The 57,139-nt window shown below is 70.5% G+C and carries 49 protein-coding genes (1 of these 49 running past the window's edge); 9 read left to right on the top strand and 40 right to left on the bottom strand.

Annotation, left to right across the window (positions count from 1 at the left end; translation table 11 throughout):
* Together groL and ABD151_RS18485 are read right to left on the bottom strand one after the other, a co-directional pair.
* A protein-coding gene (groL, locus tag ABD151_RS18490; protein ID WP_343996295.1) for a chaperonin GroEL crosses the window boundary here: on the bottom strand, positions 1-235 show its beginning. It extends 1,397 nt beyond the left edge of the window; only the first 235 of its 1,632 coding nucleotides appear in the window; its start codon is at positions 233-235; its stop codon lies beyond the left edge, outside the window.
* Between the two features lie 248 nt (positions 236-483).
* Positions 484-2,601 (bottom strand): MMPL family transporter, encoded by a 2,118-nt coding sequence (locus ABD151_RS18485; RefSeq protein ID WP_343996294.1) that lies wholly within the window; start codon positions 2,599-2,601, stop codon positions 484-486.
* Positions 2,602-2,778: 177 nt separating this feature from the next.
* Between ABD151_RS18485 and ABD151_RS18480 the strand changes: the two genes are divergently transcribed.
* Positions 2,779-4,704: a carboxypeptidase regulatory-like domain-containing protein gene (locus tag ABD151_RS18480; protein WP_343996293.1), complete on the top strand. Its 1,926-nt coding sequence runs from the start codon at positions 2,779-2,781 to the stop codon at positions 4,702-4,704.
* A 178-nt stretch (positions 4,705-4,882) separates the two neighbouring features.
* Here ABD151_RS18480 and ABD151_RS18475 read toward each other — a convergent pair whose 3' ends face one another.
* The 3 genes from ABD151_RS18475 to ABD151_RS18465 form a co-directional block, all read right to left on the bottom strand.
* The gene (locus tag ABD151_RS18475) at positions 4,883-5,746 is read right to left on the bottom strand and encodes an ATP-grasp domain-containing protein (protein ID WP_343996292.1); all 864 of its coding nucleotides are present in this window, start codon (positions 5,744-5,746) and stop codon (positions 4,883-4,885) included.
* A 5-nt stretch (positions 5,747-5,751) separates the two neighbouring features.
* Positions 5,752-6,576 carry an SGNH/GDSL hydrolase family protein gene (locus ABD151_RS18470; RefSeq protein ID WP_343996291.1) on the bottom strand — a complete coding sequence of 275 codons (825 nt, stop codon included), beginning with the start codon at positions 6,574-6,576 and terminating at the stop codon, positions 5,752-5,754.
* Positions 6,577-6,748: 172 nt separating this feature from the next.
* Entirely contained in the window at positions 6,749-7,210 is a 462-nt protein-coding gene (locus ABD151_RS18465) for an OsmC family protein (protein WP_343996290.1), read from the bottom strand.
* 107 nt (positions 7,211-7,317) lie between these two features.
* Between ABD151_RS18465 and ABD151_RS18460 the strand changes: the two genes are divergently transcribed.
* Entirely contained in the window at positions 7,318-8,913 is a 1,596-nt protein-coding gene (locus ABD151_RS18460; RefSeq protein WP_343996289.1) for an AMP-binding protein, read from the top strand.
* Between the two features lie 88 nt (positions 8,914-9,001).
* On the opposite strand, the gene ABD151_RS18455 is transcribed toward ABD151_RS18460, so the two are convergent.
* From ABD151_RS18455 to ABD151_RS18440, 4 genes are all read right to left on the bottom strand, one after another.
* Positions 9,002-10,210, bottom strand: a complete 1,209-nt coding sequence (locus ABD151_RS18455) for a glycosyltransferase family 61 protein (protein WP_343996288.1) — start codon at positions 10,208-10,210, stop codon at positions 9,002-9,004.
* A complete protein-coding gene (locus ABD151_RS18450) occupies positions 10,207-11,016 on the bottom strand; it encodes an FkbM family methyltransferase (RefSeq protein ID WP_343996287.1) in 810 nt (269 codons plus the stop codon). The genes ABD151_RS18455 and ABD151_RS18450 overlap by 4 nt, the downstream gene beginning before the upstream one ends.
* An 82-nt stretch (positions 11,017-11,098) precedes the next feature.
* Positions 11,099-12,142, bottom strand: a complete 1,044-nt coding sequence (locus ABD151_RS18445; RefSeq protein ID WP_343996286.1) for a GDP-mannose 4,6-dehydratase — start codon at positions 12,140-12,142, stop codon at positions 11,099-11,101.
* A 97-nt stretch (positions 12,143-12,239) separates the two neighbouring features.
* A complete protein-coding gene (locus ABD151_RS18440; RefSeq protein ID WP_343996285.1) occupies positions 12,240-12,512 on the bottom strand; it encodes a MoaD/ThiS family protein in 273 nt (90 codons plus the stop codon).
* A gap of 71 nt (positions 12,513-12,583) precedes the next feature.
* Between ABD151_RS18440 and ABD151_RS18435 the strand changes: the two genes are divergently transcribed.
* Positions 12,584-13,306 carry a winged helix-turn-helix transcriptional regulator gene (locus ABD151_RS18435; protein ID WP_343996284.1) on the top strand — a complete coding sequence of 241 codons (723 nt, stop codon included), beginning with the start codon at positions 12,584-12,586 and terminating at the stop codon, positions 13,304-13,306.
* A gap of 118 nt (positions 13,307-13,424) precedes the next feature.
* Here ABD151_RS18435 and mshD read toward each other — a convergent pair whose 3' ends face one another.
* Positions 13,425-14,258 carry a mycothiol synthase gene (gene mshD / locus ABD151_RS18430; RefSeq protein ID WP_343996283.1) on the bottom strand — a complete coding sequence of 278 codons (834 nt, stop codon included), beginning with the start codon at positions 14,256-14,258 and terminating at the stop codon, positions 13,425-13,427.
* Positions 14,259-14,271: 13 nt separating this feature from the next.
* On the bottom strand, positions 14,272-14,943 hold the full coding sequence (gene npdG, locus ABD151_RS18425; protein WP_343996282.1) for an NADPH-dependent F420 reductase: 672 nt from the start codon (positions 14,941-14,943) through the stop codon (positions 14,272-14,274).
* 383 nt (positions 14,944-15,326) lie between these two features.
* On the opposite strand from npdG, the gene ABD151_RS18420 reads away from it, so the two are divergent.
* Positions 15,327-15,872 carry a helix-turn-helix domain-containing protein gene (locus ABD151_RS18420; protein WP_343996280.1) on the top strand — a complete coding sequence of 182 codons (546 nt, stop codon included), beginning with the start codon at positions 15,327-15,329 and terminating at the stop codon, positions 15,870-15,872.
* Positions 15,856-17,124: a HipA domain-containing protein gene (locus ABD151_RS18415; protein ID WP_343996278.1), complete on the top strand. Its 1,269-nt coding sequence runs from the start codon at positions 15,856-15,858 to the stop codon at positions 17,122-17,124. The genes ABD151_RS18420 and ABD151_RS18415 overlap by 17 nt, the downstream gene beginning before the upstream one ends.
* A gap of 77 nt (positions 17,125-17,201) precedes the next feature.
* Here the strand turns inward: ABD151_RS18415 and ABD151_RS18410 are convergent, their stop codons facing one another.
* The 25 genes from ABD151_RS18410 to ABD151_RS18290 form a co-directional block, all read right to left on the bottom strand.
* Complete coding sequence (locus tag ABD151_RS18410) at positions 17,202-18,377, bottom strand: thiolase family protein (protein WP_343996277.1); 1,176 nt, start codon at positions 18,375-18,377, stop codon at positions 17,202-17,204.
* Positions 18,378-18,644: 267 nt separating this feature from the next.
* On the bottom strand, positions 18,645-20,234 hold the full coding sequence (locus tag ABD151_RS18405; protein ID WP_343996276.1) for an acetyl-CoA acetyltransferase: 1,590 nt from the start codon (positions 20,232-20,234) through the stop codon (positions 18,645-18,647).
* A gap of 31 nt (positions 20,235-20,265) precedes the next feature.
* Entirely contained in the window at positions 20,266-21,930 is a 1,665-nt protein-coding gene (locus ABD151_RS18400) for an FAD-dependent oxidoreductase (RefSeq protein WP_343996275.1), read from the bottom strand.
* Positions 21,931-21,933: 3 nt separating this feature from the next.
* Positions 21,934-23,007 carry a peptidyl-prolyl cis-trans isomerase gene (locus tag ABD151_RS18395; protein WP_343996273.1) on the bottom strand — a complete coding sequence of 358 codons (1,074 nt, stop codon included), beginning with the start codon at positions 23,005-23,007 and terminating at the stop codon, positions 21,934-21,936.
* Positions 23,004-25,379 (bottom strand): RND transporter family protein, encoded by a 2,376-nt coding sequence (locus tag ABD151_RS18390; protein ID WP_343996272.1) that lies wholly within the window; start codon positions 25,377-25,379, stop codon positions 23,004-23,006. Before ABD151_RS18390 ends, ABD151_RS18395 begins: the two co-directional genes overlap by 4 nt.
* 2 nt (positions 25,380-25,381) lie before the next feature.
* Positions 25,382-26,680 carry an MlaD family protein gene (locus ABD151_RS18385; protein ID WP_343996271.1) on the bottom strand — a complete coding sequence of 433 codons (1,299 nt, stop codon included), beginning with the start codon at positions 26,678-26,680 and terminating at the stop codon, positions 25,382-25,384.
* Positions 26,677-27,930 (bottom strand): MlaD family protein, encoded by a 1,254-nt coding sequence (locus ABD151_RS18380; RefSeq protein WP_343996270.1) that lies wholly within the window; start codon positions 27,928-27,930, stop codon positions 26,677-26,679. The genes ABD151_RS18385 and ABD151_RS18380 overlap by 4 nt, the downstream gene beginning before the upstream one ends.
* On the bottom strand, positions 27,930-29,243 hold the full coding sequence (locus tag ABD151_RS18375) for an MlaD family protein (protein WP_343996269.1): 1,314 nt from the start codon (positions 29,241-29,243) through the stop codon (positions 27,930-27,932). The genes ABD151_RS18380 and ABD151_RS18375 overlap by 1 nt, the downstream gene beginning before the upstream one ends.
* A gap of 14 nt (positions 29,244-29,257) precedes the next feature.
* Entirely contained in the window at positions 29,258-30,505 is a 1,248-nt protein-coding gene (locus tag ABD151_RS18370; RefSeq protein WP_343996268.1) for an MlaD family protein, read from the bottom strand.
* Positions 30,502-31,950: an MlaD family protein gene (locus tag ABD151_RS18365; RefSeq protein ID WP_343996267.1), complete on the bottom strand. Its 1,449-nt coding sequence runs from the start codon at positions 31,948-31,950 to the stop codon at positions 30,502-30,504. The genes ABD151_RS18370 and ABD151_RS18365 overlap by 4 nt, the downstream gene beginning before the upstream one ends.
* Positions 31,947-33,221 (bottom strand): MlaD family protein, encoded by a 1,275-nt coding sequence (locus ABD151_RS18360; protein WP_343996266.1) that lies wholly within the window; start codon positions 33,219-33,221, stop codon positions 31,947-31,949. Before ABD151_RS18360 ends, ABD151_RS18365 begins: the two co-directional genes overlap by 4 nt.
* 2 nt (positions 33,222-33,223) lie before the next feature.
* Complete coding sequence (locus ABD151_RS18355) at positions 33,224-34,042, bottom strand: ABC transporter ATP-binding protein (RefSeq protein WP_343996265.1); 819 nt, start codon at positions 34,040-34,042, stop codon at positions 33,224-33,226.
* Positions 34,043-34,070: 28 nt separating this feature from the next.
* A complete protein-coding gene (locus ABD151_RS18350; protein ID WP_343996264.1) occupies positions 34,071-34,925 on the bottom strand; it encodes an ABC transporter permease in 855 nt (284 codons plus the stop codon).
* Positions 34,922-35,785: an MlaE family ABC transporter permease gene (locus ABD151_RS18345; RefSeq protein WP_343996263.1), complete on the bottom strand. Its 864-nt coding sequence runs from the start codon at positions 35,783-35,785 to the stop codon at positions 34,922-34,924. Before ABD151_RS18345 ends, ABD151_RS18350 begins: the two co-directional genes overlap by 4 nt.
* A gap of 225 nt (positions 35,786-36,010) precedes the next feature.
* Positions 36,011-37,123 (bottom strand): NDMA-dependent alcohol dehydrogenase, encoded by a 1,113-nt coding sequence (locus ABD151_RS18340; protein ID WP_343996262.1) that lies wholly within the window; start codon positions 37,121-37,123, stop codon positions 36,011-36,013.
* 220 nt (positions 37,124-37,343) lie between these two features.
* Positions 37,344-37,733 carry an SCP2 sterol-binding domain-containing protein gene (locus ABD151_RS18335; RefSeq protein ID WP_343996261.1) on the bottom strand — a complete coding sequence of 130 codons (390 nt, stop codon included), beginning with the start codon at positions 37,731-37,733 and terminating at the stop codon, positions 37,344-37,346.
* Between the two features lie 60 nt (positions 37,734-37,793).
* The gene (locus ABD151_RS18330) at positions 37,794-39,020 is read right to left on the bottom strand and encodes a cytochrome P450 (RefSeq protein ID WP_343996260.1); all 1,227 of its coding nucleotides are present in this window, start codon (positions 39,018-39,020) and stop codon (positions 37,794-37,796) included.
* 26 nt (positions 39,021-39,046) lie between these two features.
* Positions 39,047-39,256: a ferredoxin gene (locus ABD151_RS18325; RefSeq protein WP_343996259.1), complete on the bottom strand. Its 210-nt coding sequence runs from the start codon at positions 39,254-39,256 to the stop codon at positions 39,047-39,049.
* 1 nt (position 39,257) lies between these two features.
* Entirely contained in the window at positions 39,258-40,754 is a 1,497-nt protein-coding gene (locus ABD151_RS18320) for an aldehyde dehydrogenase family protein (RefSeq protein ID WP_343996258.1), read from the bottom strand.
* A gap of 158 nt (positions 40,755-40,912) precedes the next feature.
* Positions 40,913-41,806 carry a GNAT family N-acetyltransferase gene (locus ABD151_RS18315; RefSeq protein ID WP_343996257.1) on the bottom strand — a complete coding sequence of 298 codons (894 nt, stop codon included), beginning with the start codon at positions 41,804-41,806 and terminating at the stop codon, positions 40,913-40,915.
* On the bottom strand, positions 41,803-43,008 hold the full coding sequence (locus tag ABD151_RS18310) for an aromatic ring-hydroxylating oxygenase subunit alpha (RefSeq protein ID WP_343996256.1): 1,206 nt from the start codon (positions 43,006-43,008) through the stop codon (positions 41,803-41,805). The genes ABD151_RS18315 and ABD151_RS18310 overlap by 4 nt, the downstream gene beginning before the upstream one ends.
* Positions 43,009-43,080: 72 nt before the next feature.
* Complete coding sequence (locus ABD151_RS18305; protein ID WP_343996255.1) at positions 43,081-44,289, bottom strand: NAD(P)/FAD-dependent oxidoreductase; 1,209 nt, start codon at positions 44,287-44,289, stop codon at positions 43,081-43,083.
* Positions 44,286-45,086, bottom strand: coding sequence for a crotonase/enoyl-CoA hydratase family protein (locus ABD151_RS18300; RefSeq protein WP_343996254.1), 801 nt, complete (start codon positions 45,084-45,086; stop codon positions 44,286-44,288). Before ABD151_RS18300 ends, ABD151_RS18305 begins: the two co-directional genes overlap by 4 nt.
* A gap of 82 nt (positions 45,087-45,168) precedes the next feature.
* Positions 45,169-46,686 (bottom strand): class I adenylate-forming enzyme family protein, encoded by a 1,518-nt coding sequence (locus ABD151_RS18295; protein ID WP_343996253.1) that lies wholly within the window; start codon positions 46,684-46,686, stop codon positions 45,169-45,171.
* A gap of 153 nt (positions 46,687-46,839) precedes the next feature.
* On the bottom strand, positions 46,840-47,772 hold the full coding sequence (locus ABD151_RS18290) for a PDR/VanB family oxidoreductase (RefSeq protein WP_343996252.1): 933 nt from the start codon (positions 47,770-47,772) through the stop codon (positions 46,840-46,842).
* Between the two features lie 91 nt (positions 47,773-47,863).
* On the opposite strand from ABD151_RS18290, the gene ABD151_RS18285 reads away from it, so the two are divergent.
* Positions 47,864-48,622: an SDR family NAD(P)-dependent oxidoreductase gene (locus ABD151_RS18285; protein ID WP_343996251.1), complete on the top strand. Its 759-nt coding sequence runs from the start codon at positions 47,864-47,866 to the stop codon at positions 48,620-48,622.
* Between the two features lie 49 nt (positions 48,623-48,671).
* Here the strand turns inward: ABD151_RS18285 and ABD151_RS18280 are convergent, their stop codons facing one another.
* On the bottom strand, positions 48,672-49,577 hold the full coding sequence (locus tag ABD151_RS18280; protein WP_343996250.1) for an enoyl-CoA hydratase-related protein: 906 nt from the start codon (positions 49,575-49,577) through the stop codon (positions 48,672-48,674).
* A 64-nt stretch (positions 49,578-49,641) separates the two neighbouring features.
* Here ABD151_RS18280 and ABD151_RS18275 point away from each other — a divergent pair, with 64 nt between their 5' ends.
* Positions 49,642-51,975, top strand: coding sequence for a CaiB/BaiF CoA-transferase family protein (locus tag ABD151_RS18275; protein WP_343996248.1), 2,334 nt, complete (start codon positions 49,642-49,644; stop codon positions 51,973-51,975).
* 57 nt (positions 51,976-52,032) lie between these two features.
* On the opposite strand, the gene ABD151_RS18270 is transcribed toward ABD151_RS18275, so the two are convergent.
* Positions 52,033-52,692: a PaaI family thioesterase gene (locus ABD151_RS18270; protein WP_343996247.1), complete on the bottom strand. Its 660-nt coding sequence runs from the start codon at positions 52,690-52,692 to the stop codon at positions 52,033-52,035.
* 177 nt (positions 52,693-52,869) lie between these two features.
* Here ABD151_RS18270 and ABD151_RS18265 point away from each other — a divergent pair, with 177 nt between their 5' ends.
* Positions 52,870-53,508, top strand: a complete 639-nt coding sequence (locus tag ABD151_RS18265) for a TetR family transcriptional regulator (RefSeq protein ID WP_343996246.1) — start codon at positions 52,870-52,872, stop codon at positions 53,506-53,508.
* Positions 53,509-53,586: 78 nt separating this feature from the next.
* Complete coding sequence (locus ABD151_RS18260; protein ID WP_343996245.1) at positions 53,587-54,720, top strand: acyl-CoA dehydrogenase family protein; 1,134 nt, start codon at positions 53,587-53,589, stop codon at positions 54,718-54,720.
* Positions 54,721-54,772: 52 nt separating this feature from the next.
* Here the strand turns inward: ABD151_RS18260 and ABD151_RS18255 are convergent, their stop codons facing one another.
* Entirely contained in the window at positions 54,773-56,206 is a 1,434-nt protein-coding gene (locus ABD151_RS18255) for an aldehyde dehydrogenase (protein WP_343996244.1), read from the bottom strand.
* A 25-nt stretch (positions 56,207-56,231) separates the two neighbouring features.
* Positions 56,232-57,139 (bottom strand): thiolase C-terminal domain-containing protein (locus ABD151_RS18250; RefSeq protein ID WP_343996243.1); only part of this gene is annotated, 908 nt, incomplete at its 5' end.

The raw sequence follows: 57,139 nt of genomic DNA, 5'->3' as shown, positions 1-57,139 counted from the left end.
TCTTGGCGACCTCCTTGACCAGCTCGGCGCCGATCTTCTCGTACGGGTCCTCGAGCTCGATCTCCTTGGCGATCGACACACCGTCGTTGGTGATCGTGGGGGCGCCCCACTTCTTCTCCAGGACGACGTTGCGGCCCTTGGGACCAAGCGTCACCTTGACGGCGTCGGCGAGGGTGTTCATACCCCGCTCGAGGCCGCGACGGGCCTCCTCATTGAAAGCAATCAGCTTCGGCATGACTCTGGCGATTCCTCACGCGTAAGAGTTCTGGACGGCCGGTTCGTTGCCCGCGACGGACGATCTGGCTGACCCGGCGGACCCTTCCCGCCGGCGCTTCAGACCTCAACTCACCGATCCGTTGTGATTGTCACTCTCCTAGGGAGAGTGCCAGCCTCATGTTTAGCACTCGCCTGGTGAGAGTGCAAGGTGGATGGGTGGCTCGGCGGCCGCCGAGGAGGCCACCCGCAAGGATCGCCGCAAGGCCGTCAGTGCGGCTCGTCGGCAGCGGCCAGCCGCGGGCCGTCGTCCGCCATCGCCCGCTGCCACGGCCACCACACCTTGTTGCCCAGGTCGTAGGCGAGCGCCGGCACCAGCACCGAGCGGGTGACCACGGTGTCGAGCAGCACGCCGAACGCCACGATGAAGGCGATCTGCGCGAGGAAGAGCAGCGGGATAACCGCGAGCGCGGAGAAGGTCGCGGCGAGCACGACGCCGGCGCTGGTGATCACCCCGCCGGTCACCGCGACCGCGCGCCGGATGCCACGCCGGGTGCCGACCTGCAACGCCTCCTCGCGGGCGCGCGACATCAGGAAGATCGAGTAGTCCACCGCCAGCGCGACCAGGAAGACGAAGCCCAGCAGCAGGGTCGAGGGGTCGGCGCCCGGGAAGCCGAAGAGGTGGTCGAAGACCAGCGCCGAGACGCCGAGGGTGGCCGCGAAGGTGAGCACGTTGATCAGCACCAGCAGCGATGCCGCCAGCACCGAGCGGAGCAGGAAGACCAGGATCAGCGTGACCACGAGCAGGATCGCCGGGATCACCAGCCGCTGGTCACGCTGGGCGGCCTTGTGGGTGTCCACGTCGGTCGCGGTGGCCCCGCCGACCAGGATCGCGTCGTCGACGCGCTCCAGGTCCTCCCGCAGGTCGCGGACGGCGTCGCGGGCGCGCTCGGTCTCCGAGCCGGCCTCCAGCGTCGCGGTGAGCATGGTGTCGCCGCTGCCCTCCTGCGACGGCGTCACCTCGACCCGATCGGCGACCAGCGGCTGCGCGGCCAGCACCTCCCGCGCCCGGTCGACGGCGTCGTCGGGCGCGATCACCCGCACCGGCGACTGGTCGCGTCCCTTGAAGTAGGCGTCGATCGCCTCCTGGCCGTCGACCGACTCCACCTGCTTGGTGAAGAACTGCGCCTGCGAGATCCCCGACGTCGGGAACTGCAGCGCAAAGATCGCCGCCCCGATCAGGACCGCCACGGTGCCGATCCAGGTGGCCCGCGGACGACGGGTGACCGCGTTCGCGATCCGGGTCCAGCCGTCGTGCCGACTCGGCTCGCCCTGGTGCGGCATCGAGGGCCAGAAGGCGCGGCGTCCGATCAGTGCGAGCACCGCAGGAAGGAAGGTGAGCGCGGCGACCATCGCACCGGCGATGCCGAGGGCGCCGACCGGACCGAGCCCGGAGATGTTGCCGAGGTCGGAGAGCAGCAGGCACAGGAGTCCGGCGATCACGGTCAGGCCACTGGCTGCGATCGGCTCCAGCGATTGGCGCCAGGCGGTCCGCAGCGCGGCCAACGGCGGCTGGGAGTGCAGCTCCTCGCGGTAGCGCGCGACCAGGAGCAGCGAGTAGTCGGTGGCCGCGCCGACCACCAGGATGAAGAGGATCCCCTGGCTCTGTCCGGAGAGCTGGATCCAGTCGGCGTCCGCCATCGGGTAGATCACCAGTGCCGCCAGGGCAAGGCCGAAGACGCTGGTCAGCAGGACCGCGAACGGCAGCACCGGACTGCGGTAGACGACCAGCAGGATGATCAGGACCGCGACCAGGGTGACCCCGAGCAGCAGGCCGTCGATGCCCGCGAACGCAGCGCTGAGGTCGGCCGCGAAGCCGGCCGGACCGGTGACCTGGCTGGTCACGCCGTCGAGATCCGGGCGGTTGACGCGCACGCCCTTCACGATCGTCTTGCCGACCTCCTCGCCACCTTCGGAGGCCGAGGCGGCGTCGGCGTCGAGGCTGACCACCAGGAGGGCAGCCTCCTTGTTCTCGGAGGGGACCAGAGGCACCTGGGGACCGGCCATGTAGTCGCCCAGCGGCTTGCTCAGACCATCGAGACGGAGCGCCGGCAGCTGCTCGGCATACGCTCCGAGCGCCCCCAGCTGCTGCCCGGTCAGCGCCTTGTCGGACTCGACCACGATCAGCAACGGGAGCGTGCTGTCGGCGGAGAACTCACCGAGCCGGGCGCTCACCTTGGTGGAGTCGGCGCTGTCCGGCAGGAACGAGGCGGAGTCGTTGTTCTGCACCGAGCTCAACGAGCCGACCAGCGGGCCGCCGACTCCGGCGGCAAGCAACCAGAGAGCCACGACCACACCAGCCAGCAACCTCCAGCGCGCCTTCGTCATGGTGCGAAGGCTAGCGGTGCAGGCGAAGGCGATCGGCGGGGCTGACGGAACCCCCTGCCACAGGTGCGGTCTAGGCCACGTCGGCGTCAAGTGGACATGATCCAAAGTTGTGCACTATTCATCTTGCTTTGGGGAGATCACCGCCGGCGTCCCGTGCCGGCCACAACGGAGGACCACATGCGAAGTACCCGCCACCTGCTGGCGCTCCTGCTGGCGACCTTGCTCGCCGTCGCAGCGCCCGCGCTGACCACCAGCGCCTCGGCCGAGCCCGTCACCACCGGAGGGGCCTACGGAACCGCGTACGACGACTTCTTCGACGAGGGCCTCGCCGATGTCGCCGTCGACTTCTACGCGCTGGACACCTACCCCGGCGGCACGCCCGTCCATCAGACCACCACCAACGCCTCCGGCTCGTGGTCGGCGAGCGGGATTCCGACCGCGACCTACACGGTGGTCGCCTCCAAGCCGGGCTACGCCACCGAGACCCGACAGCTCTCGATCCCCAACGGATACGACACCTGGACGAGCAACTTCTACCTGGAGCCCGCCGCTTGGGGGACCCTCAGCGGCAACCTGACCGTCGGTGGCGCTCCCGTGCGCGCTGAGTGCGGCACGATCGAGGCATACCGTCCCGGCGGCGAGTCGCTGATCGACACTGCGACCCGCCGCGGCGGCGCCTGGAGCCTGCGACTCCCGGTCGGCAGCTACCAGGTGCAGGCCTCGACCGAGTCCTCCACCTCCGGCATGTTCGGCTCGTCCCCGTGCGCCCAGGGCAGCCCCGCCTGGGCCGGCGGCAGCGACCAGGACAGCGCCACCGCCTTCGCCGTCACCAAGGACGCGACCACCAAGGTGGCGTTGAACCTGGTGGCGAACCCGGTGATCTCCGGCGTCGTCACCGATCAGGCCAAGAAGCCGCTCGCCAACATCGTGGTCACCGCCACCGAGGAGAACGAGCACACCCTCACCGACGCCAACGGCCGCTACACGCTCTCGGCGACCCCGGGCCTCACCGCGATCGCCTTCGACGACCCTGCCGAGGAGTACCAGACCGCCTTCCACAACGGCACCACCACGGTCGCGGTCCCCGCCGACGTCGCCCTGGCGCCGGGCCAGCGGCTGACCCTGAACGCGACGCTGACCGCCGACCCCACGCCCGCTCCCGAAGCTGCGCTCACCGGCCTGGTGACCGACAGCACCGGCAAGCCGATGCGTGGCGTGATGGTGATGATCGGCGAGGCCGGATTCGAGGGCTCACCCGCGACCGTCGCCTACACCCGGACCAACGGCCGCTGGGCGGTCGCTCGCGAGGACATCGCGCCCGGGACATACACGGCGAGCTTCGTCGCCGCCCAGTTCTCCGGCTCCATGCCCGAGTTCGACGCGGAGCCGCTCCTCTACGGCAACACCCAGGACCCCGCTAAGGCGCGCACCTTCACCGTCGGTGCCACTGGGGTCCTCTCCTTGGACACCGTCAAGCTGACCCGGCTCGGCTCGATCAGCGGAACGACGATCGCCGACGACTCGATCGGCGAGGAGGCCGACCAGGTCGTCTACTCGCTGACCAACGCGGCCGGCAACCTGGTGGCGCTGACCCAGGGCACCGACGTCTTCTCCTTCACCAACCTCGCGCCCGGCTCCTACAAGCTCAGCGTCTCCTCGATGGGCCTCATGTACGGCGGCATCGGCGCGATGCTGATGAAGCCGTTCATCACGTCCTGGTACGGCGGCCTGACCGCCAGCCAGGCGAAGTGGATCACGGTGGCCCCGGGCGCCAAGGTCGCCGGCCTGACGGTGAGCCTGACCAGCAAGATCCGCAACGCCACCAAGCCGAGGGCGACCGGCACCGCCAAGGTCGGCAAGACCCTGAAGGCCAACCCCGGCACCTGGAACCAGGGCACCGACCTGGTCTACGCCTACACCTGGAAGCGCGGCTCGAAGACGGTCGGCACGAAGTCGTCGTACCGGCTCACCAAGGCCGACGCCGGCAAGAAGGTGACCGTGACCGTGCGCGCCACCCACCGCCTCGGCGTCTTCACCTCGGCCACCGCGACCTCCCCGACGGTGAAGGTCGCCAAGGTCAAGAAGCAGAAGAAGAGGCGCTGACCCCGGCTCTGCACCGCACCACCAGGACGCCGCCTCCGCCTTCGGGCAGGGGCGGCGTTCCGCCGTCCGCGGCCCTTCTGGAACGCGCCCCCTGGAGATAGTCCCTGACGTTTTCGTGGTTCTTGGCAGGCGAAAACCACGGAAACGTCAGGGACTATCCCCAAAGTAAGGCAGTGACTCAGGTCAGCTCGGCGGCGACGACGTCGGCGAAGCGGGCGGCGTTCTGGGGCAGGACGTCGAGGTAGAGGCCGGGCTCGGTCACCTCCAGCTCGCTGACGGCGAGAGTGCCGTCGGCGAGGCGCATGGCGTCGACGCGGGCGTACGGCAGACGATGCCCGAGCAGGGCCTCGGCCCCCGCGACCGTGCGCAGGGCGACGTCGGCCTGCTCGGCTCCGAGCTCGGCAGCCTCGGTGTGGCCGCCGAAGTGCTCGTGCACCCGGATCTCACCGACACCGGGCACCTTGCGCGCCGCGGAGACGGCCTCGCCACCCAGCACGTAGACCGACCACTCCCCCTCGGTCCGGATCGACTCCACCAGCGGCTGCACAACCCACGGCCCGGGCTCCAACCGGGACTCGTCGAGGTCCGCAGGACCGCCCTCGTCCATGTCGAAGACCACCACGCCGCGACCTCCAGCAGCAGTGCGCGGCTTGACCACCGCCGTGCCGAACTCCGCGATGGCAGCGGGCAGCTCCTCCTCGCCTTCGGCCAGCAAGGTCGGCACCACCGGCACCCCCGCCTCGGCCAGCTGCACCAGATAGGCCTTGTCGGTGTTCCAGCGCACCACGTCGACGCCGTTCAGCACCCGGGCGCCGTCCGCCTCGATCCGGCTCAGCCACGCCAGGAACTCGGCGAAGCGCTCGTGGTAGTCCCACGGCGAGCGCAGCGCGACCAGCCGGGCGCCGGCCCAGTCGACGTCGTCGTCGTCCCAGATCGCCCAGGCGGCGTCGATGCCCCGCTCGGAGAAGGCCTGCAACAGCAGCTCGCCGCCGGGCTCGCCCTGGGGCCAGGCGCGGGAGGTGACCAGGAGTACGTCGACCATGTCGCTCACTGTAGTGGCGGCAGCAGATCCAGGTCGGGCACGTGGTGCCCGAACGGCACGACCTCGTCCTGGCCGAGTGCCGCCAGCACCGACGGCAGGATCGCCTTCGCGGTGCGGCGGTAGCCGGCACTGGAGGGATGGAAGCGGTCCACGCTGAACATCTCGTCGGGCGCAGCCTCGAAGAACGGGCCGGCCACCGTCGCCAGCGAGACCGCCCGGGCACCGGCAGCGAGCGCCGCCTCCTGCTGCGCGAGCGCCAGCTGACGCGAGGCGCGAGAGCCCAACGTGCGCAGGGGTTGCGGCACCGGGGAGAGCGCACGCAGATCCGGACAGGTGCCGACCACGACCTCGGCGCCACGCAGCCGCATCGCCTCGATCGCGGAGCGCAGATGCGCCACCGAGTCGGCCACCGGCACCCGATGGGTGAGGTCGTTGCCGCCGACCACGATCACCGCGACGTCGACGCGCACCCCACGCGGAACCCGCGCGATCTGCTCGGCGAGATCACTGCTCTCGGCTCCGACCCGCGCCAGCGTGGTCAGCCGGACCGCCCGCCCGGTCGCCTTCGCCATGCCCTTGGCCAACCGGGCGCCCAAGGTGTGCTTCGGCTTGTCCGCACCCAGTCCGGCCGCGATCGAGTCGCCCATCACCACCAGATGCAGCGCCCTGCCCAGCTCCGGGCGCCAGACGCGGTCAGCGTCGAGCGCCTGCTCCCCCAGCGGCTTGCCGATCAGCCGCCGCGCGATCGCCGCCTGACGACGCAGCAGCGTGCGCACGCCGAGGACCCCGAGCACCGCACCGAGCCCGACACCGAAGAGAGCCGACCGCATCCACTTCCACACAGGCTCCTTCCAACCAGATGGCGGTGGCCACCGGCGCAACGGCGTCCGACCGGCACGCGAACACCCGCTGTCGACTCGCGGCAGGCAGGCGGACGACGGGCAGGCGGACGACGCGCAGCAGGCGGCTGGCGGCTGGCGGCTGGCGGTGGCGGCTGGCTGGTCAGCCGACGACGGCCTGCGGCTCGTGCGTCACCGGGAAGCCCACCGACGCCGCGATGAAGCAGTTGGCGCTGGCCTCGGCATGGATCGCCAGCGCGGTCTCGACCATCGACTGGTCCGCGACGGTGACCACCGGACGCAGCACCACCGAGGTGAACCGGCCACCCTGCCCGACCTGCTCCATCACGCCGAGCGCCGTGTCGCGGTAGTCGGTGACCACCACGCCGTGGTTCACCGCGCTGTGCAGGTAGGAGAGCATGTGGCACTGCGCGAGCGCCGCCACCAGCAGCTCCTCCGGGTTCCAGCGGTCGGCGTCGCCACGGAACGGAACGTCGGCAGAGGCGAGGATGTCGGCCTTGCCGCCGGCGGAGACCAGCACCTGCCGGCCGTAGTCGCGATAGCCACTGGTCCCGGCGCCCCGGTTGCCCTGCCACTGCACGGTGAGTTCGTAGCGATGCTCCATGCGCCCACCCTGCCACGGGCACGCCGCAGCCGACCCCGATGGTGGCCCGGCCCCAATTTCGGGACCACCCCTTTACGAGAACGCGTTCTAGTAGCGATGCTGTGCCTGTGACCCAGACCACAGGAGCCCCGACGTCGGGCCGTCCGCTCACCATCGCCGACATCCTCGAAGAGATGGCCGACGTGATCGGTGAGCGCGCCGCCCTGATCACCCTCGACCACACGTACACGTTCGCCGAGCTCGACGAGCGCTCGACGCGGCTGGCGAACCACCTGGTGAGCATCGGGATCAAGCCCGGCGACCACGTCGCCGTGCACGCTCCGAACCGGATCGAATGGGTCGACGCGTTCTACGGCTGCCTCAAGGCCCGCGCGGTGCCGATCAACATCAACTACCGCTACCTGGCTGACGAGCTCGACTACCTGTACCGAAACTCCGACTCCGTGGCCGCGATCATCGCGCCCGAGTACGTGGAGATCGTCACCAGCCTCGACCTGCCGCAGCTGAAGAGCATGCTGGTGATGGGCGCCGACTACGACGCCGCCCTGGCCGCAGCCTCCCCCGAGCGGAAGATCACCGGCCGCTCCGAGGACGACCATTACATGCTCTACACCGGTGGCACCACCGGGAACCCGAAGGGCGTGGTCTGGCGCAACGCCGACATCGTCGTCGGCGCGCTGAACGCCAGCCGCTTCGGCGCCCCGATCGAGTCGGTCGAGGCCCTCGCCCAGGAGGCCGCCGCCAACGAGAACCCGATGGTGCTGTTGGCCTGTGGCCCGATGATGCACGGCGGCAGCCAGTGGATCTTCGGCAATGCGCACGTCGCGGGCTGCCCGGTCGGCTTCTACACCGAGCCCTCCTTCGACGCCGCGAAGATCCTCGACCTGGTCGAGCACGCGAAGGTGATCTCGTTGACCTTCCTGGGCGACGCGATGGGACGCCCGGTCGCGGAGGCGATCCTCGCCGAGCCCGACCGCTGGGACCTCTCCGCACTGGCCGCCGTCTCCAACGGCGCCGCGCCGCTCTCCGACGGCGTCCGCGACGAGATCCGCAAGGCGCTGCCCGGCCGCTTCATCCTCGACTCCTACGGCTCCTCGGAGTCCGGCGCCACCGCGTCGCGGATGGACGACGGCACCGAGGGCCCCTCGGGCGCCCCGAAGTTCAGCGCCTCCCCCGAGGTCGAGGTCTTCGACGTCAACCTGAAGCCGGCCGCGGTCGGCGTCGAGGGCATCCTCGGCCGCACCGGCGCGGTGCCGCTCGGCTACTACAAGGACCCGGTCAAGACCGACGCCACCTTCAAGGTGATCGACGGCGTCCGCTGGGTGCTGCCCGGTGACGCCGCCCGGCGCGAGGAGGACGGCACCATCAGCCTGCTCGGACGCGGCTCGGTCTGCATCAACACCGGCGGCGAGAAGGTGCACCCCGAGGAGGTCGAGGCGGTGCTGCTGCGCCACGACGAGGTCTTCGACGCCGCCGTCGTCGGCACCGCGCACGAGCGCTGGGGCCAGCAGGTCACCGCGCTGATCCAGCGCCGCGAGGGCTCGGACGTCACGGCCGAGCAGCTGCGCGAGCACTGCAAGTCGCTGATCTCGGGCTACAAGGTGCCCAAGGAGTTCCTCTTCGTCGACGCCGTTCCGCGCACCCCGGTCAGCAAGGTCGACTACCCGGGCAGCACCGAGCTCGCCAACAAGCTGCTCAGCTGACGCCTCGACGAGCACCCGTCTCCCGCGACGCCCCTCGTCGGGTGGAGGCGGGTGCTCGCTGCGTGCGCCCCGCCCGACGTCGCTGGGCTCAGGCCAGCAGCCGGTCGACGGCGGCGACGATCTCGTGCGGGTCGAGGTCGATGTCGGCCTGGATCTTGTTCATCGGGCTGCCCGGGCCGTTCGCGGCGACGTCGCCACCCACCAGATAGCTGTGCTGAGCACCGGGGATGCTCTGGCTGATCGCCCAGAAGCAGGCCTTGACGAAGCTTGCCGGGAAGAGCTCCAGCACCCTGACGCCGGGGCTGGCGAAGAGCAGGTTGGTCAGCGCCGCACCGTGCGGAGCGACCACCACCTCGGCCGCGGCGAAGGTGTCGATCTGCTCCTGGATGGAGAGCCCACCGGGCTCCACGCAGACGAAGCCGCGCTCCGCGAGCAGCGGCAGCAGCTCTGCCTCGTGCACCACCCGCCGCGTGTTCGGCACCTGGCCCCGGGTCACGTAGATCCGGCGCGGCCGCCCCGCCAGGTCACCGGCCGGCAGCCGCTTGCGCAGCCACTCGACCGTCGCCGTGGGCGCGACCTCCTTCGGGTTGGGCAGCGACGGCACCAGCAGCCGCTCGGCCCGCACCGCACTGTGCTTGCGGGCCGGTACCAGCCGGTGCTCGTCCAGGCCGGTCATCGCCAGCAGGGTCTGCTGCCACGTCGTGTCGGCCGGCACGTAGAGACCATCCACCGCGACGTCGCCGAGGGTGTCGCGCAGCACGCCGTAGCGCGGCAGCACGTCGAGCAGGAAGTGGTAGTAGTTGTAGCTCCCGCCACGGGTGGCCAGCACCGCCAACGCGCCGTCGAACTCCTCGACCTTCGGCAGCCGCGAGCGCAGGTAGAGCGGATGCTCGCGCCAGTCGGTGATCCCGAAGTACTCACTGGTCTCGAAGTCGAGCGTGCCGCGGGCGGTGATCACCGCGCCGTAGTCGCCCAGCGCGATCCCGCGCGGCAACGAGAGCGTGGACCGCGGTGCCACGTCGAAGCGGGTCGCCTCGTCGAAGATCCAGTGCTTGCTCGGCTTCCCCGCGGCCAGCGGACGACGCAGCGCCTCGCCCTCCGGCTCCTGGACGTAGGTCGCCTCCGGCTCACCACGCGCGGTCTCGGCCGAGGTGGTCGTGGCCCGGCGCGGCAAGGCCCGATCGCCCGCCCACGACGAGGTGCGCCGCCCGATGACGCCGAGCAGCAACGAGGCCAAGCGGTGCAGACGCTTGACCAGCGGCCAGGCCGGTTGCAGCCGACTCGGCAGCCGGGTCATCGAGGGATGCTGTCGCGCGACAGCCAGGCCATTCCGAGCCGCGGGCCGAACTCCTCACGCTGCAACAGGTTGAGGCCGGCGCTGGCGAAGAACCGGTCGAGCTCGTCCCACGAGTGGCCGGGCAGGTCGTGGTACTCCAGCACGACGCGGCGCACGCCCTCCCAGTCCGCCGGGTCGGAGCCCAGCACCATGTCGTACTCACCGCCCTCGGTGTCGATCTTGACCAGGTCGGCGGTCCGCCCGGACGCGGTCAACGCCTGCGCCATCGAGACGCTGCGCACCCGAACGGTGGTCGTCGCGCCGTCGAGGTGCAGGACGCCGTTGTGCCCGCTGGCCGCGCCGTTGTCTGCAATCTCCAGCTCACCGGCAACGCCCTGCACAGCAAGGTTGTTGACCGTCACCCGGCCTTGCAGGCCGTTGTCGTCGACGTTGCGCTGCAGGAAGTGCGAGGTCGACGGCGACGCCTCGTAGGAGTGCACCTCGGCGCCCGGCATCCGCAGCGCGGCCGAGACCGTGAAACAGCCGACGTGAGCGCCGACGTCCAACACCACGGGGCGCTCACCCAGGCCCTGCAGGAACCAGTCGAGCTGGTACTCGTCCTCGACGAAGATCTCGTACACGGGGACCCGTGCGCCGGGCCGGTTCGGCACCGTGATCGCACCGCCGCCACGTGGCCGGAAGGTGATCGTCTCGGGCTTGCCGGTGGTGCCCTGGCGGGCCAGATCGACCAACAGGCGCGGCCCGTTGTCGAAGCTGCCGAGGGTCTGGCGCACACGCCGTGCGGCCAGCGGAACGCTACGGATCATCTGTTGGCTCTCCTGGGGTCCAGCGCGCGCGGCGCCTCGGATTCGGCGTCGGCCAGTGCCTGTGGTGACAACGATTCGCCGATCACAGGGTCACGGCCCGCGCGGCCGGCACCTGCAGCTCGGAGCGGAGCAGATAACCCTCGTCCTCCTCGACGCCGCTGCGCAGCCGGGCGAGGTCGACGTGCACCATGTCGCCGACCAGCTCGGCGAAGCTGCGCCGCGCCGTCCAGCCGAGTTCCGTGCGCGCCCGCGACGCGTCGCCCAGCAAGGCGTCGGCCTGGGTGGTGGGCCACATGCCCGGCTCGAGGCGGAGGTAGGGCGACGGGTCGTCGATGCCGACCGAGGAGAACGCCACCTCGATCATGTCGCGCAGGGTGTGGCTGGCGCCGGTGGCCAGCACGTAGTCCATCGGCCGGTCGTGGGCCAGGCTCAGCCGGATCCCCTCGACGATGTCGATCGCCGCGCCCCAGTCGCGATGCACGTCGAGGTCGCCGAGGGTGACCGTCGGGGTCAGCCCGCAGGCCGCCTCCGCCGCCGCGCGGGCGATCTTGCCGGCCACGAACTGCTGCCCGCGGAACGGGCTCTCGTGGTTGAACAGGATCCCGTTGCAGGCGAAGAGGTCGTACTTCTCGCGGTAGCTGATCAGCAGGTGGTGGGTGGCGCTCTTGGCCACCGCGTACGGCGTGCGCGGGCGGTGCGGCGCGTCCTCGTCGAGGGCGCCCGACACCTGCGAGCCGAAGATCTCGGCGCTGGACGCCTCGAAGAAGCGGACGTCGTGCCCGGTGGCGTCGCGGTGCCGCAGCAGGATCTCCAGCATGCTCGCGACCACCGTGGTGTTCGTGTCCAGCACCAGCGCCGGGTCGCCCCAGCTGCGGCCGACCGAGCTGAAGCCCGCCAGGTTGAAGACCGCCTCCGGCCGATGCGCCTGCACCAGCTCCGCGAACCGCTCGGTGTCGCGCAGGTCGGCCTCGACGACGTCGACGCCGCGCAGGTAGGGGCGCATCCGGACCGGCGAGGTGCTGCCCGGGCGGGTGGTCCCCACCACGCGCCAGCCGCGCGCCAGCAGCCGCCGCGCCAGGTACATGCCGTCCTGGCCCGCCACGCCGGTGATGATCGCGGTGTTCATGGGCTACCTCTGTCCGGTCCTCCCGCGGGGAGGATGCGCCGTGTTGCTGGTAGCCGAGCAACGAGCGGTCGGCGCGATGGTCACGCCTGCCGCGGGGCTATCCCCCGGCGAACGGCGGCAGGAACTCGACGGCGTCGCCGTCGCGCAGCCGGTGACGCGCGGCCTCCTCGCCGTTGACCGGCTGGTCGTTGACCAGCACCGAGCAGACCCCGATCACGGCGTCGGCGTCCGGGTGCCGGGCGACGACGAGAGCGCGGAGCGCGGCCACGGTGAGTGCCTCGGAGAGCGGGTAGCGCTCCTCGTTGCAGCCGGTCGCCGCGCGGGCCGCGGCCCAGAACCGGACCGTGACGACAGTCCCAGAATGAGGCACCGGCAACGCATTGAGTTCCACAGCGGATATTCTTCCCCCTAACGCAACCGCAAGCGGTGAGAGGAGGGCAGATGAGCACCCTGCTGCTTCTCACCAGCGCCCTGCAGCCGTCCGCCGAGGTCCTTCCGGGCCTGGGACTGTTGAACCACCAGGTGAAGATCCTGCCTCCCGAAGGCAGCGCGTTGCTGGAGGCGCCCGACTCCGACCTGATCCTGGTCGACGGCCGCCAGGACCTCGCCCAGGCGCGTGACCTGTGCCGCCTGATCCGGGCCACCGGCTCTCAGTCGCCGGTGCTGCTGATCATCACCGAGGGCGGCCTCGCCGTCGTCTCCGCCGACTGGGGCATGGACGACGTGCTGCTGCACACCTGCGGTCCGGCCGAGCTCGAGGCACGGCTGCGGCTCGCGATCGGCCGGATCGCCGCCCAGCGCGACGCCGCCGACCCCGACTCGCACGTGATCCGCAGCGGCGAGGTGGTCGTCGACGACGCCACCTACACCGCCAAGCTCGGCGGCCGGCCGCTCGACCTCACCTTCAAGGAGTTCGAGCTGCTCAAGTACCTGGCCCAGCACCCGGGCCGGGTCTTCTCCCGCCAGCAGCTGCTGCAGGAGGTGTGGGGCTACGACTACTTCGGTGGCACCCGCACCGTCGACGTCCACGTGCGGCGGCTGCGTGCCAAGCTCGGCCCCGAGAACGAGACGCTGATCGGCACCGTGCGCAACGTCGGCTATCGGTTCGTGCTCCCGAAGGACGCCTCGGCCGACGCCGAGGAGTCGTCCGAGGTCGACGCCTGAGCGCTGGCGGGCCTGCCGGTTGGCCGCGGCTGCCTCATTGTTTGCGCGTGGCTCGTTGGGTCGAGGCTGCCTCGTTGGCCGAGCCTTGCGAGGCCCCGGTAGCCGAGGCCCCGCCAGGTCAGCGCTGGTACTGGACGTGGGTGTCGGCGTCCGCGTGGGTGAAGCCGAGCGAGATGTAGAGGCCCTTCGCCGCGGCGTTGTCGCCCTCGACGTAGAGGATCACCTCGCCGTCGTCGTCCAGCACGCCGGCCAGATGCCGCAGCCCGGCGATGGTGAGCGCCTTGCCGAGACCTCGGCCACGCGCGGCCGGGTCGGTGGCGACCACGTAGACCTCGCCGACCTCCGGGCTGTGCTGCTTGGTCCAGTGGAAGCCGAGCATCCGATCGCCCTCGGTGACCACCAGCAGGCCGGCCGGGTCGAACCACGGCTCCGCCATCCGCTCGGCCAGGTTCTCGGCGTCCATCGCGCCCTGCTCCGGGTGGCTGGCGAACGCCTCGGCGTTGACCCGGAGCAGCTCGTCGCGGTCGGCGTCGGTGTAGGTGCGGATCTCGACGCCGGTCGGCGCGGGCTCGTTGCCCACCGGGCGCCGCATCACCCAGAGCTCGCGGGCACGGGCGAACCCGAACCGCTGCGCCAGGCGGGCAGCGGCCGGGTGATCGCCGTGCGACCAGGCGGCGCGGGTCTCCTCGACCGCGACCTCGGCGAGGGCGGCGCCCAGGCCGGTGCCGCGGTGCTCGGGAGCGACCGCGAGGTCGAGTGCGCCGTCATGGAGCAGCGCGAAGCCGGCCCGGTCGGCCAGCCACAGGCGAGATCCGGTGAGCCCTCGGTTCTTCAGTCGCAGTACCGCCGCCTCGTCGAGCGGCGAGTTGCCGTCGACCTCGCGACAGGCGCGTACCAGGTTGATCACCTGGTCGCGTACTTCGATGTCCCAGGCCCGAATCTCGTCAATCACGCCGCCCAGTGTCTCAAACGTCCGTGATCCGCACGCCCGCGTGTGCCTTGTAGCGCCGGTTCATGCTGATCAGGTTGGCGGTCAGCGCCTCCACCTGGTGCGCGTTGCGCAGCCGGCCGCCGTAGATGCCGCGGACGCCGGGGATGGTGTCAGCGAGCGCCTGCACGGTGTCGGTGGCCTCGCGGTCGTCGCCCAGCACCAGCACGTCGGTGCCCAGGTCGGTGACCTCGGGGTTCTCCAGCAGGACGGCGGAGACGTTGTGGAAGGCACCCACGACGCGGCTCTCCGGCAGCAGCGCAGCGGCCTGCTGGGTGGCGGAGCCCTCCTCGACGGCGAGCGCGTAGGCGCCCTGCTTGTCGAAGCCGAGCGGGTTCACGCAGTCGACGACGATCTTGCCGGCGAGCTGGCCGGCGAGGCTGGCGACGAGCTCGCCGTGGCCGTCCCACGGGACGACGACGAGGACGATGTCGCCCTGCGCGGCGGCGGTGGCGTTGTCGGCACCGGAGACGGTGCCGCCGGTGGCCTCGGCCAGCTCGGCCGCGGTGGCCTCGGCCTTCTCGGAGCCGCGGCTGCCGATGACCACGTTCAGACCGGCCTGGGCGAAGCGACGGGCCAGGCCACGACCCTGCGGGCCGGTGCCTCCCAGCACGGCGATGGTCTGGGTCTTCAGGTCGATCTCGGTCATCCGGGGCGTCTCCTCATCGAGTACAGGTCGGCGATCGTCCGCAGACGATCACCAGGGGCGTCCTTGCAGGATGGCAGAGTCCCGGAACCCCACTCACCCCTGCCCGGTGGTTGGGACCGTCCCGGGCCGGGGTTGCAGCGGGCTCCTAGGAGATAGTCCCTGACGTTTTCGTGGTTTCTCGGGCCTGAAAACCACGAAAACGTCAGGGACTATCTGCGTGGGCCGCGAGTCATCCCCAGGGGACGGGCGCCGGCCGCTGTCGTTCTCGAAGGAGAAGGCCGATCCAGTGTCTGCGAACAAGGACAGTATCAATTGCCCTCGAACGAGGACTAATCTAGAATGTCTGCGAACGAGGACGACGCACGGAGCGGGAGGAGCTCGGCATGGCGACCATCGGCAGTTGGACCAAGCTCGGGGCCGTCGTCCGCAATGCTCGCAAGGCGCGCAACCTGAGCCAGGCGGATGCGGCAGCGCAGGCCGGCGTCTCCCGATCGTGGCTCGCACGGGTTGAGGCCGGACACCGGGGCGCCGAGCTGGAACCGCTGCTTCGGCTCTTCTCGGCACTTGAGCTGACGCTGCGCCTCGAAGACACCAGGTCCGCCCCGCAGAGCACGCCGTCGGCGCCGGAGCACGCTGCGCCCGATGCCGAGGCAGCACCCGCAACCGAGCTCGCAGGACGCACCGAGCCTGCTGGTCCGACGCCTTCAGCGCCGTCGCAGGACAGCTCGGCCCGGGTCGCCGCCATGCAGTCCAGCCTCGATGCGGCACTCGCTCGCTTCGCAGCGCCCGCAGGAGACGGGCCACGATCCGAGACCCTGCGCAGGACTCTGGCAAGCATCGACACCACCAAGCTCAACAGGACAGCACAACGCGCCATCGAGCAGGCCGCCCACAGCACGAGGAAGAGTGACGATGGCGAGGGCGGATGAGCTCTGCGTTCTGCTCCACGGCCAGCTCGTCGGACACCTCCGCCGAAGCGACTCCGAGGCGCCGAGGTTCAGCTACGAAGCGCAGTACGTCGCCGACTCGGACCTCGCGCTCTCCGCCAGCCTGCCGCTGACCTCGACGGAGTACACGGCAGAACGAACCGCCCCCTTCTTCCTCGGCCTGCTCCCCGAGAACCAAGGCGCCCTCACCGCGTGGGGCGCGCAGCTCGACGTCGACTCCCAGGACTGGTTCGCGCTGCTCGGCGCGATGGGCCTGGATTGCCCGGGCGCCGTCCAGTTCGTGCTTCCCGACGAGCTCGCAACGGTCATCAGCGAGGAAGCCACGTACCTGCCGGTCTCCGAGACCGACATCGAAGAGCGGTTGCGCGCCGTCTCCGGAGACAACGCCTCCTGGTCGATGAAGGGTGAGCACTGGTCGTTGGCGGGCCAGCAGGAGAAGTTCGCGCTTGCCTACCTGGAAGGGGAATGGTTCTCCGCACAAGGAGCCGCGGCGACCACGCACATCCTCAAACCAGGCATCAAAGACCTCAACCACCAAGCCCTTGCCGAGCACCTGACACTGACCGCGGCCGGACTCGTCGGCATCGGCGTCGCGCCGAGTTCGTTCCAGCGGTTCGGCGACCAGTGGGCGATCGTCTCCACGCGCTACGACAGGGCGATCGAGGGTCGCCAGGTGGAGCGGATCCATCAAGAGGACCTCGCGCAGGCCTGTCGGCGCGTTCCCGCGCGCAAGTACGAGACCAACGGAGGGCCGGGGCTGCGGGACATGGCGAACATCCTCAAGCGCGAGTCGACTGACCTTGTCGACGACCGGAAGGCACTGGCCGAGTTCGCGCTGATCAATCTGGTCTCGGGCGCACCGGACGGGCACGCGAAGAACATCTCACTCCTCCGCACACCGTCGGCGATCAGCGTCGCGCCTCTCTATGACCTGGCGACCGGACTCATCTACGACCCCACGACCACCGACCGCTCCATCGCTGTCTCGATCGGCGGCGAACGCCATGCGTCCCGGATCCGGCGCAAGCAGCTCGACAAGGCCGCTCAGGCCATCGGTGTCAGCGCGGACTGGTTCGCTGGGCGAGCTGTCGAGCTGGCCACCGACTTCCCCGCCGCCTTCGTCGAGGCCTGCGCCCCGCATGTAGAGACCCCTGGCTGCCTGGAGATCCTGGAACGCGCCGTCCCGGAGCTCGAGCGACACAGCGAGCTCCTGCTGACCAACTTCGCCGGCTGAGCGCCGCGCCGCAGCGCCATAGACAGAGGCGGCGCCGTCCCATTCGGGACGGCGCCGCTTCGTGCAGACTGCGAGGGTCAGATCGCCTCGATGACCACGGCGCCGCCCTGGCCGCCGGCCGCACACATCGACGCAACGGCGATGCCGCCGCCACGACGCTTCAGCTCGTGCGCGAGGGTGGCGACCATGCGGCCACCGGAGGCGGAGATCGGGTGGCCCAGCGAGCAGCCGGAGCCCCACGGGTTGACCTTCTCCTCGTCGATGCCCAGCTCCTTGACCGCGGCGATCGGCACCGAGGCGAACGCCTCGTTGATCTCCCACAGGTCGACGTCGGAGACGCTCAGGCCGGCACGCTTGAGGACGTGCGGGATGGCGTCCACGCCACCGACGCCACACAGGTGCGGCTGCACGCCGACGGCGCCCCAGGCGCGGATCCGGGCCAGCGGGGTGAGGCCACGCTCGGCAGCGAGCTCGTCGCTGACGATCGCGAGCGCGGAGGCGGCATCGTTGACACCCGACGAGTTGCCGGCGGTGATGGTGAAGCCCTCGATGTCGCGCACGCCCTTGAGGCCGGCAAGCTTCTCCAGCGAGCCGCCGCGACGCGGGTGCTCGTCGACGGAGAAGTCGACGATCTCGCCCTCGAGGCGAGCCTTGACGGGGACGATCTCGTCCAGGAACTGACCGGCGTCGATCGCGGCGATCGCGCGCTGGTGCGAGCGGAACGCCCAGGCGTCCATCTCCTCGCGGGTGATGCCGCGCTCCTTGGCGATGTTGAAGCCCACGTTGACGAGCACGTCGTCGGTGGCCTTCCCGTACTCCTCGGTCTCGTAGTACGGGAAGGACGGGCGCATGCCCTCCTTGGTCGAGCCGTCGGCGAGCTTGGAGGTCATCGCCGGCGAGGTCGAGTAGGAGTGGGTGCCACCGGCGATGATCGCGGACTCCATGCCCGAGCGGATCTGAGCGGCGGCGTTGCCGATCGCGGTCAGCGAGCCGGCGCACCAACGCTGCACGGCCTGGCCGGGCACCTGGATCATGCCGTTGGCGACGGCGGCGTAGCGGGCGATGTCGCCGCCACCGGCGGTCGACTCGGCGAGGATGATGTCGCCGAAGTCCTCAGCGTTCAGGCCGGAGCGCTTGACCGCCTCGCCGACGACGACGGTCGCCAGCTCCTCGGCCAGCGTCTCGCGCAGCGTGCCCTTGTAGGAGGTACCGATCGGGGTACGCACGGCGCTGACGATCACTGCTTCGGGCATGTTCTCTCCTCGAAAAAAGCTTCCTGGTCTTACCTGGGGCCGGCACTCCCTCGCCCACCCCACGTCGTCCCTGCATTGGAACAGGTTTCACAGAATCCCACAGGCCAAGTCTCACGTGACGTCCACCACCCACCTTGTGGACAGCCAGCGGCCCCACCGGCCCTGGTCACACGCGCCCCACCAGTCACGCTTTCGGGGTAGTCCCTGACGTTTTCGTGGTTTTGACCCCCCGAAAACCACGAAAACGTCAGGGACTATCTCCAGGGTTCAGGGGCGGAGGGTGGCGTCTGGGGCGACGGTGACGGCGGAGCCTTCGGCCTCGTGGGTGGCGAGGTGGGCGGCATAGGCCGGGTCGGTGGAGCGGGCCAGGGTGCGCGAGCCGTCGGGCAGGCGGACGGCGGCGAGCGCCTGCTCGGGGTTGCCGTCGCGGTCGTAGACCACCGTCCACGCCTCCAGGACGCCGTCGCTCGGCTCCGCGACCGCCGCGGTGACCCGCGTGGTCGGCTCGCGGTCGACGGCGGCCTGGACGTCGGCGCGCACGAAGCCGGGACCCGAGCCCGCGCGCGCGAAGGCCGAGCCTGAGCCCGAGCCCGCGAAGGCCGAGCCGGAGCGCAGTTCCGAGCCCGTGCCGACCCCTGAGCCCGCAGCCCCGGCAGAGCCCTCGGCACCCGCCGGTGAGGGCGCGTAGACGCCGATCGCGTGCTTGGTCAGGTAGCCGCTGTTGGCGGTCACCAGGCCGGGGCGGCCGGTCTCGCGCACCGCGCCGATCATCGCGGCGATGGCGTGGGTGGAGTAGTTGTTCCACGGTCCGCCGGCGAAGCTCAGCCCGCCGGTGATGGTGAGGTCGCGCTCCGGGTCGTCGAGCGGCAGACCGATCTCGGCCGCCGCCACCTGCACCGCGGACGGGAAGCAGGAGTAGAGGTCGACCGGCCCCAGCTCCTCGACGCCGACGCCGGCCAGGGCGAGCGCGGTGGCTGCGGCATGCCGGATCGCCGGCGAGCGGTGCAGCGCGCCCCGCGCCGCGATCTGCGCGGTGTCCGCAGCCTCGGCGCCGGCACGCAGGAAGACCCACCGGTCCTCCGGCACCCCGTGCCGGCGCGCCGCCTCCACCGAGCAGACGATCACGGCTGCGGCCTGGTCGACGAAGTTGTTCGAGTTCATCAGCTTCGGATACGGCGCGGCCACCATCCGGTTGCCCGGCGACACGGTGGCGATCTCCTCGGCGCTCAGCCGCTTCGGCGACCAGGCGTAGGGGTTGCCCGCCGCCACCTCGCTGAACCGCGACCACAGCCGAGCGACGTGCTCGCGGTGCTCGGCCATGCTGCGCCCCGCCGCGATCCGCAGCGCCTGTTCGAAGATCGGGTAGACGTAGGCCGGGCGGTCGAGGCCGGCCCGCATCTCGGTGTCGTCCCACATCGGCACGCCCGGGCGATGCTCCGCCTTGACGACGTCGTCGTCCTGGCTCGGCCACGACGGACGCAGGCCCTGCTTCTTCAACGCCATCCGGCTACGCCATGCCTCCGCGCCGCCGACCACGACCACGTCCAGGCGCCCGGCGGCGATGTCCGCGGCGGCCTCGTTGACCAGCGCCTGCGAATGGCTGCCACCGTCGCCGGTGTACACCGAGTGCCGCAGATCAGCACCGAGCAGCTCGGCGACCAGGGCACCCGGGTCGCGGTAGCGCCAGCTCAGGATCTTCGGCACCCGGATGCTCTCCAGAGCCGCAGCCAACGACGGTGCCCCCGCGTCGACAGCCGCCGCGAGCACCGCCTCGGCCAGCATCTCGGTCGGCGCCAAGGGCTCATCACGCAGGGTCAACTGGCCGCCACCGACCAGGACCGGGGTTCGGGGATCCACGTGTCCTCTTCTCCTCCTCCGGCGCGCGGCGTCAGCCGCGCGCCACCTCCAACATCCTCGCCACCTCGACCAGCTTCACCCGGGGCCGCTTGCTCGCCTTGCCCTCGCTGACCTCGTGGGCCTCGATCCGCTTCCACCCGTCGAGGTCGACATGGTCGGGCAGCAACGCCGTGACGTCGTCCGCGCGCGTCGGCGTGGGCAGGCTCCCGGCCGCCCAGGCGTCGAGCAGCCGCGACACGGTCTCCCGCGCACAGCGCTTGTTGGAGCCGATCACTCCCGACGGGCCACGCTTGATCCAGCCGGTGGTGAAGACCCCCGGCACCGTCGCGCCGTCGGCGTCCAGCACCTGGCCGCCGTCGTTGGGCAGCACTCCGCGCTCGGCGTCGAACGGCAGTCCGGCCACCTCACGGCCCCGGTAGCCGACCGAGCGCAGGACCAGCCCGGTCTCCAGCGTCTCCCGCTCCCCGGTCGGTCGCGCCACCCAGCGACCGTCGCTCTCGACCAGCTCGTTGCGCTCGATCGTCAACCCCTGCACGCGATCGGTTCCCTCCACCGCCACCGGCGAAGAGAGGAAGCGCAGCACGATCCGGCGCTCGGTGCCGGCCTCGGGGGTGCTGAGCTCACGCAGCAGCTCCACCTTGTGGACGGCGACCGAGCTCGCCGGATCGCCGTCGCGGCCCCACCCCTGCGGGGAGCTGAGCACGTCGGGGTCCACCACCAGGTCGACGTCGGGGATCTCGGTCAGTCCCAGCAGCTCCTTGATCGTGTAGGCCGCCTCCAACGGGCCACGCCGAGCCAGCACCACGACCTCACGCACCTTGCTGTGCCGCAACGCCTCCAACGCGTGGTCCGCGATGTCGGTGCGCGCCAGCCGGTCGGGGTCGCTGGCCAGCACCCGGGCGACGTCGAGGGCGACGTTGCCGTTGCCCACGATCACCGCCCGCTCCGCGCTGAGGTCGAAGCTGTGCTCGGCGTAGTCGGGATGGCCGTTGTACCAAGCCACGAACTCAGTGGCGGAGTGACTGCCGGCCAGCTCCTCCCCCGGGACCCCCAGCGCACGGTCGCCGGTGGCGCCCGAGGCGACGATCACCGCGTGGTACTGCTCGCGCAGGGTGGCGAGCGAGATGTCCTTGCCCACCTCGGTGTTGAGGAAGATCCGGCAGCCCGCGCGGCGCAGCGTGCGCAGGAACGGCGCGCTCGCGGCCTTGGTGTCCTGGTGGTCGGGGGCGACGCCGAAGCGGACCAGCCCCCAGGGCACCGGCAGCCGCTCGAAGAGGTCGACCTGGACCCCGAGACCCCGCTGGGAGAGCAGCTCCTCGGCCGCGTAGCAGGCGGCCGGCCCGGAGCCGATCACCGCGACCCGCAACGGCTCGGCACCCTGCTCGGGCGCCCACGACCGCTTGGTCACGCTGGGCGCCTCCGCCGGGTAGTCGCGACGCTCGGGGGTGGCGAAGTAGCGGGCGTTGATCGCCTCGAAGCGGGCGAACTCGTCGGGCAGGTCGTAGTCGGCGTGGATCGCGCCGACGGGGCAGACGTCCACGCAGGCACCGCAGTCCACACAGGAGTCCGGGTCGATGTAGAGCATCTCCGCGGTCAGATAGTCGGGCTCGTCCGGCGTGGGGTGGATGCAGTTGACCGGGCACACCGGAACGCAGGCCGCATCGTTGCAGCACGCCCGGGTGATGATGTGGGCCACGGCTCAGTCTTCCTTCTGGTCGGGGTCGGCGCCCTCGGGCTCGACGGCCTCGGACGGCGCACTGGTGGGGTTCTCGGGCTGATAGTCGTCGGCATAGACGGCGTCCGCGTCGGCGAGCAGATCCGCCAGGAACCGTTGCCACACGTCGTTCTGGGCCTTGGTGGTGAGCGCGGCGATCAGGGTCGGCGCGACCTCCTCGAAGCTCAGCGGCGTGCCCGGCACGATCTTGGTGACCACGCCGACGTTCCAGCCGAACTCGGACTCGGTGGGGCCGAACGGCTCGCCCTTGCGCGCGGCGAACGCGGCGACGGCGTAGGTGGGGTCCAGGTCGGCCTGCTCGACCGTGCCCAGCGCGCCGCCCTTGCCGCTGGTGCTGGTGTCCTGCGAGGTGGCGGCGGCGACCTTGGCGAAGTCGGTGCCCTTGCCCAGCTCGGCGAGGACCGCCTGCGCCTCGGCCTCGGTGCCCACCACGATGTTGCTGAGCGCACGCTTCTCCGCCGTGCTCATCTCGTCGCGGCGCGCGTCGTACTCGGTGCGGGCCTGCTCCAGGGTCGCGTCCTCCACGTCGGCGACCACCTGCTCGTAGAGACGATTGGTGGCCAGCGTCCGGCCGATCTCGGCGAGCACCATCTCCTCGGTGATCTGGGCGTCGCCGAGGAACCGGGTGAAGGCGGCACGGTCGCCGGCCAGCCGCTCCTCAATCAGCTTGCCCAGCTCGGCACGGGACTGCTTCTCGGCGATCACGATGTCGCGCCGCTCGGCCTCCGCCTCGACGACCAGCCCCATCACGTAGGACTTCGCGGCGTCGCGCCGGAAGCGCTCGGCGGCCTCCTTCTCCTGTGGTGGCGTCACGCCGTAGAGGGCCTCCAGCGCAGCGATCCGGTCGTCGAGCTGCTCGGCGGTGACCGAGGTGTCGCCCACCCGGAGCACGTCTCCGTCGGCGAGCTCGTCGTCGTCGCCACGGGTCAGCGCGAAGCCGGCTCCGGCGACCAGCACGATCACCACGGCGAGGACCACCCAGCGAGCCACGCCACGCGGCACGAAGCGCTCCCAGCGGAGCGTGGACAACCGATTCACGAACACGGCACTACCTCTCGTTCGTCGTGCTTCTTCTTCTCCATCGCCCGCTCGCCGGTGCCGACGGCCTCCGCCGCCCCGGTCCTCTGGGAGCTCGGCCACAGCACGGCTGCGGCGGTGGTGACCAGCCAGGACGCCACGCAGGAGGCGAGGACGCCGCCGGCCAGCACCCAGCCGAAGGACCGGATCACTGCCAGGTCCGACAGGGTCAGGGCCAGGTAGCCGAGGGTCGCCGCGGAGACCGCGACGATGACGGCCCGCTGCAGTCGCCGGCCCTGCGCGTGCGGGTGGCCCAGCATCACGGTGAACTCGCAGGCGGTGACGGTGACCAGCGCGGCGACCGCCATGGTGAGCGGGTTCAGGTTCGCGCCGCTGAGCAGGATCGCGAGATAGACCCACCCCGCTGCCAGCACGGCGGAGCAGGCGACCAGCAGGCCCATCCGGCGCGAGCGCAGGCCCACGCCGACCGCGATCGCCGCCAGCGCGATGCCGACCACGCCGATCGTCCACCGGCTCGCGTTCACCGCGTCGAGACCGCTGCCGGCGATCACCGGCAGGCCGACGAGCTCCACGGTGGTGCCCTTCGGCGCGGCGGGCAGCTCGGCACGGATCTCCTCGACCAGACGCCGTTGCTCGGCGACGTCGTCGACGGCCAGTCCGAAGGTCAGCGCGCCGACCTCGCCGCCGTCGCCGATCACGGCCTCGAGCAGATAGCTGGGCAACAGGGCCGAGCCGGCCTCGATCTCGGTCTGCGTGGGCGTGGCGCCGAGGAACTCCAGCAGCCGGTTCATGGTGAGCAGCGGGCGCAGCACGTCGGCATGCCGGGTGAGCAGCACGCTCTCGGCCTCCGCCGCCCAGGCCAGCACCTCGGGGGTGAGCACGCTCTTGCCGCGCACCACCACGGTGATCTCGCTGGCGAAGCCGAGCGTCTGCTCCGCGGTCCGGGCGTCCTCGAGCTCGGGCAGGCCGGCCGCGAGCCGGTCCGCGCGGGACTCGATGCTGAGGCTGGGCAACGCGATCCATCCCGCGACGGCGGCCACGGCGGCAGCCAGGCAGAGGCCGGCCGTGAGCCGGCGCGAGGGTCGTGAGCGCGGCGGGGCAGCGTCCCGCTGGTCGGCACCGGCCCGACCCCGATCGTCCCCGTCCACGTCCGCGTCCATGTCCAAGTCCGTGTCCGCGCCTCGCAGCCACCCGAGCAGCACCAGCCCCCAGGCCAGGGTGCAGACCACGCCGAGGGCCAGCGCCAGGCCGAACTCCCGCACGAAGGGCAGCGGGGACAGCGCCAGGCAGGCGAAGGCCAACGCGGCCCCGGCCGCCGCCGAGAGCACGGTGCGACGAGACGTTCCCCGGGCCAGATAGATCGGGAAGTCCGAGCCGATGCCGAGCACGATCGGCAGGAAGGCGATCACGCCCAGCGACATCGGGCGCCCCAGCGCGCCGAAGAGCGCGAGCGTGGTGGCGGTGCCCAGCGCGACGACGACCAACGGGCGCAGCCGGTCGCGGCGCCGTCGGGTCCACGGCATCAGGAACAGCACCGCGGCGACCGCGCCGATCGCCAGCAGTCCCAGGCGCGGGGCCTCGTCGGTGGCGCGTTCGGCGACCGCCGAGGTGACCACCGGCAGACCGGTCACGACCGGGTCGCGGGTCTCCAGCCCGGCGGCGTCCACGGTCTCGGTGACCCGCCCCACCAGCTGCCGGGTGCCGGCCTGGTCGAGTCCGGCACGGGGCCGGATGAGCAGGGTCGCCGACTTGGCCGTCGGCGCGAGGAAGCGCCATTCCGAGCGCGGCTCGCCGTCGTCGCCGAAGAGCACCGAGGCCACGAACTTGCTGTTCGACAGGCTGGGCAGGCCCATCGGCATCGCCTGGGCCACCAGCGCCCCGTAGCGCTCGTCGAACTCGGCCACTGCGGCGTCCACCCGCTTGGCGCGAGCGGCACCGCTCAGTCCCTCCGCCTTGGCCTGGGCACGGGCGGAGTTCTCGATGCTGTCGCGGGCCCCGCTGATCTGCAGGATCACGTTGCGCACCGACTTGGCGGTCTGGTTGAGGACCGTGCCCGGCCCGTAGACGACGGCGACGTCCGGCAGCTGGGCGAGCTCGCCCTCCAGCCCGACCAGGCGGCGGAGCTGCTCACCGTCGATCAGCAGTCCGTCCTTGCCGCTGCCGTGCAGCAGCACCACGATCGGATCCGCCCCGAAGTCCTGGTCGCGCTGCTCGGTCGCGGCATAGGAGTCGTCGTCGTTCGGCACGAACGAGGAGATGCCGGTGTCGATCTCCGCCCGGCTCAGCCCGAGGCCGACCAGCCCGAGCACTGCTACGACGAGCAGTACCCGGGCCAGGGCCGCCGGCTGGCGGAGGGTGGAACGAACCGTCACTCCTACTTTTCCTTCTCGATCTTGGGATAGACCCCGCTGCCGGGGCCCGGCTTGTCGGCGGTCATCGGCGCCGGATACGGGTTGTTCCAGTGCAGCGGGTCGATCGCCATCAGGTTCAGCGGGTTGTTGCGCACCGTGTAGGCGCTGAACAGCGGCGCCAGCCGGACCGCCTTGACCCCGTTCTCCAGGGGCAGGTCGAAGGTGCCGCCGAAGTTGCCGAAGAACGAGCCGATGTCGACGCCGTAGGGCGCCAGGTACTGGACCATCGGGTTGGCGTTGGCGAGCAGGGTGTCGACGTCGGGAGCGATGTCGCTGACCATCGACGCCAGCGCCGGCACCTGCTCCAGCGTGCTCTGCGAGCGACCCAGGGAGCTGTCCATCGGCTCCAGCAGGCTGCGCAGGCTGGTAGTGATCGGCGGCAGGTCGGCCAGCGCGGCGCTCAACGGCTCCGCGGACCGGTCGAGGTCGGCGGCCACCGGGCTGAGGTCGGTGGCCAGCCCGTCCAACGTGCCGGTGGCCCGTCCCGCGGCGTTCACCAGGCCGGGCAGCTTGCGCACCGAGGCCTCCAGGTTCTCCGACTGTCCGGCGGTCGCGTGGGTGAGGCGCTGCGCGTTGCTCACCAGCGAGCCGAGCTGGTCGCGCCCGGTGTTGAGCGCCGCCAGGATCTTGGTGGACTCGTTGACCAGCGCGGTCAGGTCCTTGCTCTGGGCGGCGATCGCGTCGACGGCGGTGTACCCCTCGCGACCGATCATCCCGACGCCGGCCAGCAGGGCGTCGATGTCCTCGGCGGTGTTCGCGGTGGCCGGGTCGAGCGAGCCCAACAAGCCGGCCAGCGCCTTCTTGGTCGGCGCGTCGAAGGTGCCGACCACCTCGTCGATGTCGACCGGGTCGATCACCGACGCACCGGAGAGCGTGGTGCCGCCGTCGAGCTCCTTGCCGGTGCCGTCCACGATCGCCACGTAGGACTGGCCGATCACGGACTTCATCCCGACCCGGACGGTGGCTCCCTCGTGCAGCGGGGCGAACTCGTCGTCGATCTCCAGGTCGACGACGGCCTTGCCGTCCTCGTTGCGCTGCTCGGTGACGCGCCCGACCAGCACCCCGGCGATCCGGACGTCGCCGGCCGGACGCAGGTTCTTGATGTCGTCCGCGGCGAAGCTGACCCGGTACGGCCCGGCCAGGCCCGGCGTCGGGCCTCCGGTCCCGTTCCACAGGTAGATGAAGCCGACGATGCAGAGCACCACGATGCTCAGCACGGTGATCCGCGGCGCCAGCGGCCGCTTGCCCAGGGTCTCGCTCATCGCTTGGCTCCGTATCCCTCGATGCCCTCGTCCTGCAGGCCACCGAGCGGGTTGGTCAGGTCCACGTTGACGACGGCGCGTCCCATGCCGCCGTTGGCGTCGTAGAGGCTGAAGGAGGACGAGGTGTTGTAGACGAACCCGGCCAGGTCCTCCATCCAGGGCACCAGGCGCTGCGTCGCCGCCGGGAGCAGGTCCGCGACCGGGGCCAGGTTGACCAGCGCCGCACGGACGTCGCCGGAGAGCGGGCGCAGGTCGGTGACCACCGGTCCGGCGGCGTCCACCACCGGGGCGGCGCCGTCGACGAAGCGGCGGATGGCGCGCACCGAGCCGGTCAGGTCGCCGAGCGCGTCCGGCAGCTCCTCCGACGCCTCGGTCAGCGAGACCAGGGTGGGGTCGAGCTCGGTGGAAAGCGCGTCCACGCTCTTCATCGAGGAGCGGAGGTCGGCGGTGAAGCCGGGCAGCCGGGCCAAGGTGGCCTCCAGCTCCTGGTCCTTGCCTGCCAGCGCCGTCAAGGTGGCGTGGGAGTCCTCGGTCAGCGCGACCAGGCGGGCCCGGTCGTCACCGACCGCCTCGGCGATCGAGGAGAACGAGGTGACCAGGCGGCGGATGTTCGCGCGCCGGGTCTGCAGCTGCTCCAGGACCGGCTGGAAGCTCTGCATCGCCAGCCGGGTCGAGTCGAGGCCCTCACCGAGTGCGGCGGCGTCGTCAGCGAGGGCGATGTCCGCCTCGTTGAGCAGCGCGGTCAGACCGGTGCGTGCCTTCTCGTCGAGCTTGTCCAGCAGCTCGTTGGGCTGGATCGCCCGATCCGTCTGGGTGATCGGGATGGTGGCGCCCTCCGGCAGCGGCGCCGCCGGCGGACCGCCCGGGTCCAGGGTCGCGTACATGACGTTCAGCGGGGACTTGGTGCGGATCACCACGCGGGCGTTGCTGTACACCCGCTGCTCGGGGTCGATGCTGAACTCGACCTTCGCGTTGCCGTTCTCGGTGGGCTCGGCGGCGGTGATCCGGCCGACCTTCACCCCGGCGATGCGCACCTCCTGCATGGCCTCGGGTCGCACCGCGGGCGCCTTGTCGAACTCCGCGCTGAAGGTGAACTTGTCCGTCCACGGCGCGCTGACGTCCTGCTTGCCGAGGATGTAGAGAGAGCAGGCGATGCCCAGCGCCACGCAGATGCCGAGTGCGAGCACGTCGCGGCCCAGGCCCGGGGTGTTGCGCACCCGCTCGGCGAGCGTGCTGAATGAGGTTCCCATCAGTCCTGCGCTCCCTTCAGCTGCGGCAGCAGCCCGGCCAGCATCTCGTCCAGCGCGAGCGGCTGGATCGAGGAGAGGCCGGCACCGGCCTGGAAGTGCAGGACGCTGCCCTGCGCGTCCTTCGACATCACCGAGCGGTTGAGGTTGGTGACCATGTAGGCGATCTCCTCATAGAACTTGTTCTCCGCCTGGACGCCGCCGCCGCTGTGCTTGTACTCGTCCTTGCCGTGCCAGGTCTTGCCGAGCTTGTCGAGGATCGGGCCCTCGATCCGCTCGATCACCGGGCCGCGGACGTCGTCGACGATGCCGGTCGCGACCGGGACGGCGGGCACCAACTGGTTCAGCACGGCCCGGACGTCGGTGGTGATCGCGGGGAGCTGGCGCAGCACGGGCCGCGCCTCGGCGATGGTCGGGCTCAGCTCGTCGAGCAGCGGAGCGATCTCCTTGACCGAGGGCTTCAGCTTGGCGGTCGACTCGTCCAGCAGGGTGAGCGTGCCGTGCAGCTGCTCGAGGCCACGGTCGGCCGCGGTCAGCGCGGTGGGCAGCTCCTGGAGGGTCGCCGCGAGCTCGGTGCGCCGGGCGGCGAGAGCCGCGGTGGTGGTGTCCAGACCCGCCAGCGTCTGGGCCAGCTTCTCGTCGCGCGCCACCAGCACGTCGGCGGCCGCCTGCAGGTCGGTGACGATGGACGGCAGGTCGTTGCCGGGGTTCTCGCCCTGGAGCGACTCCAGCAGGGTCCCGGCCGGCGGCAGCACCGCCGGCGCCACGTCGACCAGGTCGCGCAGTCCTTCGGAGCCGCCCTTCTTCAGCGCCTTGTCGGTGTTGCCCAGCAGGCGCTGGGTGGCCTTGCGGGTGTCGGCCGGCAGCGCCTCCATCACCCGGTCGAGCTCGACCGGCATCGAGGTGCGCGTGACGTCGATCCGCTCGCCGTCGAAGGAGCCGTTGCCACCGCGGTGCAGCTCCACGGAGTACTGGCCACCGAGCAGGGTGAGCGGGACGACGCGTGCGCTCGGCTTCGAGCCCAGCGACTCCATCACCTCGTCGTCGATCTTCATCGAGACCAGCGCGGTGCCGGAGTCGGTGGTCTCGACGTCGGTGACCACACCGACCTGGAGGCCGGCCACCTTGACCTTGGTGACGCCGTCGACCAGGCCGTAGCTCTGGGCGAACTCCGCCTGCACCGTCTCGCCGCCGCGGACGGCGACCTTGATCGAGTTCTTGAAGGCCAGGCCGGCGATCACGGCCGTGGCGACCACGACCAGGGCGACGCCCTTGCGGGCCCGGGGCGATCCCGCCCTGAGGATGTTCCTTGCCATCTTCTCGCCTCTCCTCAGCGTCCGGGCTTCTTGAACGCGTTGCCCGGTCCCGGGTACGGATTCACGTCGGCCAGCGGGTCGGGCAGGGTCACGTTGTAGATGCCCGGCATGGTCAGCTGGGCGCTGAAGTAGTGCTTGTCGGGCGAGTAGTGGCCGCTGAGCAGGTCGTGCTGTGCGACCATCCCGGCGACGTCGGCCCAGTACGGCATCAGCGTTGCCAGCAACGGGTCCGCGTAGGTCAGGGTGCGCTGGGCGCGGGCGACCACCGGGCGCAGATCGCGGATCGCGGGGACCAGCTCCTCCAGCGGCCGCTCGGCGTCCTCGGTGAACTCCACGACCGTGCGTGCGACCGGCGGCGACTCGGTGAGGAAGCCCCGCAGGTCGGGGGTCGCGGCGACCAGCTCGTCGACGCCGGGGGCGAGCTCGCGTACCGCTGCGGCGGTCCGGGTCAACGGCGGGTTGATCGCCTTCAGCCCCGTCTGCGCGGTCCTCAGCACCTCGGGCAGCTGGGCGACGGTGGCCCGCAGCGGAGCGGTGTCGTCGACGTTGACGGCCTCCAGGGTCACCGACGCCTCGTCCATCAGCGTCGCCAGCGTGTCGGAGCGGTCGGCGAACTGCGCCGCCAGGCTGTCGGCGGTGACCAGCAGGTCGTCGAGGTTGGTCTGCGGAGCAGCCAGGGTGTCGACCACCGTCTCCCCCTTCGCGAGCAGCTGCGGACCGCGCCCGAGCACGTCGTTGAGGTCGCCGGCATGGCCGGAGAAGCCGCCCCCGACCTGGCTCAGCGCCGTCTGCAGGCCCTGGCGGGCCTTCGGCTCGAAGGGCGCGAAGACGTCGTCGAGCCCGGAGGCGGAGTCGGTCTGCTCACTGGGGATCACCGCATCGCCCAGCTCACCGGACTCCTTGGTGCCCGGGTCCAGGTCGATGAACTTCTTGCCCAGCGCCGACTCGTTGCCGATCCGGGCGGTGGCGTCGCGGTAGATGTCGCGCTCGCCGTCGAGCCGCATGGTGACCTCGGCGCCCGCATCGCCGACCTCGATCTCGACGATCTGGCCGACCCGGATGCCGTTCTGGGTCACCTTCTGCGCGGGCTTGAGGGTGCCGGCGTCCTCGAACTGCGCGGTGACGGTGGTGTAGTCGCGCAGCGGCAGCTTGCCGCCGCCCTGCACGGTGATGCCGATGTAGGCGATCACCAAGCCACCCAGGATGGTGACCACGCCGATGAAGGTCTTGCGGACCTCGTCGCGATGCGCGCGCCCGTTCACTTGCCACCTCCGAGGAGAAGTCCGAGCAGGTTCTGCTCCTGCTGGTCGGTCAGGCCGGTCGCACTCGGCGACTTCTGCGCGCCCTTCTGCGACGGCGCCTTCGTGACGCCGCCGAGCAGCTGGCCGAGCACGCCGCCGAGGATGTCGTTCTCCGGCGAGAGCACGTCGCCCAGCGCCCCCAGGTCGAGGCCGGGGATGCCTGGCAGCACCTGGTCCGGCGTGCTGTTGCCGTCGTTGCTCGGCGCCGGCGTGAGCACCTCGGGGATCACCGTGGCACCGAGCAGGTTGTTCAACGCGGCCGGCGTGATGTGGAAGAGACCCCGGAAGTAGTGCGAGATGTTGTCACGGCTGTTGGTGCTCAGCGCCCACTTGCGCACGAAGGCCATCAGGTTGCCCAGCGGCTCCTCGGTGAGCACCTGGTCGCCGGCGACCTTGAGGCTGCGGCTCCCGCGGCGAAGCTCGGGGCCGGCCGCACGCAGCTGGCGGACGGCCGGGGCCGCCTCCGCGATCAGCTCGTCGGCGTGGGCGAAGACCTCGTCGAACGAGTTGAAGGCCGGCGTCGCGTAGCGCGAGAACTCGGTGATCTCGCCACTGATCTCCTCGAGATCGTCGGTGACCGGGCGGGCCTTCTTCAGGGTGGGCGCCAACGAGGCGGCCACGGTGTCGAGGGACCCCAGGGTGGTCTGCGCCTCCTTGATCGCCCCCGGCAGCTGGGCGATGGTCTGCTCCAGCCCCTCGCGCTCGGCCGACAGCGCACTCAGCATCAGATGCGCCTGCTCGACCAGCCTCTCCACCCGCTTCCCGTCCTGACCGGCGACCGCACGGGCCACCGGGTCGGCGGTGGTGACCAGGGAGTCCAGGACGTCGTTCTGCTCGCGCAGCACGTCGCCGAGCTGGTCGATGCCGGCCATCGTCGGGCTGAGCGCCTTGAGCACCCCGGCCAGCTCCTCGCCGTTCCCGGCGACGCCGTTGCCGAGCTCGGAGACCAGCGCCGCGAGGCCTGCCGAGGTCGGGTCGTCGAAGGTGTCGAGCACCGCCTGCAGGGTGACCACCGTCTCGGTCCGCTCGACCGGGAGGTCGCCGCGCAGCGCCGGCTTGTCGGCGCTGCCCGGGGTGAGCTCGACGAAGTTCTCACCGAGGAGGTTGATCGGCCGGATCTTCATCTCGGCGTCCTCGTGCAGGGGAAGGACCTCGTCGTCGACGTCGAGGACCACGCGAGCGTTCCCGTCGACCAGGTCGATCGACTTCACCTCGCCGACCTTGACGCCGTAGGCGCGGACCTCGCTGCCGACCTCCAAGGGGCTGGCGTCGACGAAGTGTCCGGCGATGCTGGGCGTGCTCTGCTCACCACTGCGGGCGACGACGACCGCACCGGCCACGACGAGCACCAGCAGCAGCCCGACGATCAAGGACACCCGCTTGTCGATGTTCTGCAACGCGCTCACTGGATCTCCTCACCGTTCGCGTCGGTCCAATTGAGCAGGGACTTGCTGTTCCAGGCGTTCAGCGAGCCGGGCCCCGGGCGCGGGTTCTGGCCCATCCCCGGCGGGACGCCCGGGAGGGCGTCGGCGACGCTGGAGACCGAAGCGGTGATCAGCGCCCGGGCGTAGTTGCCCATCCGGTTGCGGTTGCCGAAGGTCGCGGTCCAGTTGCTCATCCAGCCGGCCACCTCGGGGGTGTAGGGGCGTAGGAAGTCGACCATCGGGTTCGCCTGGGTCAGCGCCGCGTCCGTGGTGGGCAGCAGGTCGCGCAGGCCCGATGCCAACGCCGGCGTGTCGGTGAGCAGCTGATCGGCCGAGCGGAGGATCGGCGTCAGGTCGGCGAGTGCAGGCTTGGCGTCGGCGAGGGCCGGCTTGAGGTCCTTGGCCAGCGCCGGGAGCTGGCGGGTGGCGGGCTGCAGGTCGCGCAGCAGCTCCCGGGCCGACTCGACCGGCGACTCGACGGCGCCCAGCGTCCGGGTGGCCACGTCGAGGGTGCCCGGCAGCTTGGTCAGCGTCGCCTGCAGGCTCTCCTGCTCGGCCGCGACCGCGCTCATCAGGACGTTGAGCTGGGCGACCGACGCGGAGAGCTCGTCGTCCTTGGCCGCCATCGTGCTGGTCACGCCGCGCAGCTGGCTGACCAGCTTCTTGATCGCCGGGCCGTCCTCGCCGACGGCGCGGGCGACCTCGCCCAGCGCCTGGATCGTGGGGCCGGCCTCCTGCAGCGTGGTGTTGAGGCGCTTCTCCTTGCCGTCCACCGTGGTGGCGAGGCTGGCGACCAGCGACTGCAGCTTCTTGCGGGTCGGGGCGTCCAGCATGGCCAGCAGATCGTCGAGCTCGGCACCCTCGACGTTGCTGGTCAGCAGGTGGCCGCTGGGCAGGTCCGCGTTGCCGGACTCGCCCGGGATGATCTCCAGGGTGCGGGCGCCCAGCACCGACTCCCAGCGGACCCGGCCCTGGGTCCCGGCCGGCAGCGGGGCGTGCTCCTCGTCGATCTCGGCGGTGACCACCGCCATACCGTCACGCACGCCGAGGTCGCTGATCGAGCCGACCTGCTCGCCGTTGACGGTGACCTTGGCGCCGACGAACGTCTTGTCGGCCAGCGGCATCAGGAACTTCACGGTGTACGGGTCGTTGCCGCCGACCAGCTTGAGCGCGAAGGTGAGCACCAGCGCGAGCGCAGCAGCGACGATCAGCAGCCGGGTCACCGGCCGCGAGAACAGGTTCGAGACGGCCATCGTCAGTCCATCCCCAACGGACCGTCGGCAGCACCGGCGAGGAACTGTCGCACGAACGGATCGGTGGAGTTGAAGGCACCGTCGGCGTCGCCGTAGTGCACCATCTTGCCCTTCCAGATCACCGCCACGTAGTCGCTCACGGTGCGGGCGGTGGGGATGTCGTGGGTGATCACGATGTAGGTGCCGCCATGCTCGGCGTGCACCTCGGAGATCAGCTGCGAGAGCAGCTTCGTGCGGACCGGGTCGAGCCCGGAGTCGGGCTCGTCGAAGAGCACGACGTCCGGCTTGAGCACCAGAGCACGGGCGAAGCCGGCGCGCTTGCGCATGCCGCCGGAGATCTCGTTGGGAGCCTTGTGGATCGCCGCCTCCAGGCCGACCTCACGCAGGTTGTCCATGACGATCTCGCGGATCTCCCGCTCGGACTTGTCGGTGTGCTTGCGCAGCGGGAAGGCGACGTTGTCGTAGATGTTCATGGAGCCGAAGAGCGCGCCGTCCTGGAAGAGCACGCCGAACCGCTTGCGCAGCTCGTAGCGCTCGATCTCGGAGACCTGCCAGATGTTCTGGCCGAAGACCCGGATCTCGCCCTGGTCGGGCTCGAGCAGCCCGACGATGTGCTTGAGCAACACGGACTTGCCGGTGCCCGAGGGGCCGAGCACCGTGGTGATCGCGTTGTCCTTGAAGTCGACGGTCAGGCCGTTCAGGATCTGCGAGGGGCCGAAGCGCTTGTGCACGTCGCGCACCTCGACGGTGTGCGCCGGCGCCGGGGCCGGGGCCGCGTGGCTGCCGCCGGGCATGGGGGCAGCAAGGTCTGTGGTGCTCATGAGCTCTCCTCCGACAGGGTCGTGGGGGTCAGTTGCCGATGGGGGCGTTGGGGTCGTTGCCGTAGAAGAGCTGCACCAGCATCATCCCGATCACGCTGACCAGCACGAGGTTGACGAGCATCGACTGCGCGGTGTTGCGGCCCACGCCGACCGGACCGCCGCTGGCGGTGTACCCGAAGTAGCAGGCGACGACGACGATGATCAGGCCGAGGATCGCGGCCCAGGCCATCGCGATGGTGAAGTCGCGGATGTTCTGGAACAGGTAGAGGAAGTAGTCGAATCCGCCCGATGAGACGGTGGCCAGGAGCTCCACGTTGAAGAGCCAGCCGGCCCAGAAGTTGACCAGCAGACCGACCACGAAGAGGGCGGGCAGGACGATCACCGCTGCCACCACGCGGGTGCTGGCCAGGAACGGGATCGCCCGGATGCCCATCACCTCGAGGGCGTCGATCTCCTCGCTGATCCGCATCGCGCCGAGCTCGGCGACGATGCCGCAGCCCAGCTTGGCCGCGATGATCCAGCCGAAGACGACCTGGCAGATGCCGCGCACGCCGGCCACCGAGTTGACCGCTGCGATGTAGGAGTCGATGCCGATGTTGGAGAACAGGAAGTGGGCGGTCAGGCCCATCACCGCACCCATCATGAAGAGCATGAAGATGACCACGACCGCGTTGGAGCGGATCATCGCGCCGCAGTGCCGCATGATCTCCGACGGGTAGAGCCGGATCGCGGTGGGGATCTCCTTGAAGGTGGTCAGCGCGAACTCGACGAAGTCGCCGGTGCTCTCCATCCGGCGCACCCACGGCGAGGCCGCCGGCGCCTCGGTCGGTGCCGGCGGCACAGCGGCCGCCTCGGCACCGGGCTGGTTGAGGATGTCGGTCATCGGAAGGCCCCCAGTTCCGGGAAGAAGCCCAACAGCAGGGCGTTGTAGGCGAGTTGCAGGATCCACACCGAGACGAAGGAGAGAACCACTGCCTGGTTCACGCCGCGGCCCAGGCCGATCGCGCCACCGGAGGCGGTGAAGCCCTTGTAGCAGCAGATCGAGCCGATCAGCAGGCCGACCAGCACGCTGTTGAAGAGCACCGAGAGGATGTCGACCGGCGAGACGTTGGAGAAGAGGTTGCTGTAGAAGTGCGCCGACGGCATGCCGGCCACGTAGCGGGCGCCGATCTGCATCGAGAAGATCGTCACCAGCAGCGACGGCACCGCGAGCAGCGTGGTGATGAAGGTGATCGAGAGCACCCGCGGCACGGCCAGATCGCGTACCGGGTCGATGCCCATCACCATCATCGCGTCGATCTCCTCGCGGACCTTGCGGGCGCCGACGTCCGCGGTGAGCGCGGTGCCGATCACCCCGGCCACCACCATCGAGTTGATCCACATGGTGAAGGTGCGCATCGACTGCAGGAAGAGCAGCGGCCCGAAGAGCTGCGAGGCGCCGGCCATGTCGAAGAACTGCACGGTGAGGATCGACATGAAGATCAGGAAGCCGAAGACGCCGGCCACGATCGGGATCCAGGCCTGCTTGATGGTCAGGTACATGTCGTCGACCACCGCACCCCAGTACCCGCGCGGCTGGGTGATCGCGCTCTTCAGGATCCGGCCGAGGAGCTGGACCATGCCGCCGGCCTCAGCCACCGGCCCGCGCAGGCGAGCCGGCAACCGGCCGACGACGCCGTTCCAGCGCCCGTCGTACGGACCGACCGGGACGATGTCGCCCTTCGGGGTCGACGTCGTTGTCATGACATCACCTGATTCGTGATCGGCGGAGCGCCCGTGAGCGCATTCCGCGTCCTAGAAGATTCCCTCACTGCCGACCTCTGAACGGCCCTCCCGAGCCCTCCCGAGTGCGCCCGCCTCCTGTGGCCGCCCTCACAGTGGAAAACGGCCCGGTCGGCGCCGGGTTACGGCCAAGAACCGATAAGTTGTCGGTTTTTCCGCCGCCCGAGAACGGCGGTCCGCCGCGGCTCAGAAGTCGATGACGCCGCGGAGGTTGACCCCGGCGTGCATGTCCTCGTAGCCCTGGTTGATCTCGTCCAGGCTGTAGCGCCGGGTGATCAGCTCGTCGAGCTTGAGGTGACCCTCGCGGTAGTAGCGCAGCAGGTCCTCGACGGCGCGCGTGGGCTGCATCATGCCGAACAGCGAGCCCTGGATCCGCTTCTGGTACATCGCCAGCTCGAAGAGGCTGACCGGGATGCCGTACTCGACGACGTTGCCCATGCTGGTCAGCACCACGGTGCCCGCCTTGCGGATCGAGGCGAAGGCCTCGGCGACATGCTCGCCGGTGACCACGCCGACCGTGACGATCGCCGAGTCGGCACCCTGGCCATTGGTGAGAGCCTGGGCGAGGTCGGTGGCCTGCTGCATGTTCTCGAACGCGTCGGTGGCACCGAACTCCAGCGCCTTCTCGCGGTGGAACGGTGCCGGGTCGACGGCGATGATCCGCGAGGCGCCCGCGAACTTGGCGCCCTGGACGGCGTTGATGCCGATGCCGCCGACACCCATCACGATCACCACCTGGCCGGGCTGGACCGCGGCCGCGTTGACCGCCGAGCCCCACCCGGTCGGCACGCCACAGCCGACCAGCGCGGCGGTGGCGAGCGGGATGTCCTTGTCGATCTTCATGCAGCCCCACTCCGGGAGCACGCTGTACTCGGAGAAGGTGGAGACCAGCGAGCACTGACCGACGTCACGGCCGTCCTCGGTGTGGATCCGGAACGTCCCGTCCAGCTGGGTGCCGAGCATCATGTAGGCGCCGTTGTCACACAGCTGCTGCTGGCCGCGGGCGCACCAGGTGCACCGGCCACAGCCGGGGATGAAGGCCGCGACGACGTGGTCGCCGACCTGGAGGTCCCGGACGCCGGGGCCGACCTTCTCGATCACGCCGGCACCCTCGTGGCCACCGCAGAACGGGTAGGCCATGGCAGGCACGTCACCCTTGGCGTAGTGGTCGTCGGAGTGGCACAGGCCGGCGTGCTTGAAGCGGACGAGGACCTCGAACTCCTTCGGGTCATCGACCTCGACGTCGATCACCTCCCACTTGCCCGGTGCCTCCATGAGAACCGCTGCTCGCGACTTCATCCGCGTCGTCCTTTCTGAGAACCATGCCGGCCCAGCCGACTTATCTAACGGCGTTAGTCTGTGCGGGGATGTGATCCATGTCAATACCTAATGGTCTTCGTTTTTCGGCGCGCGCCACTAAAATGCGCAGACCCCGCGACGGGGTCCCGTCACGGGGTCATCGACGACCGGCGCGCACCGGCGACCACGCGGTCGCCGGTGCGTGTCGAGCAGGCTCAGATCACTCGAACTCGATCTTGCCCATCGTCTCCTGGATGTACATGAACGCAGGCATGTTCTTGAGCATCTGCGCCATCTTGCCGCGTACCCGGAGCTTGCCCCGGGTCATCGCCACGGTGGGGTTGATGCTGCCGTCGAAACAGCCGCGCCAGACGTCGCTGGAGCCGCTGATCATGAAGTCCGCCGAGTCGAGATCCTCCTGCGAGGCCTCCCGGACGGCGACCACGCGCCCCTTGTCGAAGGAGACGAAGAACTGGCCCTCGACCGGGGCCTCGTACTTGTAGGCCATGTCGAAGTCGATCTTCGAGCCCTTCTCGGCCCAGACCGGGTCGGCGTTGAGCGCCTCGCCCATCGCCTCGTAGAACTCCACGCTGCCGAGCTTTACTGCCATGTTGGTTTCCTTCCTCTTCTGACGTCTCGAGCCAGCGAGCGCCGGCTGTCTGATCGGGTGCTAGAGCGATTCGCCGATGATCAGCGGCAGTCGAACGACGCCCTTGACCTGGCTCAGGTGCCGCTCCGGCAGGTCCTCGGGGTCGAGGCGGTAGTCCGGCATCCTGGTGTGGATCTCCTCGAACGCGACCCGCAGCTCGAGGCGGGCCAGGTGCGAACCCACGCAGCGGTGGTTGCCGGCGCCGAAGGCCAGGTGCGGGTTCGGCTCCCGGGTGAGGTCCACGGTGTCCGGGTCGTCGAACTTCTCCGGGTCGCGGTTGGCGGCGGCGAACGGGATCAGGATCTTGTCCCCGGCCTTCAGCTGGACGCCGTTGACCACCGTGTCCTCGGTGACCTCGCGAGCCGGGCAGACCGCCGACTCGTAGCGCAGCATCTCCTCCACAGCAGTGGGGACCAGGTCCAGGTCGTTCACCAGCTGGCGACGGACCTCCGGGTTCTGGGCCATGTAGATGACGGTGTGCGCCAGCTGGCCCTGCACGGTGTGCAGGCCACCGATCATGAACAGCAGCAGGATGTTGAGGATCTCGAACTGCGTGAGATCGCGGCCCTCGAACTGCGAGCTCATCAAGATCTGGGTGATGTCCTCGGCATCACCCGGGTTCTCCATGCGCTCGTCGACCATCTCGGCGAAGTAGGCATAGACCTCCATGCCCGCCTGCTCGCGAATGGCCTCGTTCTCCTCCTCCGAGGCTCCCGGCTTGCCGAGGACCATCATGTCCACCCAGTGATTGAGCTTCGGCGCGTCGGCCAGGTCCCAGCCCATCAGCGCTAGGAAGACCTGGCTGGGGAACTCCCGGGCGAAGGCATCGACGAAGTCGACCTTCGGCTCCGTGAGCATCTTGTCGAGCAGCTCGGTGACGATGGCCCGGATCTGCGGCTCGAGGTCACGCATCCGCTTCGGCGAGAAGAGCGGGTTGATGATGGCGCGGTAGCTCGTGTGGTCCGGCGGGTCGATCTGGATCGGGATCATCTCCCCGTCCTGACCGATCGAGTCAGGAACGTTGATCACCCGGCTGGAGAAGACGCCCGCGTCGCGCACGATGTCATGGATGTCGTCGTACGTCGTTGCGATGAAGTGACCGCCGTACTTCGGCGAGTGCGCCACCGGGCACTTCGCACGCATGTCGGCATAGGTGTCGTAGACAGCCTCGATGGCTGCAGGGTCGTGCTCGTGGATGTCGAAGTCGCGCTGGATCTCGGGACTCGAGAAGTCCTTCAGCTCAGTCATGGCAGGTTCCTTGTCTTCGGGCGACCTCACCCGACGGGTGCGGTGCTCACGGCCTGTTCGGGGCAGTTGTTCACTGCTCGGGTGAGATCGGCGATCTGCTGATCCGTCGTCGCCTCACCGAGGACGACGGGGTAGCCGTCGTCGTCGCAGTCAAAGATCTCCGGTGCCGTCATGTAGCAACGCCCGTGGCCGTTGCACACCGACAGGTCCACCGTCGCCTTCAGCGCCTGTGCCATCTCAGTCCCACTCACTTCCGACGACGCCGTACGCGCGGGCGTCGAGGTTGTTGTCGAGGGCGGTGTAGAGACTGCGCACCTTCGTGTAGGCGAAGAGGCCGTCCTTGCCGTTCTCCGCGCCGACACCGCTCATCCCCCGGCCCGAGAGCGGGGTCCGCTTGACGTCGGCCACCGCCGCATCGTTGACCCAGGTGAGTCCGGCACGGATCTGCCGCGCCACCCGGCGCGCCTCGACCAGGTCCGTGCCCCAGACCGCAGCGGCCAGACCGTAGGGAGTGTCATTGGCGATCGCGATCGCCTCCTCGACCGTGGAGTAGCGGATCACCGAGAGCACCGGGCCGAAGATCTCCTCGCTGGCGGCCGGGTTCGCATTGTCGAGGTCCACCAGCACGGTCGGGGCGACGTAGTGGCCCCCCTCGGGCAGACCGGCCGGCAGCTCGCCGCCGACCAGCATCCGTCCACCCGCCTCCAGCGAGGCTGCGACGATCTTCTCCACGCGCGCCCGGGCGGCCTCGGAGATCACCGGGCCGATGTCGGACTCGTAGTCGGCGGCCGGACCGACCTTGATCACCTTGCCGCGCTCCTCCAGCAGCGCCACGAACTCGTCGTAGCGGCTGTCGGGAACGAGCATCCGGGTGGTCGCCACGCAGGCCTGGCCGGCGTGCATCATGCTGCTGAACAGGGTGCCGCGGACGGCAGCCTCGGCATCGGCGTCGGGGAGGATCAGGGCCGGCGACTTTCCGCCGAGCTCCAGGATGACCTCCTTGGTGGTGGCCGCAGCCGCCGCCATGATCTGCGCGCCGACCGCGGTGCTGCCGGTGAAGCTGACCAGATCGACGTCCGGGTGCGCGACCAGAGCCTGGCCGGCGGTGCGATCCCCGTGGATCACGTTGATCACGCCGGGCGGCAGATCGGCGTCGATCGCCGCCTGCGCCAGCGCGTCCGGACCGACCGGCGTCAGCGGCGACGGCTTGAGCACCACCGTGTTGCCGGCCAGCAGCGCGGGGGCGATCTTCCACACGCACATGAAGAGCGGGAAGTTGTAGGGCGTGAAGGCGGCCACGACGCCGACCGGCTCGCGGTGCAGCTCCCACTGCCCGAACGACGGGTTGGTGTCGAGGGGGAAGCTCTCCGGCTCGGCCAGCAGCGGCGCCATCTCGGCGAAGTCCCGCAGGTGCGCCAGCGGCGATCCCACCTGCAGCATCGGACAGAAGCGCGCGGTGGCGCCGGTGTCCACGATCATCTCGTCGATCAGCTCGTCGAAGCGGCTCTCGAGCGCGCTCGCCAGGCGGCGCAACGCGTCCGCCCGGTCCGCCGGCGTGAGCCGTGACCACGGGCCGTCGAAGGCCCGGCGCGCGGCGGCGACCGCGGCATCCACCTCGGCCTGACCGGCGTCCGGCACCAGGCCGATGAGCTCGCCGGTGGACGGGTCGTCCACCTCGATGACGCCCTCGGCCTTGACCCAGGCGCCGTCGACGAAGTTGTTGAAGGTGCGCATTCGATTCCCTCTCGGGCACAGGTTCGGGCTCGGCCACCAGAAGAGGGCGGAGCCTGCTTTCGTAAAACCTTATTGCGTTAGATTAATTGCGTCAACGGTTTTCGGTGATCTCCATCACGAAGCCGCGGTGCTCGAGCCTGTCGAGACCGAGCATCGCGTCAGCCGAGCGCGAGCCGATAGCGCAGATCGCTCTGGTCGTGCACGAACTCGAGCTCGCGCGCGACCGAGACCGCGACGTCGTCCAGCGCATCGACATAGGCCTGCACCATCCGGACCCCCGCACCCTGGAGCACCAGCAGCGCCTGAACGGTCAGCTCACGCAACGCGGTGCGGGACCCGCCCTCGCCGGGGAGCACGGTCAGCGTCGCGACCTGCTCCCCAGCGCCACCCGGATCCCAGCCCAGCAGGGCCGAGCCCTCCCCCTCCTCCAGGGCGATCACGGTCCGCACCAGCCCGAGCGTGGCCAGCTCCCCCGGCGCCATCGCAGCCCGATGCCCCGGCACCAGCTCCGTCACGGCCTCGGGCGCAGCGCTCTCCCGGATGGCCGCCACCGGCGCTACGAAGGGTCGCGATCCACCCAACGGACGCAGGGTCTTGAAGACCGCATGCTCGACGACGCCGCCGAAGCGCGAGCGCATCCGATCGGCCGCGGGATGAGCACCGTGCGACCAGCCCTCGAGGGTGACCAGGCCGGGCATGCTCGCCCAGCCGTCCGGGGCGAGGGCCAGCTGCTCCAGGAGCAGGGTGCCGATCCCCCGCGAACGGAAGGCCGGACGCACCACGAGCTCGGCCTGCGCCGTCGCGCCGTCGCGATCGAGGCGCAGGTAGGCGACCACGCGCACATCCGGCAGCCGATCCAGCTCGGCACTGCCCCGCGAACCTGCCGGCGGCATGGTGACCACCAGGTGGTGCACCGCCCCGGACGCGGGCGCGTCGGGCCGGGCCGTGGAGAAACCGGCCTCCGCGTCATAGTCCACCGACTCGGCAAGAAGGGCGGCCACCTCGACCGCGTCGTCACCTTCGAGCCGGTCCCTCCACGACCAGGTGATCATGCTCCGGCGTCCGCCTCGAGCAAGCCGTCGAGCATCCGCCGGAACAGCTGGTTGGCCACCTCGTTGCGCCCGAGCACCATCTGGCCGCCGTCCTTGCTCGCCATCGCCTTCTGCGAGTTGCGCAGCACCGGGAAGTCCTCCTCGTGGAGCACCGCGATCAGGATCTGCCAGTTCTTGTCCCAGAGCCGGGTCCACCGCTCCGGGTCCATCCCGGCCCGCTCGGCGGACGGCACGATCAACCGCATCTCCATGATCGAGCGCGCAGGATCCTCGTGGTGCGGCCTGAAGGTGAGCAGCTGGAAGTGGTCGGGCTGCTTGAGCAGGGTCACGTTCGGACCGAGGAAGTGCGTCTCGGTCACGTAGTCGACCAGGCTCTGCTCCCCCGGGTCCTCCTCGAGGAACCGGTCGATCGTCTTGCGCGGAGCGACGAAGCGGCAGTGGTTGGTGAAGTCCTCGAAGGCCATCACGTTGGTGTGGATGATCTTCCCGGCAGTGTTCGGATGCGCGTACTGGATGTGGTAGCCGTCCAGGAACGCATCCTGCATCAGCTTCCAGTTCACCGGCTCCTCGAAGCCCTCCGAGCGCACGCACAGCAGCTCACCCAGGTCGTAGCCGGCCAGGATCGCGTCCATCTCCTCGCCGAGCCAGGCGGCGACGTCAATCTGGGCACCAGGCCGGTCGATCAGCCAGATGAAGCCATGGCGCTCCTCGCACGGAAGCTCCACCAGGCCCAGCTGGGAGCGGTCGAACTCTCCGACCGTGGTGTCCCGGGTGATCGTGCGCAGCGAACCGTCGATGTCATAGGACCACCGGTGATAGGGGCACGAGAAGAGCCGGCGCTTGCCACACCCCTCCTCCTCGAGCATCGCACCACGGTGCCGGCACAGGTTCACCAGCGCCTTGACGCTTCCGTCCCGCTGGCGGGACAGGATCACGTTGTTGCGCGGGAGCCTGAGCGCCTTGTAGTCGTAGGTGTTCGGGATCTCCGAGCTGTGCGCGACGATCGACGGGACCCGCCCGAAGACCAGGTCCCGCTCCCGCTCGGCGAGCTCGGGGTCGGTGAACTCGCCCGGCGCGAAGTAGACCGGCGTCTCGAACTGATCCGTGGTCTCCTGCCGCAGATGCTCCAGTGCCCGCCGGATCCGCGCCTCCCGGTCGACACTCACCGCGTCGGACCCGCGCGGCCGTACCGCCTCAGACATTCCAGAACCTCCTCAATAAAACTAACTTCATAAGATTTATCGGCCGGCGCGTCGGCCCGGCCTGCGCCAGCGCTAGCGGGCGGCGCGCGCCCGGGCGGCCAGCAGCGACTCCCACGAGACGCGCTCGGTGATCGCCCCACGCAGCTTCATCAGCGGTCCGGTCCGGTCCAGCGCGAAGGCGCCGACGACGTTGCCGTCGTAGCGGTACTGCGCCAGGAAGGGCGCGGTCGGCTCCGGGTCGCCGTAGAGTTCGGTCTCCTCGGCGAACTCGCCGAGCAGCTGGAGCTTGTGGCCGTACCACTCCGACCAGAAGTAGGGGACGACGCTGCAGGGACGACGATCGGTGGTCAAGGCGTTGCGGGCCACCGCCGCCGCCTGCTCGCCCACCGCAGTCCAGTGCTCCATCCGCGTGGAGTGGCCGCTCCACGGGTTCACCCAGCGCGCGACGTCGCCGACCGCATAGACGCCGGGGACCGTGCTCTCCAGGTACGGCGAGCAGGCCACCCCGTCGCTGACCGCGACGCCGGAGCCTCGCAGCCAGCCGGTGTTCGGCTCCACGCCGATCCCGACCACGACCAGGTCCGCGGCCACCCGGGTGCCGTCGTTGAGGACCACCTTCTCGACCCGCTTCTCGCCGACCAGCTCGCGCACCCTGGTCCGGGTACGGAGGTCGACGTCGTACTGCCGGTGCAACAGTGCGAGCCTTTCCGCGACCAGGCTGCCGACGGCATTGACCAGCGGCAGCTCCTGGACCTCGACCATGGTCACCGACGCCCCGCGCGCCCGAGCGCTGGAGGCCACCTCGCCGCCGATGAATCCGGCACCGATCACCACCACCTGGGCCCCCGGCTGGAGCGCATCGCGAACCCGGCGGGCGTCCTGCAACGTGCGCAGGTTGGTGACGCCGGCCAGGTCGGCGCCGAGGTCGAACTGGCGCGGGATCGCTCCGGTGGCGATCACCAGAGCGTCGTACTCGACCTCGCCGGCAGTGGTGTGCACCCGGCGGTTGCGGGTGTCGAGGGAGACCGCCCGGTTGCCGGTCAACAGGCTGACCCCCAGCGTCTCGACGTCGATCAGACCGAGGTCGGGGACCGCGGCATCGGTCAGGTACTGCTTGCTCAGCGGCGGCCTGTCGTAGGGCGCGACCGGCTCCTCGGCGATGATCACGATGGAGCCCTCGAAGCCGAGCCGGCGCGCCTCCTCGGCCACGCGGGCGGCCCCCAACGAACCGCCGACGATGACCAGGCGCTCGAGGCCGCGGACCAACTGATGCTCGGTCACCGACCCCTCCACTGGGGCTGACGCTTCGCGGCGAAGGCCGCCGTGCCCTCGGCGAAGTCCTCGGAGCGGACGACGCGCCGCATGGCCTGGTCGCTGATCCGCCAGGACTCCTCGTCCCAGCTGGAGCCCAGCGCCGCCGTCTCCTGGATCACCCGCTTGGTCTCGGCCACCGCCAACGGCGCGTTGGCGGCGATCCGCTCGGCCAGCTCCACTGCGGCCTTGAGCACGGCACCGGGCTCGCAGACGCGGTTGATCAGCCCCAGGTCGCGGGCGGTCTCGGCATCGATCGAGGCACCGGTCAGAGCGAGCTCCATGGCCACCTTGTAGGGCAGCTGCCGAGGCAGCCTGATCGCGCCTCCCGCCGCCGCGATCAGGCCCCGGCGCACTTCCGGAAGACCGAAGGTCGCCGCCGGGTCGGCCACGGCCAGATCCGCGGCGAGCACCAGCTCGGTGCCGCCGCCCAGCGCGAAGCCGTTGACGGCAGCGATGGTCGGCACGGTGACCCGATGCTGCACCCAGCCGGCGAAGCCCCACTCCGGATGACCGGCGGCCATGATGTCCTCGCCGCGCGACAGCGCCTTGAGGTCCGCCCCCGAGCAGAAGGCCCGGCCCGAGCCGGTGAGCACGACCGCGCGCACCTCCGGGTCGGCGTCGGCGCTGCTCAAGGCAGTGCCGATCCCGGTCGAGACCGCGCCGTTGACGGCGTTCATCGCCTCGGGACGCTCGATCGTGATGATCGCGACCCGGTTGCGCACCTGGTAGTGCACGGTGGCCGGATCGGAGACGGCAGTCGTCATGGAGTCCTCACTGAATCCTGGTATTGCGCGGCTCCCCTGGGGAGTGAGGGCTCTCGTCGGGGAGCCGCGCAAGTCTGATGGGTCAGCCGATCCTCGGGAATCGGTCGACCAGGTCGGCGTACTCGGCGCGGATCTCGGTCTTGCTGATCTTGCCGTTGGGCAGGCGGGGCAGCGGCTCGTCGCGCAGCACGACGTAGCGCGGCACCTTGTAGTCGGCGACGACCTGGGCGAGCTGCTCGACCACGTGCTGCTCGGTGAGCTCGCCCTGGGCGGTGATGATCGCCGCCGGAGTCTCGCCGAACTTCGGGTCGGGGGCCGCGATCACCGAGCACTCCGCCACACCGGGAAGCGCAGCGATGGCCAGCTCCAGCTCCACCGGCGAGACGTTGATGCCGCCGGTGATGATCAGGTCCTTGAGCCGGTCCACGAACGCGACCCGCCCCTCGCCGTCCACGGTGCCGAGGTCGCCGGTGTGCAGCCAGCCGCCGCGGAAGACGTCCTTGTTGACCTCCGGCGCCTCCCAGTAGCCGGGAGTGACGCCGGGACCGGCGATCACCAGCTCGCCGCGCTCGCCCGGGTCACAGTCGGTGCCGTCCGGACGGACCGCCTTGACCCGCGTGAAGATGAGCCCGGAGCCACAGCTTCCGGGGTGCTCGCGGAACTCCGAGACCAGGGTCGAGGTGGCGATCCCGCCGGCCTCGGTCATCCCGTAGATCTGGCGCAACGCGACGTCCTTGGCAGCCCAGGCCTCGAGCAGCGGAACCGGAACCGCAGCGCCGCCGACCACCGCGGTACGCAACGAGGAGAGGTCCGCATCGGCGAACTCGGGCGCGGAGCTCAGCGCCTGGTAGACCAGCGGCACACCGAAGATCGCCTCGACCTTGTGCTCCTCGATCAACCTGACCGCGCGGCCCGGAACGAGCTCGCTCTCGATCACGATCTTGCCGCCGAGCACGGTGGTCATCAGCATCCCCCAGACCAGACCCGGGGTGAAGGCCAGCGGCAGCACCAGGATCGAGGTCGATCCACGATGGAAGCCGTCCTCGGTCAGCGATGCCTCGAAGACGATGCTCATCAGGGTCCGGTTGGTCAGCACGACGCCCTTGGCCAGGCCCGTGGAGCCGCTGGTGAAGATGATCGCGATCGGGTCGTCGGCGCCGCGGTCGATGCGGAAGTCGTCCGGCTCACCCGCCCGGGCTGCCCGGATCTCGGCGAAGCCGACCGGCTTGACCGGGGCACCGAGGCCGGCGGCCGCCTCAACGGTGGCGATGAACGGCTCGTCGGCGATCACCACCTGTGCACCGGAGTCGTCGAGCACCTTGCGCAGCTCGGCCGGCTTGAAGCGCGGGTTGAGCGGCACCAGCACCGCTCCCGCCTTCATCACGCCGAGCGCAGCGATCGGCCACGGGACGGAGTTGCCGCCCATCAGGCCGACCCGGTCCCCCTCGGCCACGCCCTGCTCGACCAGGCGGCGAGCCACCCGGCTCGACCAGCTCTCGACGGTGGCGTAGTCCAGCGTCTCTTCGGCGAACGCGAAGGCCGGCGAGGAAGGCTGGGAACGCGCCCACCAGTCGAGGGCCGCGCCGATCGTTGCAGTCATCGGTTGCTCCTTGTTCACATCTCGCCGAGTCGAGACCGGGATGTCAGAGAAAACTAAAAGCCTTAGGTAGAGAGAGTTCTACTGCGTGATCGCGGTCACTGTCAACAGTAAACCTAAAAGAATTAGGAATCGCGGTCGATCGGGCCCCGGCGCTCACAGATCGAGCACCAACGGCCCCTCCAGGCAGCGGCTCACGCACGGCATCATCACGTCATTGGCCGCCCGCTCCTCCTCGCTCAGCACCGCATCGCGATGCTCGGGAACGCCGCCCAGGACGCCGGTCTCACAGGTCCCGCAGGTGCCCTCGCGGCAGCTGAACTCGACACCGACCCCCGCCTCCTGGAGCGCGTCGATCAGGTCCCCGCCGGCCGGCACCGTTACCACCTGCCCGGTCGAGGCGATCTGCACCTCGAAGGCATCACCGGCCCGATCGACCGTGGCGGAGAACCGCTCGGAGTGCACCGTCTCGCCACGCCCCTGCGCCGCCTGCTCGACCGCGGCGATCAGCGGCTCCGGGCCACAGACATAGATCGCCCGCCCCGCCCGCGGCTCCCCCAACACCGCCGCCAGGTCGATCAGTCCGGCCTCCTCCTCGGGCCAGAGCGTCAGGCGCTCCCCGGCGATCGCCGCCAGCTCGTCCACGAAGGCCATCGTCGCCCGCGAGCGGCCGCCGTAGGCGACCTGCCAGGAGGCGCCACGCGCGGCGAGCACGCGGGCCATCGCCAGGATCGGCGTGATCCCGATGCCACCTGCCACCAGCAGGTACTCCTCGGCCTCGACCAGCTCGAAGTGGTTGCGCGGGCCGCGCACCTCGACCGTGGCCCCGGGCACCAGGGACTCATGCACCCACTGCGAGCCACCGCGACCCTGGTTCGCGCGCAGCACGGCGACCTGCCATCGATCCCCCACCGGCTCCCCGCACAGCGAGTACTGGCGCCGGAGTCCGTCGGGCCCAGCAAGCTCGATGTGCGCGCCCGGCGCCCAGGGCGGCATCCGCGAGCCGTCCACCGACTCCAGACCCAGGGCGACGACGTCGCGCGCCACCTCCTCGCGGGCAACCACCCGCATCGACCGAGCGATCTCCATCGCAACACATCCCTTCTTCCCCTGGCATAGCCCTGTTCGGATACGGTTACCTAACGTAGTTAGGTAAAAGCTCGATGACAAGGAGACCTCCATGGGCACCCTCGACGCATTCCGGATGGACGGGCGGACGGCGATCGTCACCGGAGCCAGCAGCGGGCTCGGCGTCGGCTTCGCCCGCAGCCTCGCGGGCGCCGGCGCCGACCTGGTCCTCGCCGCCCGCCGCGGCGACCGCCTGGAAGCGCTCGCCGACGAGCTGCGAGCCACCGGCAGCGCCGTGCAGGTGGTGGTGGCCGACGTGGCCCGATCCAGCGAGTGCGACGCGGTCGCCGCCGCCGCCCTCGAGCGCTTCGGCCGGATCGACGCCCTGATCAACAACGCCGGCCTCGGCTCCGCCGTCTCGGCACTGAAGGAGACCGACGACGGGTTCCGGCGGTTGATCGACGTCAACCTGAACGGCGCCTTCTGGATGGCGCGCGCCTGCGCCCGCTCGATGAGCGAGGGAGGCTCGATCGTCAACGTGGCAAGCATCCTCGGCCTGGCCGCGCCCCGATTCCCGCAGGCCGCCTATGCCGCCAGCAAGGCCGGAGTGATCGGCCTGACCCGCGATCTCGCCGGCGAATGGGCACGCCGGGGCATCCGGGTCAATGCCCTCTGCCCGGGGTACTTCGCCTCGGAGATGACGGCGTCGGGCAGCGAGGCGATCGGCGAGATGGTGGAGCAGCTCAGCATGATGCGGCGCTTCGGCGAGCAGCACGAGCTCGACCCCGCGATGCTCTTCCTGGCCAGCCCCGCATCGAGCTACGTCACCGGCACCACGCTGACCGTGGACGGCGGCCTGACCAGCTTCTAGCTCAATGTGACCTCAGCGCTCAGAAAGCTGGCAATTCCCGACGCTGAGGTCACATTGGACGGGCACCGGGCCAGGGCGGGACGTAGTCGGGATAGTCCGAGGGCACGCGCAGCGGGAACTGCGGCGCTCGCTTCTCCAGGAAGGAGGCGACGCCCTCGGCGACATCCGCACCCGAGGCCGCCTGCCAGACGACCTGCGACTCGATCCGGTGGGCCTCCCACGGGGACTGCTCGCCGAGCATCCCCCAGATCAGCTGGCGGGCGACGCCGGCCGCGACCCGCGAGGTGCCCTCGGCGATCTGGACGGCGATCGCCTCGGCCCGGGCCAGCACGTCCTCGCGCGGCACCACGTGGGTGGCCAGGCCCGCGGCCTCGACCTCCGCAGCCGGAACCAGCCTCCCGGTCAGCACCCAGTCCAGCGCTCGGGTCGGCCCGACCACCCGCGGCAGCAGCCAGCTCGCCAGCGACTCGGAGGCGATGCCCCGCTTGGCGAAGACGAAGCCGATCCGGGCGTCGTCCGCGATCACCCGGATGTCGCACGGCAGCAGCATCGAGGCACCGGCTCCGACCGCCGCGCCCTGCACTGCGACCACCAACGGCTTGCGCAGCGCCGCGATCCGCAGCGTGACGACGCCGCCCGGGTCGCGCGGCACGCCGTCGACCAGGCCGAAGCGCTCGACGAAGGCCGTGAACTGCGGGCTCCACGCGCGCCCCTCACTCTGGAAGCCCTCCTCCAGATCTGCACCCACGCAGAAGTTCCTGCCCTGCGCCTGCAGCAGGATCACCGCGACCTCGTCGTCACCGTCGAGTCGATCGAGCGCGTCGACGAGCTCCACGCACGACTGCACGGTGACCGCATTGCCGCGCTCCGGACGGGTCAGCACGATCCGCCCGATCGCCCCCGCCACCTCGACGGCGACCTGCGCCACCTCGCCAACCCGCTTCGCGTCATCCATGGAACTCCCCATTGCAATAAACCGATTGTCATTAGATTATAGCCCGCAACCGAGGAGGAGCTCCATGTCTGACAACGCCCCGCAGCGCGGCCCCCTGCGCCACCTTCGCGTGCTCGACCTTGCCGACGCCGTCGGCGAGGCCGCCGCCCGCCTGCTCAGCGACCTCGGCGCCGAGACCATCAAGGTCGAGCCCGCTCAGGGCGCGCCGACCCGCAGCGAGGCGCCGCTGCACGACGGACACTCGCTCCCCTACCTGGTGCGCAATGCCGGCAAGCAGATCGGAACCGGACTCGCCGACGACGAGCTCGACCGCCTGCTCGCCGGCGCCGACATCGCCTTCTGCTCACCGGCCAGCGGCCTGGGCCTGGAGGCAGATGCCCTGCGGGCGCGCCACCCCCGACTCGTCGTCGTCGACTCCTCCCCGTTCGGGCGCAGCGGCCCACGCGCCGGGTGGCAGGCCACACCGAACACTCTGCTGGCACTCAGCGGATCACTCTCCCGCTCGGGGCGCCCCGGCGATGCGCCGCTCCTGCCGCCGGCCGGCATCGCCCAGGCGAGTGCCGCGACCCAGATGGCCTACGCCGCCCTGATCGCGCACGTCCAGCGTCTGCGCAGCGACGCCGGCCAGCTCGTCGACATCGCCCACCTCGAGGCCGTGGCCACCGGCCTGGACCCTGCCTACGGAGTCCAGGGATCGGCCGCCGCGGGGCGGTCCGGCAAGATCCGGCGCGACCGCCCGCCGGCCGACTCCTACCCGATCTACCCGTGTGCCGACGGCGCCGTGCGCCTCTGCCTGCTCTCGCCACGGCAGTGGGCCGGGATGTTCGAGTGGCTGGGCCGCCCGGCCGAGTTCGCGGACCCGAAGTTCGCCTCGATCGCCGCCCGCGTTGCGGCTTCCGATCGACTCGACGCCCTGATCGTCGCCCACTTCCGCGAGCGCACCGGAGCCGAGCTGGTCGAGCAGGCCGCCTCACTCGGCGTTCCCCTCGCCCAGGTGCTGAGCCTGGGCGAGGCACTGGACAGCCCACACTTCCTGGCCACCGGGGCGATCGGCGAGGTCGAGCTGGCGCCCGGTCTGTCGAGCCGACTGCCGGTGGGGTTCGCCGACATCGACGGCGCCCGGCTCGGGATCGACGGCGGGCCCCGCGCACTGCGCACCGCCCTCTGGCCGCCACGCGACGACAGCCGGGCACCACGCGGCGCAGGGGCTTCGGGAGAGCTTCCGCTCAGCGGCGTCCGGGTCCTCGACCTCGGCGTCATCGTCTTCGGCGCGGAGATCGGGCGCGCCCTGGCCGACTTCGGCGCCGACGTGATCAAGGTGGAGAGTCAGGCGTTCCCCGACGGCCTGCGCCAGACCCGCAACGGCGAGTCGATGAACGCCTCCTTCGCCTGGGGCCAGCGCAACAAGCGCAGCCTGGGCCTGGACCTGCGCAGCGAGGAGGGCAAGGCCGTCTTCCGCGAGCTGGCTCGGCACAGCGACGTCGTGCTCTCGAACTTCAAGCCCGGAACGCTGACCTCACTAGGCATCGACCACGCGACCCTGAGCGCGATCAACCCGCGGATCATCGTCGTGGAGAGTGCCGCCTTCAGCTCGCGCGGCCCCTGGGCCCGGCGCCTGGGCTACGGCCCCCTGGTCCGCGCCGCCTGTGGGATCTCGAGCCTTTGGAAGTACCGCGCCGGCGAGACGGAGTGCTGGGACGGCGTCACCGTCTACCCCGATCACGTTGCTGCCAAGGCCGGAGCCCTCTGCGTGCTCGCGGCCCTGCTCGATCGCGAGCAGAGTGGCCATGGGGTGCGGATCGAGCTGGCCCAGTCGGAGGTGGTGTTGCACCAGCTCGCCGCCTTCGCCGCGCAGGAGTCGCTGGCCCCAGGATCGGTGCGCCCCCAGGGCAACCGGGACCGCGAGCTCTTCGGCGACCTCTTCCCTGCCGACGGCGACGACGAGTGGTGCCTGATCGAGGCCCGCACCCCCGACGAGCTCGCCGCACTGGCCGGCGTCATCGGCTGGGCCGGGACGGCGATCGGACCGAGCGACGAGCTGCATGCCGCCGTCGCCGCCTGGGCCCGCTCCCTGCCGCCACAGGAGGCGATGGAGAAGCTCCAGGCCGCCGGGGTCCCCGCCGCCGCCATGCAGCGCCTGGACCAGATCGCGCACGACCCGCAGCTGATCCATCGCGCCAGCTACCGGCCGATGACCCATCCCGCGCTCGAGCACACCCTGCCCGCCGAGAACAGCAGCGCCGCGTTCAGCGCCCTGCCCGACCTGCCGATGCGCCCGGCCCCCGTCGCCGGCGAGCACACCGCGGAGGTGCTGGGCGACGTCCTGGGCTGGGACGAGCAGCGGATCGCAGCGCTGCTCGCTGCCGGGGTCGCTCACGCCCGGCAGCCGAACCGGTAGCCGAACCCGCAGCCGGCGCGCACCCCACCGGCCTTCGTGCGCGCCGGGCCGGCTGCCTCAGCCCTGGTCCGGGCGCAGCACGATGAAGAGCGCCCGCGCCTCGGCGCAGACCACGTCGCCGTCCCGGAGCTCGCCGTGCAGCTGGCGCTTGCGGCCGTGCTCACGCTCGAACCAGACCCTCAGCCGGAGCTCACGCTCAGGCGGGGTGACCGCGCGGAACGCGACGTCGAGGCTGACGGTGCGCGCCGCCGGGCGCCCGTGGGTGTCGCTGAAGCGCCCCAGCACCTCGTCGAAGAGCAGCGCCACCGCTCCACCGTGGACGGCATCGTGCCCACCGAGATGGAACCGCCCGAAGACGACGGTGGCCTCCAGCCAGTCGTCACCGCGATCCAGCATCTCGACATGGGGCGCGAGCGCCTGACCGCGTGCCGGCAGGTCGACGCGATGCCCCCACGGCTGGTCCCGCTCCGGAACGCGCGCCGCAGCCAGCCGCTCACGCCAGGATCGCAGCTGCTCGGCCATCTCGCTCACCAGGTCGGCGGGCGGGTCGACCCCGACGAGTGCGTCGAGATACCCGCGAAGCTCGCCGGCGAGCTCACCCCAGCCGGTGCCACCCGGAAGCCGAGCCGGGTCCATCTCCAGGCCAGCAAGGGCGAACGACTCCGGGACGCCGATCCGCTCGGCCCAGGAGAGTCCCACCATCCGATCAGTCGACATGACAAAAACTTACACCACTAGTTTTTGACCGGATCGACGCGTCCGCCGAGCGTCACGAAAGACCGAGCACGACGACGTTCAGCCGGTACCCTTGTCGCCAGCGCGCCGCCCGGCGCTCGCACCGCGGCAATCCTGCCTCGTCGCACCATCCGCCAGCCGCCCGTAGGAGTGGAGTCCATGGCTCGCCCGAGCACCCCCCTGATCAGCAGGGAGGCGACCATCCAAGCTGCGCTTCGGATCATCGACGAGGACGGCCCCGAGGGCCTGAGCCTGCCCCGGCTCGCGCGCGAGCTGAACGTCAAGGCGCCGTCGCTCTACCACCACTTCAGCGACAAGAACGAGATCCTGGCCGAGGTCGCCAAGACCGTCGTGGCCGGCACCCAACTGCCACCCAAGTCGCGCAGCGGAGACTGGCAGGAATGGTTCACCCAGCTGAGCCTGAACTTCCGCACCGCTGTCCTGAAGCATCGCCGCGCAGCGCCGATCCTGCTGCAGATGCTGCCGCGCGACGCCCTCACCGAGCTCTACGAGGAGGCCGCCGGCTACCTGCGCGAGTGCGGCGTCCCCGACTCCCAGCTGGTGCAGATCCTGGACGGACTGGAGAAGTTCTCCCTCGGCGCCACGCTGACCGAGGCAATGCGGCCGCCGTCGCGCGCCCGGGTGCGCTTCGAGCACGCGGACCCGGAGACCCACCCCGTGCTGACCGTGGCCAGCGACGCCAACCAGCTCAACGCACGCCAGATCTACGAGGGCGCCATCCGCAGCTACCTGCTGGGCGTCTCGCACTTCGGCCTGGCCAACGCCCCCGAGGCCTGATTCCCTGCCGTCGCCCCTGGCGCGCGCACCCATCTTCGCAATAATCTATTGTCGATAGATTATTGCGAAGGAGACCCCATGCAGAGCGACCTCTTCGAGGCTGACCACGAGACCTACCGCGGCGTCGTGAGCGAGTTCGTGACCCGCTCGGTCGAGCCCCACCTCGACCGCTGGAACGAGCAGCGCGAGATCGACCGTGAGACCTGGCTGGAGGCCGGCCGCCAGGGCCTGCTCGGCCTGGCCGTTCCCGAGCAGTACGGCGGCCCCGGCGAGACCGACTACCGCTACCGCGCCGTCCTCCAGTTCGAGATCGCCCGGGCCGGGGCATCCGCCCTCCAGTCCGGCTTCTCGACCAACGACGACATCGTGCTCAACTACCTGCTGCGGCACGCGAACGACGAGCAGCGCACCCGCTGGCTGCCCGGGTTCGTCACCGGCGCCACGATCGGCGCGATCGCGATGACCGAGCCCGGGGCCGGCAGCGACCTGCGCGGCATCCAGACCAAGGCCACCCGCGCGGACGGCGGCTGGCGGATCACCGGCAGCAAGACCTTCATCACCTCCGGCATCCTTGCCGACCTGGTGATCGTCTTCGCGCGCACCGACGAGTCGTTCAGCCTCTTCGTGGTCCCCGACGGCGCCCCCGGGTTCACCCGCGGCCGCAAGCTCGACAAGGTGGGACTGGTCGCCCAGGACACGGCCGAGCTCTTCTTCGACAACGTCTTCGTCCCGGACGCCGACGTGCTCGGCGAGATCGGCGCCGGCCTGAGCTACCTCAAGCAGAGCCTGCCGCTGGAGCGGCTCGGGATCGCGATCGCCGGGCAGGCCTCGGCCGAGGCCGTCCTCGACTGGACGATCAGCTACGTCAAGGAGCGCACGGCCTTCGGACAGCGGCTGGCCGACTTCCAGAAGCCGGCCCACGACCTGGCCCACCTGCGCACCGCCGTCGAGGTCTCGCGGGCCTACGTCGACCGCTGCATCCGGCTGCACAACACCGGCGACCTCACCCCCGTCGACGCCGCCAAGGCCAAGGCCTGGGCCACCCAGCTCCAGCACGACGTGATCGACACCGGCGTGCAGCTGCACGGCGGCTACGGCTACATGCTCGAGTACCCGGTCGCCCGCGCCTTCGTCGACGCCCGCGTCCAGCGGATCTACGGCGGCGCCAACGAGATCATGATGGAGATCGTCGCCAAGGACCTGCTCCGCTGATCCGGGCGACAGAAGGAGGGCCGCCCGCTCGGGCGGCCCTCCTTCTGCATGCTCAGGACAGGTAGATCGAGCGGTGCCGCAGGTACGGCTCCAGGCCCTCCGGCCCGAGCTCGCGCCCGAGCCCGCTCTCCTTCACCCCACCGAACGGCGCGTTGATGTGCAGCTCATAGTGGTTGACGCCGATCGTGCCGGTCTCGACCCTCTGCGCGACCTCGACACCCCGCTCCTCGTCCGCCGTCCAGACCACGCCGCCGAGGCCGAAGTCGGAGTCGTTCGCGATCGCGATGCCCTCCTCCACGTCACCGTAGGGGATCACGCACAGGACCGGCCCGAAGATCTCCTCGCGGGCGATCGCCATGTCGTTGTCCACCTCGGCGAAGACGGTCGGCTCGACGAACCAGCCCGGCCGCTCGGGACGCGCCCCACCGGTGGTCAGCCGAGCCCCCTCGCCACGACCCTTGTCCACATAGCCGAGCACCTTCTCCTGCTGCATCCGGGAGACCAGCGGACCGATCTGCGTGCCCGGGTCGAGCGGATCGCCGACCCGCAGCGCGGCCACGGTCTCGGTCACCGCCTCGACCACCTCCGCGTAGCGCGAGCGCGGCGCCAGGATGCGGGTCGCCGCATGGCAGGTCTGGCCGTTGTTCGGCAGCGAGATCTCGGCGAGCTTGCCGGCGAACAGCGCCAGGTCGGCGTCGGGGAGCAGGAAGGAGACGGACTTGCCGCCGAGCTCCAGGCTGGCCGGACGCAGCAGGCGCCCGGCCACCTCGCCGATCGCCTTGCCAGCAAGGGTGGAGCCGGTGAAGGCCACCTTGTCGACGCCGGGATGCGCGACCAGGTGGGCGCCCACCTCGCGCCCTCCTGGGAGCACGTTGAGCACGCCCGGAGGAAGACCGGCCGCCTCGGCGGCATCGGCGATCAACAGCGCATCGAGGGCGGTCTCCGGCGGCGGCTTGAAGACGACGCTGCATCCCGCAGCCAGGGCCGGTGCGATCTTCATGATCGCCAGAGCCTGCGGGTAGTTCCAGGGCGTCACCGCGGCGACCACCCCGACCGGCTCGCGCACCACCAGGGTCCGCCCGCCGGTCGGACTCGGCCGCTCATCGCGACCGCCAAGCCCGCCGGCCAGATGCGCGTACAGCCGGGTGATCGCGTACGGCGCCATCCCGTTGACGATCTGCGAGAGCGCGATCGGCATCCCGTTCTCGCGGCTGACCAGCTCCGCCGTCTGCGCGGCCCGTGCGCGCAGCTCGCGGGCGAAGGCGCCCACCAGCTCGGCACGCTCCGCAGGCGCGAGCGCCGCCCAGGGCCCGCTCAGCGCACGGCGTGCGGACGCCACGGCGCGGTCGACGTCCTCGACGGAGGCCATCGCCACGGTGCCCAGCTGCTGCTCGGTCGCGGCCTCGATCACGGCGGCCCGCTCGGACCCGGCCGGGGTGACCCAGCTGCCGTCCAGATAGACCTCATCACGCGTGGTGAGGCTCATCGCCCACCCTCCCTTTCCTCGTGCATCACAGGGTCTCCGCTGTTCCGAACAGCACGGAGGAGACCAGCGGCGCCATCGGCCCGCCGATGAAGAGCGACGTAGCCGCGCCGTCCACCTGGTTGGTCGAGGTGCCGCGCAGCTGCCGGACCGCTTCGACGGCCATCCCCATCCCGTTGATGAAGGAGTCGGCGATGTTGCCGCCGGCGGTGTTGACCGGGAGCCGGCCACCCGGTGCGGTCAGGTTCGCCACCGTCATGAACTCCCCCGCCGCCGGGCCCGGCGGGCACAGCCCGTGGTCGATCAGCGAGGCGACGGCAGGGCCGCTGAAGTTCTCGTAGACCTGGACCACGTCGACCTCGGACGGCTTGACGCCGGCCGAGCGCCAGAGCCGGTCCGCGACCCCGACGCCACGGGGTCCGGCCGCGAACCCGGCCGAGATGTAGGTCTCGGCCGACTCCGAGTCGTTGCGCGACGAATAGCCGCCCGGAGCCCCCTGGGCGCCGGCCAGGATGTAGGCGGCAGGAACGCCGAGTCGGCGGGCGCGCTCGGCGGAGACCACCAGCACCGCCGCGGCGCCGTCGTTCTCCCGCGAGCAGTCCCAGAGCCGGAACGGCTCGACGATCGCCCGGCCGGCGTCATAGCCCGCCTCGTCGAGCGGCTTGCCGTACGCCGCCGCCTCAGGGTTCTGCTGGGCATGGGCATAGGCAGCCAGCACCAGGTTGCGCATCGCGCTGCGTGGAACGCCGTCGTGCTCCAGCAGCCGCTGGGTGCGCAGCGCGCAGACGTGCGCAGGCGTCGCCGCGCCGTGCGGCAGGTAGTGGTTGTCGAAGTAGTACTTCGCGTAGCCGAGACGTCCGGTGTCCGCCTGCGACATGCCGCGGTAGGCGACCACACAGTCGGCCTGGCCGGAGACCACGGCGGCCGCGGCGGCAT

This window comes from Nocardioides dubius (assembly GCF_039528155.1).
Taxonomy (GTDB): Bacteria; Actinomycetota; Actinomycetes; order Propionibacteriales; family Nocardioidaceae; genus Nocardioides; species Nocardioides dubius.
The sequence above is the reverse complement of the archived record's forward strand: the minus strand, read 5'-3'. Positions and strand labels throughout refer to the sequence as shown.

What these genes read in the sequence shown, in the direction of transcription:
- ABD151_RS18485 (WP_343996294.1), bottom strand. Translation starts at nt 2,601, where the DNA reads ATGACGAAGGCGCGCTGGAGGTTGCTGGCTGGTGTGGTCGTGGCTCTC.
- ABD151_RS18480 (WP_343996293.1), top strand. Translation starts at nt 2,779, where the DNA reads ATGCGAAGTACCCGCCACCTGCTGGCGCTCCTGCTGGCGACCTTGCTC.
- ABD151_RS18475 (WP_343996292.1), bottom strand. Translation starts at nt 5,746, where the DNA reads ATGGTCGACGTACTCCTGGTCACCTCCCGCGCCTGGCCCCAGGGCGAG.
- ABD151_RS18470 (WP_343996291.1), bottom strand. Translation starts at nt 6,576, where the DNA reads ATGCGGTCGGCTCTCTTCGGTGTCGGGCTCGGTGCGGTGCTCGGGGTC.
- ABD151_RS18465 (WP_343996290.1), bottom strand. Translation starts at nt 7,210, where the DNA reads ATGGAGCATCGCTACGAACTCACCGTGCAGTGGCAGGGCAACCGGGGC.
- ABD151_RS18455 (WP_343996288.1), bottom strand. Translation starts at nt 10,210, where the DNA reads ATGACCCGGCTGCCGAGTCGGCTGCAACCGGCCTGGCCGCTGGTCAAG.
- ABD151_RS18450 (WP_343996287.1), bottom strand. Translation starts at nt 11,016, where the DNA reads ATGATCCGTAGCGTTCCGCTGGCCGCACGGCGTGTGCGCCAGACCCTC.
- ABD151_RS18445 (WP_343996286.1), bottom strand. Translation starts at nt 12,142, where the DNA reads ATGAACACCGCGATCATCACCGGCGTGGCGGGCCAGGACGGCATGTAC.
- ABD151_RS18435 (WP_343996284.1), top strand. Translation starts at nt 12,584, where the DNA reads ATGAGCACCCTGCTGCTTCTCACCAGCGCCCTGCAGCCGTCCGCCGAG.
- npdG (WP_343996282.1), bottom strand. Translation starts at nt 14,943, where the DNA reads ATGACCGAGATCGACCTGAAGACCCAGACCATCGCCGTGCTGGGAGGC.
- ABD151_RS18420 (WP_343996280.1), top strand. Translation starts at nt 15,327, where the DNA reads ATGGCGACCATCGGCAGTTGGACCAAGCTCGGGGCCGTCGTCCGCAAT.
- ABD151_RS18415 (WP_343996278.1), top strand. Translation starts at nt 15,856, where the DNA reads ATGGCGAGGGCGGATGAGCTCTGCGTTCTGCTCCACGGCCAGCTCGTC.
- ABD151_RS18410 (WP_343996277.1), bottom strand. Translation starts at nt 18,377, where the DNA reads ATGCCCGAAGCAGTGATCGTCAGCGCCGTGCGTACCCCGATCGGTACC.
- ABD151_RS18385 (WP_343996271.1), bottom strand. Translation starts at nt 26,680, where the DNA reads ATGAGCGAGACCCTGGGCAAGCGGCCGCTGGCGCCGCGGATCACCGTG.
- ABD151_RS18380 (WP_343996270.1), bottom strand. Translation starts at nt 27,930, where the DNA reads ATGGGAACCTCATTCAGCACGCTCGCCGAGCGGGTGCGCAACACCCCG.
- ABD151_RS18375 (WP_343996269.1), bottom strand. Translation starts at nt 29,243, where the DNA reads ATGGCAAGGAACATCCTCAGGGCGGGATCGCCCCGGGCCCGCAAGGGC.
- ABD151_RS18360 (WP_343996266.1), bottom strand. Translation starts at nt 33,221, where the DNA reads ATGGCCGTCTCGAACCTGTTCTCGCGGCCGGTGACCCGGCTGCTGATC.
- ABD151_RS18355 (WP_343996265.1), bottom strand. Translation starts at nt 34,042, where the DNA reads ATGAGCACCACAGACCTTGCTGCCCCCATGCCCGGCGGCAGCCACGCG.
- ABD151_RS18350 (WP_343996264.1), bottom strand. Translation starts at nt 34,925, where the DNA reads ATGACCGACATCCTCAACCAGCCCGGTGCCGAGGCGGCCGCTGTGCCG.
- ABD151_RS18345 (WP_343996263.1), bottom strand. Translation starts at nt 35,785, where the DNA reads ATGACAACGACGTCGACCCCGAAGGGCGACATCGTCCCGGTCGGTCCG.
- ABD151_RS18340 (WP_343996262.1), bottom strand. Translation starts at nt 37,123, where the DNA reads ATGAAGTCGCGAGCAGCGGTTCTCATGGAGGCACCGGGCAAGTGGGAG.
- ABD151_RS18335 (WP_343996261.1), bottom strand. Translation starts at nt 37,733, where the DNA reads ATGGCAGTAAAGCTCGGCAGCGTGGAGTTCTACGAGGCGATGGGCGAG.
- ABD151_RS18330 (WP_343996260.1), bottom strand. Translation starts at nt 39,020, where the DNA reads ATGACTGAGCTGAAGGACTTCTCGAGTCCCGAGATCCAGCGCGACTTC.
- ABD151_RS18325 (WP_343996259.1), bottom strand. Translation starts at nt 39,256, where the DNA reads ATGGCACAGGCGCTGAAGGCGACGGTGGACCTGTCGGTGTGCAACGGC.
- ABD151_RS18320 (WP_343996258.1), bottom strand. Translation starts at nt 40,754, where the DNA reads ATGCGCACCTTCAACAACTTCGTCGACGGCGCCTGGGTCAAGGCCGAG.
- ABD151_RS18315 (WP_343996257.1), bottom strand. Translation starts at nt 41,806, where the DNA reads ATGATCACCTGGTCGTGGAGGGACCGGCTCGAAGGTGACGACGCGGTC.
- ABD151_RS18310 (WP_343996256.1), bottom strand. Translation starts at nt 43,008, where the DNA reads ATGTCTGAGGCGGTACGGCCGCGCGGGTCCGACGCGGTGAGTGTCGAC.
- ABD151_RS18300 (WP_343996254.1), bottom strand. Translation starts at nt 45,086, where the DNA reads ATGACGACTGCCGTCTCCGATCCGGCCACCGTGCACTACCAGGTGCGC.
- ABD151_RS18295 (WP_343996253.1), bottom strand. Translation starts at nt 46,686, where the DNA reads ATGACTGCAACGATCGGCGCGGCCCTCGACTGGTGGGCGCGTTCCCAG.
- ABD151_RS18290 (WP_343996252.1), bottom strand. Translation starts at nt 47,772, where the DNA reads ATGGAGATCGCTCGGTCGATGCGGGTGGTTGCCCGCGAGGAGGTGGCG.
- ABD151_RS18285 (WP_343996251.1), top strand. Translation starts at nt 47,864, where the DNA reads ATGGGCACCCTCGACGCATTCCGGATGGACGGGCGGACGGCGATCGTC.
- ABD151_RS18280 (WP_343996250.1), bottom strand. Translation starts at nt 49,577, where the DNA reads ATGGATGACGCGAAGCGGGTTGGCGAGGTGGCGCAGGTCGCCGTCGAG.
- ABD151_RS18275 (WP_343996248.1), top strand. Translation starts at nt 49,642, where the DNA reads ATGTCTGACAACGCCCCGCAGCGCGGCCCCCTGCGCCACCTTCGCGTG.
- ABD151_RS18270 (WP_343996247.1), bottom strand. Translation starts at nt 52,692, where the DNA reads ATGTCGACTGATCGGATGGTGGGACTCTCCTGGGCCGAGCGGATCGGC.
- ABD151_RS18265 (WP_343996246.1), top strand. Translation starts at nt 52,870, where the DNA reads ATGGCTCGCCCGAGCACCCCCCTGATCAGCAGGGAGGCGACCATCCAA.
- ABD151_RS18260 (WP_343996245.1), top strand. Translation starts at nt 53,587, where the DNA reads ATGCAGAGCGACCTCTTCGAGGCTGACCACGAGACCTACCGCGGCGTC.
- ABD151_RS18255 (WP_343996244.1), bottom strand. Translation starts at nt 56,206, where the DNA reads ATGAGCCTCACCACGCGTGATGAGGTCTATCTGGACGGCAGCTGGGTC.